This is a genomic window from Pseudomonas sp. 2995-1 (genome assembly GCF_002742505.1).
Lineage (GTDB): Bacteria > Pseudomonadota > Gammaproteobacteria > Pseudomonadales > Pseudomonadaceae > Aquipseudomonas > Aquipseudomonas sivasensis.
In genome coordinates, this window is sequence record NZ_LJSA01000490.1 from 56,492 (window position 1) to 114,162 (window position 57,671).

The 57,671-nt window shown below is 59.7% G+C and carries 47 protein-coding genes and 1 other RNA gene (2 of these 48 running past the window's edge); 28 read left to right on the plus strand and 20 right to left on the minus strand.

What is annotated here, in order from left to right; genetic code table 11:
- On the plus strand, nucleotides 1-990 hold the 3' portion of the coding sequence (prpF, locus tag AOA61_RS24910; protein ID WP_099602939.1) for a 2-methylaconitate cis-trans isomerase PrpF. The gene continues 201 nt to the left of window position 1, outside the view; only the last 990 of its 1,191 coding nucleotides appear in the window; the start codon falls outside the window, past its left edge; the stop codon is at nucleotides 988-990.
- A 220-nt stretch (nucleotides 991-1,210) separates the two neighbouring features.
- Nucleotides 1,211-2,695, plus strand: a complete 1,485-nt coding sequence (gene prpD / locus AOA61_RS24915; RefSeq protein ID WP_032887577.1) for a 2-methylcitrate dehydratase — start codon at nucleotides 1,211-1,213, stop codon at nucleotides 2,693-2,695.
- 75 nt (nucleotides 2,696-2,770) lie between these two features.
- Here the strand turns inward: prpD and AOA61_RS24920 are convergent, their stop codons facing one another.
- The 5 genes from AOA61_RS24920 to AOA61_RS24940 are packed head-to-tail and all read right to left on the minus strand — an operon-like array spanning nucleotide 2,771 to nucleotide 8,241.
- Nucleotides 2,771-3,499 carry an alanyl-tRNA editing protein gene (locus tag AOA61_RS24920; protein ID WP_032887578.1) on the minus strand — a complete coding sequence of 243 codons (729 nt, stop codon included), beginning with the start codon at nucleotides 3,497-3,499 and terminating at the stop codon, nucleotides 2,771-2,773.
- A 2-nt stretch (nucleotides 3,500-3,501) separates the two neighbouring features.
- Entirely contained in the window at nucleotides 3,502-4,494 is a 993-nt protein-coding gene (locus AOA61_RS24925) for a serine O-acetyltransferase (protein ID WP_032887580.1), read from the minus strand.
- A gap of 37 nt (nucleotides 4,495-4,531) precedes the next feature.
- Nucleotides 4,532-5,446 carry a PLP-dependent cysteine synthase family protein gene (locus tag AOA61_RS24930; RefSeq protein WP_032887582.1) on the minus strand — a complete coding sequence of 305 codons (915 nt, stop codon included), beginning with the start codon at nucleotides 5,444-5,446 and terminating at the stop codon, nucleotides 4,532-4,534.
- 15 nt (nucleotides 5,447-5,461) lie between these two features.
- The gene (moeB, locus tag AOA61_RS24935; RefSeq protein ID WP_099602940.1) at nucleotides 5,462-7,324 is read right to left on the minus strand and encodes a molybdopterin-synthase adenylyltransferase MoeB; all 1,863 of its coding nucleotides are present in this window, start codon (nucleotides 7,322-7,324) and stop codon (nucleotides 5,462-5,464) included.
- Nucleotides 7,325-7,347: 23 nt separating this feature from the next.
- Complete coding sequence (locus tag AOA61_RS24940) at nucleotides 7,348-8,241, minus strand: DMT family transporter (RefSeq protein ID WP_160385034.1); 894 nt, start codon at nucleotides 8,239-8,241, stop codon at nucleotides 7,348-7,350.
- A 160-nt stretch (nucleotides 8,242-8,401) separates the two neighbouring features.
- Between AOA61_RS24940 and AOA61_RS24945 the strand changes: the two genes are divergently transcribed.
- Nucleotides 8,402-9,826, plus strand: coding sequence for a PLP-dependent aminotransferase family protein (locus AOA61_RS24945; protein WP_032887586.1), 1,425 nt, complete (start codon nucleotides 8,402-8,404; stop codon nucleotides 9,824-9,826).
- Nucleotides 9,827-9,941: 115 nt separating this feature from the next.
- Here the strand turns inward: AOA61_RS24945 and AOA61_RS24950 are convergent, their stop codons facing one another.
- Nucleotides 9,942-10,760 carry a pyruvate, water dikinase regulatory protein gene (locus tag AOA61_RS24950; RefSeq protein ID WP_027603681.1) on the minus strand — a complete coding sequence of 273 codons (819 nt, stop codon included), beginning with the start codon at nucleotides 10,758-10,760 and terminating at the stop codon, nucleotides 9,942-9,944.
- Nucleotides 10,761-10,938: 178 nt separating this feature from the next.
- Here AOA61_RS24950 and ppsA point away from each other — a divergent pair, with 178 nt between their 5' ends.
- From ppsA to AOA61_RS24990, 8 genes are all read left to right on the plus strand, one after another.
- Nucleotides 10,939-13,314 carry a phosphoenolpyruvate synthase gene (ppsA, locus tag AOA61_RS24955; RefSeq protein WP_032887588.1) on the plus strand — a complete coding sequence of 792 codons (2,376 nt, stop codon included), beginning with the start codon at nucleotides 10,939-10,941 and terminating at the stop codon, nucleotides 13,312-13,314.
- A 106-nt stretch (nucleotides 13,315-13,420) separates the two neighbouring features.
- Entirely contained in the window at nucleotides 13,421-14,410 is a 990-nt protein-coding gene (locus tag AOA61_RS24960; RefSeq protein ID WP_032887590.1) for an alpha/beta fold hydrolase, read from the plus strand.
- 187 nt (nucleotides 14,411-14,597) lie between these two features.
- Nucleotides 14,598-15,089 (plus strand): ribonuclease E activity regulator RraA, encoded by a 492-nt coding sequence (gene rraA / locus AOA61_RS24965; RefSeq protein WP_032887592.1) that lies wholly within the window; start codon nucleotides 14,598-14,600, stop codon nucleotides 15,087-15,089.
- Nucleotides 15,090-15,113: 24 nt separating this feature from the next.
- Complete coding sequence (locus AOA61_RS24970) at nucleotides 15,114-16,109, plus strand: zinc transporter ZntB (RefSeq protein WP_099602941.1); 996 nt, start codon at nucleotides 15,114-15,116, stop codon at nucleotides 16,107-16,109.
- Between the two features lie 85 nt (nucleotides 16,110-16,194).
- Entirely contained in the window at nucleotides 16,195-16,440 is a 246-nt protein-coding gene (locus AOA61_RS24975; RefSeq protein WP_025854229.1) for a hypothetical protein, read from the plus strand.
- A gap of 2 nt (nucleotides 16,441-16,442) precedes the next feature.
- The gene (locus AOA61_RS24980) at nucleotides 16,443-17,267 is read left to right on the plus strand and encodes a mechanosensitive ion channel domain-containing protein (protein ID WP_003175519.1); all 825 of its coding nucleotides are present in this window, start codon (nucleotides 16,443-16,445) and stop codon (nucleotides 17,265-17,267) included.
- An 87-nt stretch (nucleotides 17,268-17,354) separates the two neighbouring features.
- Entirely contained in the window at nucleotides 17,355-17,945 is a 591-nt protein-coding gene (gene sigX / locus AOA61_RS24985) for an RNA polymerase sigma factor SigX (protein ID WP_032887596.1), read from the plus strand.
- Between the two features lie 107 nt (nucleotides 17,946-18,052).
- A complete protein-coding gene (locus AOA61_RS24990; protein WP_032887598.1) occupies nucleotides 18,053-19,033 on the plus strand; it encodes an OmpA family protein in 981 nt (326 codons plus the stop codon).
- Between the two features lie 57 nt (nucleotides 19,034-19,090).
- Here the strand turns inward: AOA61_RS24990 and cobA are convergent, their stop codons facing one another.
- The 5 genes from cobA to AOA61_RS25015 all read right to left on the minus strand — a co-directional run bounded on the left by cobA (nucleotide 19,091) and on the right by AOA61_RS25015 (nucleotide 24,769).
- A complete protein-coding gene (gene cobA, locus AOA61_RS24995) occupies nucleotides 19,091-19,834 on the minus strand; it encodes a uroporphyrinogen-III C-methyltransferase (RefSeq protein WP_032887600.1) in 744 nt (247 codons plus the stop codon).
- A 26-nt stretch (nucleotides 19,835-19,860) separates the two neighbouring features.
- Nucleotides 19,861-21,531: a bifunctional protein-serine/threonine kinase/phosphatase gene (locus AOA61_RS25000; RefSeq protein WP_099603118.1), complete on the minus strand. Its 1,671-nt coding sequence runs from the start codon at nucleotides 21,529-21,531 to the stop codon at nucleotides 19,861-19,863.
- Nucleotides 21,531-22,742, minus strand: coding sequence for a NarK/NasA family nitrate transporter (locus AOA61_RS25005; RefSeq protein ID WP_095185347.1), 1,212 nt, complete (start codon nucleotides 22,740-22,742; stop codon nucleotides 21,531-21,533). The genes AOA61_RS25000 and AOA61_RS25005 overlap by 1 nt, the downstream gene beginning before the upstream one ends.
- Before the next feature lie 211 nt (nucleotides 22,743-22,953).
- A complete protein-coding gene (locus tag AOA61_RS25010; RefSeq protein ID WP_032887604.1) occupies nucleotides 22,954-23,529 on the minus strand; it encodes an ANTAR domain-containing response regulator in 576 nt (191 codons plus the stop codon).
- A 13-nt stretch (nucleotides 23,530-23,542) separates the two neighbouring features.
- Complete coding sequence (locus AOA61_RS25015; RefSeq protein WP_099602942.1) at nucleotides 23,543-24,769, minus strand: CmpA/NrtA family ABC transporter substrate-binding protein; 1,227 nt, start codon at nucleotides 24,767-24,769, stop codon at nucleotides 23,543-23,545.
- Nucleotides 24,770-25,075: 306 nt separating this feature from the next.
- On the opposite strand from AOA61_RS25015, the gene sctC reads away from it, so the two are divergent.
- From sctC to AOA61_RS25040, 5 genes are all read left to right on the plus strand, one after another.
- Nucleotides 25,076-26,467 carry a type III secretion system outer membrane ring subunit SctC gene (sctC, locus tag AOA61_RS25020; protein WP_099602943.1) on the plus strand — a complete coding sequence of 464 codons (1,392 nt, stop codon included), beginning with the start codon at nucleotides 25,076-25,078 and terminating at the stop codon, nucleotides 26,465-26,467.
- Nucleotides 26,468-26,482: 15 nt separating this feature from the next.
- Nucleotides 26,483-26,707, plus strand: a complete 225-nt coding sequence (locus tag AOA61_RS25025) for a FliM/FliN family flagellar motor switch protein (RefSeq protein WP_032887609.1) — start codon at nucleotides 26,483-26,485, stop codon at nucleotides 26,705-26,707.
- 142 nt (nucleotides 26,708-26,849) lie between these two features.
- Nucleotides 26,850-27,248: a winged helix-turn-helix domain-containing protein gene (locus tag AOA61_RS25030; protein WP_032888085.1), complete on the plus strand. Its 399-nt coding sequence runs from the start codon at nucleotides 26,850-26,852 to the stop codon at nucleotides 27,246-27,248.
- Nucleotides 27,241-27,702, plus strand: a complete 462-nt coding sequence (locus tag AOA61_RS25035; RefSeq protein ID WP_032888087.1) for a transglycosylase SLT domain-containing protein — start codon at nucleotides 27,241-27,243, stop codon at nucleotides 27,700-27,702. Before AOA61_RS25030 ends, AOA61_RS25035 begins: the two co-directional genes overlap by 8 nt.
- Nucleotides 27,703-27,788: 86 nt before the next feature.
- Complete coding sequence (locus AOA61_RS25040) at nucleotides 27,789-28,808, plus strand: quinone-dependent dihydroorotate dehydrogenase (protein WP_095185350.1); 1,020 nt, start codon at nucleotides 27,789-27,791, stop codon at nucleotides 28,806-28,808.
- 123 nt (nucleotides 28,809-28,931) lie between these two features.
- On the opposite strand, the gene AOA61_RS25045 is transcribed toward AOA61_RS25040, so the two are convergent.
- A complete protein-coding gene (locus AOA61_RS25045; protein ID WP_002553055.1) occupies nucleotides 28,932-29,147 on the minus strand; it encodes a ribosome modulation factor in 216 nt (71 codons plus the stop codon).
- A gap of 532 nt (nucleotides 29,148-29,679) precedes the next feature.
- On the opposite strand from AOA61_RS25045, the gene rlmKL reads away from it, so the two are divergent.
- Nucleotides 29,680-31,947 (plus strand): bifunctional 23S rRNA (guanine(2069)-N(7))-methyltransferase RlmK/23S rRNA (guanine(2445)-N(2))-methyltransferase RlmL, encoded by a 2,268-nt coding sequence (gene rlmKL / locus AOA61_RS25055; protein ID WP_032887613.1) that lies wholly within the window; start codon nucleotides 29,680-29,682, stop codon nucleotides 31,945-31,947.
- A gap of 137 nt (nucleotides 31,948-32,084) precedes the next feature.
- Nucleotides 32,085-34,481, plus strand: a complete 2,397-nt coding sequence (locus AOA61_RS25060) for a diguanylate cyclase (protein WP_099602944.1) — start codon at nucleotides 32,085-32,087, stop codon at nucleotides 34,479-34,481.
- Nucleotides 34,482-34,533: 52 nt separating this feature from the next.
- Here AOA61_RS25060 and dacB read toward each other — a convergent pair whose 3' ends face one another.
- Entirely contained in the window at nucleotides 34,534-35,994 is a 1,461-nt protein-coding gene (dacB, locus tag AOA61_RS25065; RefSeq protein ID WP_099602945.1) for a D-alanyl-D-alanine carboxypeptidase/D-alanyl-D-alanine-endopeptidase, read from the minus strand.
- Between the two features lie 238 nt (nucleotides 35,995-36,232).
- Here dacB and AOA61_RS25070 point away from each other — a divergent pair, with 238 nt between their 5' ends.
- Complete coding sequence (locus tag AOA61_RS25070; RefSeq protein WP_016979277.1) at nucleotides 36,233-36,577, plus strand: YggL family protein; 345 nt, start codon at nucleotides 36,233-36,235, stop codon at nucleotides 36,575-36,577.
- A 37-nt stretch (nucleotides 36,578-36,614) separates the two neighbouring features.
- Here AOA61_RS25070 and AOA61_RS25075 read toward each other — a convergent pair whose 3' ends face one another.
- The gene (locus tag AOA61_RS25075) at nucleotides 36,615-37,805 is read right to left on the minus strand and encodes a benzoate/H(+) symporter BenE family transporter (RefSeq protein WP_099602946.1); all 1,191 of its coding nucleotides are present in this window, start codon (nucleotides 37,803-37,805) and stop codon (nucleotides 36,615-36,617) included.
- A gap of 226 nt (nucleotides 37,806-38,031) precedes the next feature.
- Between AOA61_RS25075 and AOA61_RS25080 the strand changes: the two genes are divergently transcribed.
- Nucleotides 38,032-38,796, plus strand: a complete 765-nt coding sequence (locus tag AOA61_RS25080) for a GntR family transcriptional regulator (RefSeq protein ID WP_017134778.1) — start codon at nucleotides 38,032-38,034, stop codon at nucleotides 38,794-38,796.
- Between the two features lie 138 nt (nucleotides 38,797-38,934).
- Here the strand turns inward: AOA61_RS25080 and guaD are convergent, their stop codons facing one another.
- The 4 genes from guaD to xdhA form a co-directional block, all read right to left on the minus strand.
- On the minus strand, nucleotides 38,935-40,239 hold the full coding sequence (gene guaD / locus AOA61_RS25085; RefSeq protein WP_095185354.1) for a guanine deaminase: 1,305 nt from the start codon (nucleotides 40,237-40,239) through the stop codon (nucleotides 38,935-38,937).
- 7 nt (nucleotides 40,240-40,246) lie between these two features.
- A complete protein-coding gene (gene xdhC, locus AOA61_RS25090) occupies nucleotides 40,247-41,089 on the minus strand; it encodes a xanthine dehydrogenase accessory protein XdhC (protein WP_099602947.1) in 843 nt (280 codons plus the stop codon).
- Nucleotides 41,090-41,212: 123 nt separating this feature from the next.
- Nucleotides 41,213-43,612 (minus strand): xanthine dehydrogenase molybdopterin binding subunit, encoded by a 2,400-nt coding sequence (xdhB, locus tag AOA61_RS25095; protein WP_032887626.1) that lies wholly within the window; start codon nucleotides 43,610-43,612, stop codon nucleotides 41,213-41,215.
- Nucleotides 43,605-45,053, minus strand: a complete 1,449-nt coding sequence (gene xdhA / locus AOA61_RS25100) for a xanthine dehydrogenase small subunit (RefSeq protein WP_099602948.1) — start codon at nucleotides 45,051-45,053, stop codon at nucleotides 43,605-43,607. The genes xdhB and xdhA overlap by 8 nt, the downstream gene beginning before the upstream one ends.
- A gap of 280 nt (nucleotides 45,054-45,333) precedes the next feature.
- Between xdhA and AOA61_RS25105 the strand changes: the two genes are divergently transcribed.
- The 8 genes from AOA61_RS25105 to AOA61_RS25140 all read left to right on the plus strand — a co-directional run bounded on the left by AOA61_RS25105 (nucleotide 45,334) and on the right by AOA61_RS25140 (nucleotide 56,601).
- Nucleotides 45,334-45,993: a GntR family transcriptional regulator gene (locus tag AOA61_RS25105; RefSeq protein WP_032887629.1), complete on the plus strand. Its 660-nt coding sequence runs from the start codon at nucleotides 45,334-45,336 to the stop codon at nucleotides 45,991-45,993.
- Between the two features lie 2 nt (nucleotides 45,994-45,995).
- Nucleotides 45,996-49,484, plus strand: coding sequence for a chromosome segregation protein SMC (gene smc, locus AOA61_RS25110; protein WP_099602949.1), 3,489 nt, complete (start codon nucleotides 45,996-45,998; stop codon nucleotides 49,482-49,484).
- Between the two features lie 258 nt (nucleotides 49,485-49,742).
- Nucleotides 49,743-50,606: a cell division protein ZipA gene (gene zipA, locus AOA61_RS25115; RefSeq protein ID WP_032887633.1), complete on the plus strand. Its 864-nt coding sequence runs from the start codon at nucleotides 49,743-49,745 to the stop codon at nucleotides 50,604-50,606.
- 87 nt (nucleotides 50,607-50,693) lie between these two features.
- A complete protein-coding gene (gene ligA, locus AOA61_RS25120; protein WP_095185357.1) occupies nucleotides 50,694-53,063 on the plus strand; it encodes an NAD-dependent DNA ligase LigA in 2,370 nt (789 codons plus the stop codon).
- 151 nt (nucleotides 53,064-53,214) lie between these two features.
- Nucleotides 53,215-54,381 carry a putative zinc-binding metallopeptidase gene (locus AOA61_RS25125; RefSeq protein WP_099602950.1) on the plus strand — a complete coding sequence of 389 codons (1,167 nt, stop codon included), beginning with the start codon at nucleotides 53,215-53,217 and terminating at the stop codon, nucleotides 54,379-54,381.
- Nucleotides 54,382-54,617: 236 nt separating this feature from the next.
- Nucleotides 54,618-54,714, plus strand: an RNA gene (gene ffs, locus AOA61_RS25130) — signal recognition particle sRNA small type.
- Between the two features lie 242 nt (nucleotides 54,715-54,956).
- Nucleotides 54,957-56,003: an N-acetylmuramidase family protein gene (locus tag AOA61_RS25135; protein ID WP_099602951.1), complete on the plus strand. Its 1,047-nt coding sequence runs from the start codon at nucleotides 54,957-54,959 to the stop codon at nucleotides 56,001-56,003.
- Nucleotide 56,004: 1 nt separating this feature from the next.
- Complete coding sequence (locus AOA61_RS25140; protein ID WP_099602952.1) at nucleotides 56,005-56,601, plus strand: hypothetical protein; 597 nt, start codon at nucleotides 56,005-56,007, stop codon at nucleotides 56,599-56,601.
- Nucleotides 56,602-56,667: 66 nt separating this feature from the next.
- Here AOA61_RS25140 and AOA61_RS25145 read toward each other — a convergent pair whose 3' ends face one another.
- Entirely contained in the window at nucleotides 56,668-57,570 is a 903-nt protein-coding gene (locus tag AOA61_RS25145) for a DUF2167 domain-containing protein (protein WP_032887643.1), read from the minus strand.
- A gap of 61 nt (nucleotides 57,571-57,631) precedes the next feature.
- Nucleotides 57,632-57,671, minus strand: the end of a protein-coding gene (locus AOA61_RS25150) for a LysR family transcriptional regulator (protein WP_032887645.1). The gene runs 824 nt beyond the window's last position; 40 of the gene's 864 nt are visible here — the last part of the coding sequence; the start codon falls outside the window, past its right edge; its stop codon occupies nucleotides 57,632-57,634.

The window sequence follows — 57,671 nt, forward strand, 5'->3', positions numbered from 1 at the left end:
ACCAGTAAAAGCGTGATCCTGGCCAAAAGCACCCGCGCCGAGCACGACGTGGACTACCTGTTTGGCCAAGTCTCCATCGACAAACCCTTTGTCGACTGGAGCGGCAACTGCGGCAACCTGTCGGCGGCGGTGGGTTCGTTCGCCATCACCGCCGGGTTGGTCGACCCGGCTCGCATTCCGCACAACGGCGTGGCCGTGGTGCGTGTGTGGCAGGCCAATATCGGCAAGACCATCATCGCCCACGTGCCGATTACCGACGGCGCTGTGCAGGAAACCGGCGACTTCGAACTGGACGGCGTGACCTTTCCGGCCGCCGAAGTGCAGCTGGAATTCATGGACCCGGCGGCAGAAGAAGAGGGCGGCGGCGGCTCGATGTTTCCCACCGGCAACCTGGTCGATGACCTGGAAGTGCCCGGTGTCGGCACCTTCAAGGCCACGCTGATCAACGCCGGCATCCCGACGATTTTCATCAACGCCGAAGACCTCGGCTACACCGGCACCGAGCTGCAAGGCGCGATCAACGGCGACCCCAAGGCTTTGGCCATGTTCGAGGCCGTGCGGGCCTATGGCGCGTTGCGCATGGGCCTGATCAAACACCTGGACGAAGCCGCCCAGCGCCAGCACACCCCGAAGGTCGCATTTGTGGCCAAGCCTGCGGATTACGTGGCGTCCAGCGGCAAGGCGATCAAGGCTGGCGATGTGGATTTGCTGGTGCGCGCCCTGTCCATGGGCAAGCTGCACCACGCCATGATGGGCACGGCTGCCGTGGCGATTGGCACGGCAGCGGCGATTTCCGGGACGTTGGTCAACCTCGCCGCAGGCGGCATTGAACGTAATGCGGTGCGCTTCGGGCATCCGTCCGGCACGTTGCGCGTGGGGGCTGAAGCCACCCAGGTGAACGGTGAGTGGGTGGTGAAGAAAGCCATCATGAGCCGCAGTGCACGGGTGTTGATGGAAGGTTTCGTCCGCGTACCCGGCGACTCTTTCTAAAGTCCAACACCAATCCCTTGTGGGAGGGGCGGTGCGACGATTCGACTTGCCCTTGATAGCGGTGCGTCAGTCGACACATTCATCACTGACCCACCGCCATCAAGGGCAAGTCGAATCGTCGCACCGCCCCCCCACAGTCATAAGCAGGCATTCAGACCTGCGAAACGATCAACCCTGACCCTGAGGATGCAACAACCCTAACTCACTTTGGAGATCTGCCATGAGCACCAACGTCGACCAGAACAACCGCCCCGACTACGACCAGGTTCTGCAGGACATCGCCGACTACGTCCTCACCTACCGGATCGACTCCCCAGCCGCCCTCGACACCGCCCGCAACTGCCTGATGGACACTCTCGGTTGCGGCCTCCTGGCGCTGCGTTTTCCCGAGTGCACCAAGCACCTGGGGCCGATCGTCGAGGGCACGGTGGTGCCGTTCGGTGCGCGGGTGCCGGGCACGTCGTTGCGCCTGGATCCGGTCAAGGCCGCCTGGGACATCGGCTGCATCGTGCGTTGGCTCGACTACAACGACACCTGGCTCGCCGCTGAATGGGGCCACCCTTCGGATAACCTCGGTGGCATTCTGGCCGTGGCCGATCACCTGTCGCAAAAACGTGTGGCCAATGGAGATGCGCCGCTGACCGTGCGTGCGGTGTTGGAAGCGATGATCATGGCCCACGAAATTCAGGGCGTTATCGCGCTGGAAAACTCGTTCAACCGTGTCGGCCTCGACCATGTGCTGCTGGTCAAAGTCGCCTCGACGGCGGTCACTGCCAAGCTGATGGGCGCCACCCGTGAGCAACTGCTGGCGGCCTTGTCCCACGCGTTTGTGGATGGGCAAGCGCTGCGCACTTACCGCCATGCGCCGAATGCCGGCTCGCGAAAATCCTGGGCGGCGGGTGATGCATCAAGCCGTGGCGTGCGCCTGGCGGATATCGCGCTGCGTGGCGAGATGGGCATTCCTGGTGTCTTGAGCGCGCCGCAGTGGGGCTTTTACGACGTGTTGTTCAGCCACACCAACAAGGACCTGGCGCTCAAGCCCGAGGACAAGCGCGCGTTCAGCCTTTCCCAGGCATACGGCACCTATGTGATGGAAAACGTGCTGTTCAAGATCAGCTTCCCCGCCGAGTTCCATGCGCAAACAGCCTGCGAAGCGGCGGTGACCTTGCATCCTCAGGTCAAACATCGACTGCATGAGATCGAGCGCATCGTGATCACTACCCATGAGTCGGCGATCCGCATCATTTCCAAGGTGGGTCAGTTGGCCAATGCCGCTGATCGCGACCACTGCCTGCAATACATGACCGCCGTGCCTCTGGCGTTCGGCAATCTGGTGGCCGAGCAGTACGAAGATGAATTCCATGCAGCCCACCCGATCATTGATGAGCTGCGCGACAAGATGGTCATTGTCGAAGACCCACGCTACAGCCGCGAATACCTGGAGGCCGACAAACGTTCCATCGCCAATGCAGTGCAGGTGTTCTTCAAGGATGGCTCCAGCACCCAGCAGGTGGCGGTGGAATATCCCATCGGCCATCGTCGCCGTCGCGTGGATGGCATCCCGTTGCTGGAAGACAAGTTCAAGGCCAACCTGGCGACGCGGTTTACCGCGCAACGCAGCGCCGAGATCTTTGCGTTGTGCAAGGACCAGGCGAAGCTTGAGGCCACAGCTGTAAACCGCTTCATGGACCTGTTCGTGATCTAGCAGGCGACGCAAAACTAAAAATGTGGGAGGGCGGCGCGACGATTCGACTTGCCCCCTCCCACATTTGAATTGCGTTCATTCGAACCGCAGGATCACCCGGCGATTGTGCTTACTCTTCTTCTCGATCTTTTCGCAGAACACCCGGCCGATTTCCTCAGTGTTGATCACGTGGGTGCCGCCGCACGGCTGGATGTCGATCCCGGCAATTTCAATCACCCGTACCGAACCTTGGATCACAGGGGGGGCGACCGCCTGGGTGCGGGTGATCTGCAGCAGGGTGGAGTATTCCGTGGCAGCCATCGACAGGGTTTTCACCGGGTGAGCCTGTTCGATCAGCGCGTTGAGGTCGCGGGTGATGCTGTCTTTGTCGAGGGTCATTTCCGGCAGGTCGAAATCCAGGCGACCTTTGTCGGCACTGATGCTGCAGCCCGTTACCGGTGCATCGATGAGCGAGCACAACAAATGCAGGCAGGTGTGCATTTTCATGTGCTGGTAGCGCCGTGCCCAATCCAGCCCGGCATCCACCTGTACTCCGGCAACCAGTTGCTCGGGGCAGTGTTCAACCTGGTGCCAGATGATCGAGCGCAGTACTTGGTCGCGTACGGTGCCGATCACTTCGACCCGCGTACCATCGGGTAAGGTCAAGTGGCCGGTATCGCCCGGCTGTCCGCCGCCGGTGGGGTAGAACAGTGTGTGCTCCAGGGCAATGCCGTGCTCGCTAACGGCAATCACCCGGGCGCTGAATGCGTTCTGGTAGGGCGCGCTGTCATACAGCGCCAGGGTTTCCATGGAGTGCACGGACATGTTCAACCTCCGACGATCAGTGGGCTGGCTTGCAACAGGTGGCGCACCATTGCACTCAAGCCAGGGGGGGAAAGCAGGGTTATTTCAAATTCCGGGCCGCAGATTTTCAGGTTCAGCGGCAGGCGCGGCAGTTGATTGCCGGCTTCGACCCGGTGCAGACGAAATTGGAGGTGATGACGCTCCTTCACTGTCGGCTCCAGCATCAGCCCAGGCAAAGGGTGGAAGTCGGCGTCCAGCACCGTCACCTTGTGGCTGGCGTTGACCTCGCCGACCACGTGCAAGCGCTCCTCCAGGGCGAAGGCGCCAAGGTAGCTGCTGTGGTCCGATTCATCGTTTTTCTGCAGTTGGATCTGGTTGACCACCTTGACCTTGGTCCCGGCGGGCACGTCCTGGGTGATCACGCAGGACGGGCTGATAAACACGTTATCGCCAATTAACACATACCCCAGCACCCGGGCACCGGAGCCGACTTCGACGTTGTTGCCCAGGCGTGGATGGCGCTTGCCGTCAGGGTTGTTGGCAATGCCTCGAGCGCCGAGGGTCACGCCGCAGAGGATGTAGCAGTCGTTGCCGATCTCGCAGGTTTCACCGATGACCGTGCCGTAGCCGTGGTCCAGTACAAAGCGCCGGCCGATGCGCGCCGCCGGGTGTATCTCGGCGCCGGACAGCACTTTGCCCTGGTTGCTGAGCTTGAGGGCGATGCGCGAGAACACGCCGTTGGTCTGGTCGGGGAAATTCCACACAAGGTGCGCAAGCCGGTAATACAGCACCGCCTTGAACGAGGCATAGGATTCCAGAATCAGCTCGCCGCGACCGCGTGAAGCCGGGTCGCGGTAGGCATAGGCGATCAGGTCTTCGGCCACTGATTGGGCGGCGCTCTGGATCAGCGGCGCCAGGTGCGGTTCCAACTGTTTCATTTGCGCAGGCGTCAGGGTCTTGATGAGTTGGGTGAGCAACTCATCATGCAGGTGTTGCATGTCGATAAAGCCGCCCATGGAGGAACCCCCGCATTCTGGCTGGTTGGAAAACCGGTTATTCGAAACTGGGCAGGTAGCTGTCGGCATTGTCGTAGACCATGGTCAACACCACCGTTTCGGGCGGCAGTTCGGGGGCAAGCCTGGCGACGGCCACCATGTTGGCGGCGGAGGAGAGGCCCAGGCTGATGGCGTCGGTGCGCATGATGCGTTTCATCATGTCGATGCAGTCTTGGCGCGAAACCTTGAGCATGCCGTCAATCACATCGAGGTTGAGGATGCTCGGGATCAGCCCAATCGACAGGCCCTGGATATGGTGCGGCGCGTGTTGGTTTTTCAGCAGGTCACATTCTTCCGGTTCCACGCCCATTACGCGTAGTGCCGGCCAGGCGGCTTTGAGGGTTTCGCCGATACCGGTGATATGGCCACCGGTGCCGATGCCGCTGACGAAGTAGTCCACGCGGCGATCACCAAAGGCGCGGAGGATTTCCGGAGCGGTGGTGTCGCGGTGAGTCTGCGGGTTGGCGCCGTTACGTTGCTGGTTGAGCATCACGTAGTTGGGGTTTTCCAGCTGCAACTCCATGCATTTTTCACCGTGGGAATTGTTGCCCAGGCGGCTGTCCGACAGCACCACCTTGGCGCCGTACAGGCGCAGCAGCTTCTGTTTTTCAGGGCTGTAGTTGTCGGGAATCACCAGCACCACCTTGTAGCCCAGCACGTTACCGGCCATCACCAGGCCGATGCCGGTGTTGCCGCCACTGGGCTCGATGATGGTTTGCCCGGAATCGCGCATCAGCACGCCCCGGCGCTCGGCGTCGAGGATCATGCCAAGGGCGATGCGCGCCTTGTGGCTGCCGCCGGGGTTGAGGGATTCGAGCTTGGCGTAGACCTCGATGCCGAGGTCTTCGGAAAACTGCGCCAGACGCACGATGGGCGTGTGGCCGATGGCATCGAGGATCGAGTTATGCAACATCAGTCAGTCCTCAACTCAGTACAAGGGCATGTCGGGTTCGACGTCGCGAACCCAGTGCTTCATGCCGCCTTGCAGGACTTTGGTGTTGGCAAAACCTGCCGCGAGCAGCGTACTGGCCGCTTGCTCGGCGCGGGTGCCGGCGTAGCAGATCAGGTAATGAGTGTTGTCGCGGCTGAGGCGGTCGAGTTGACCGTCCAGCTCGGCGAGGGGGATGTGCACCACCCCCGGTAACTTGCACACCTCCAGTTCGCTGGCGTCGCGCACGTCCAGCAGCACGTCGGCGCTGTGCGGGTGTTCGAGCAATTGCTTGAGAACTCGCGGCTTGATGTAGCGCTCTTTGGCGAGTGACGGTGCGCTGGGCATGGTGTCGGCGCACACGGCTGGCGCGACCGTTTCACTGTGGCGCAGTTCGGAGCAGCACGGGCAGTCAGCGCGGCGTTTGAAGCGGATCTCACTGAATTTCATCGCCAGCGCATCGAAGCGCATCAAGCGCCCGGACAGCGGTTCGCCAATGCCGATCAACAGCTTGATGGCCTCGGTGGCCTGGATCATCCCCACCACGCCGGGCAGTACGCCAATCACGCCACCGGCGCTGCAATTGGGTGCCAGTTCTGCGGGCGGTGCGCTGGGGAACAGGCAGCGGTAGCACGGCCCGCCCTTGTAGTTGAGGACGCTGATCTGCCCGTCGAAACGGTAAATGGCGCCATACACCAAGGGTTTTCCAAGCTGTACGCAGGCGTCATTGACCAGGTAGCGGGTGTCGAAATTGTCGGTGCCGTCGATCACCAGGTCATAGGCGCTCACCAACTCCAGGGCGTTGTCGACATTCAGGGCGGTGTCGTGGGCGTTGATCTGGATATGACTGTTGAGGTCTTGCAGGCGTTGCTTGGCGGATTCGACCTTGGGCATGCCGAGGGTGCTGTTGCCGTGGACGATTTGGCGTTGCAGGTTGCTGCTTTCTACTACATCGAAATCCACCAGGCCCAGAGTGCCGACACCGGCCGCCGCCAGGTACAGGCTGATGGGGGAGCCCAGGCCACCGGTGCCGATGATCAAGACCTTGGCTTTTTTCAGGTTCAACTGGCCTTCGCGGCCGACGCCCGGCAGGGTGATGTGGCGCACGTAGCGCTGTACTTCCTCGTTGCTCAGACTGTCGAGGTCTATGCCGCCGGACGTGGCGAGCAGCACTTCGATTTTGGCTTGTTCCGGCAAGGGTTCGTCGGCACCGATCAGCTCTTCTTCGGCGGTAAACAGGAAGTGTTCCTTGAGCTGGTTGTTCTTCTCGTGAAACAGGTGCGCACGCAACTGCGGGTGGCTGCTGCAGAGGTTTTCAATGACTTCGCGCAATGTCGATCCGGTGCTCTCAAGGGTCGATTCCGGCAGCTTGGCCACGCGAACCAGGATATCGGGGAAAGAGACAGCGTTCATGGACAACTCCGTGTGCAGGTCGTTGAAGGGTTGAAGGGCGAAATGTTTGCCATCCCAGGCAAATAGCTTGGAACCGAGGGCCTGGCCCTGGCGAACATCCACCACCAGATAGCTCACGGGGTAGATCGGCTCGCCCAGGAACAGCGCCTTGTCCTGGTCCTCGTCGCTGAAATACGCGCCGACGTCCGGGTGGGAGTGGTAGATCACCACCACGGGGTTGTCGCTGCGAAATGCCTTGTTCAGCAGCAGGGTGTCGGCCACCGAGAAGGTGTAGCCGCTGGCCGCGCTGCGCGGGTACATCTCGGGGTTCTTGTGGTGCAATTCATTTTGGATATTGCTGCCCAGGTACACGCTGCCGTCGGCAAAGACGTAGCCACAGCATTCCTCGGGATAGCTGCGGCTGGCGTGGGCGTAGATCTGTTCCAGGGCGGTGGGGCGGAGGACTTCCATGTTTCTCTCGCGTTGGTTGTGGGTCAATTTTTCTTGGCCATGAGTTTTTCAATCGGCAACTTGGTGATCGCAAAGCCAGCCAGCAGGATGGCCGAATACAGCATCAGGTCGCGTGAAATCGCCACGCCTTCGTACCAGGCGCCGATGATCACCGCGAACACCGGGAAGATGATGAACACGAACGACAGGATGATCGGGCTCAAGCGCTTGAGCAGCATGAAGTACACGATGAACCCGCCCACCGAGGCCACCAGTCCGAGGTAGAACAGGGCACTCCAGGAGCGCAGGGTGATGTCTTCAAAGGTGGGTGTTTCAAACCACAGCCCGGCGACGAACAGCATCAGCCCGGCGATGCCGATGGGCAGGGTGTTGTAGGTGATCACGCTGATGGCGCTGCCTTTCTGCTTGGTAATCACGTAGCACAAGGCATGCATGATCGCGGCGGTCAGAATCGCCAGTACGCCGAAGAACTCGGCGTGGTCCAGATGCAATCCCTGGCTCCTGATGATCATGTAGAGGCTGCCGAAGCCGATGCCGATGCCGACCACTTGGGAAAAGTAGATGCGCTCGCGCAGAAATAACGCGGAGAAAATCAGGATGAATACCGGCATGCAACTGAAGAGCAGGGCGGTCAGGCCGGACGAGACATGCATCTCGCCATAGTTGAGCAGGTAGTAGGGAACGCTGAAGTAGGACAGGGTCACGAACACGAAGAACCAGCGGCTTTCGCGGGGAAACAGGATCGGCTCGCGCCGCACCATGGCAAAACACAGGAACAGCGGGAACGCGATCAGGAAACGCAGGCCGGCAGAGGTCAGTGGCGGCACGCTTTCCACGGCAATTTTGATGCCCAGCCAGGTCGTGCCCCAACTCAGGCACACGATCAGGAACATCACACTGGTGATCAGCCCGGCCAACCACTGTTTTTGAGTGTTGGTTTTGGCGTTGTTTTCTATAACGGCGGACATTGGCATCGTTTATTGCTTCCCTGAGCCGGAATTGAACTCTATATTGAACTTGTAATGAGTTATGAAATTCGGCGATTGAACCCGTAAAAGCACACTATTAGGGCGAAAGATGGCTGTCAAAACAAATATTGACATGGTGTCAATTATGCGTGAGGGCTTGTCCAACGGTCAGGGCGTGAAGTACAAGCGCCTGTCCGATGTCATGGAACGGGGCATCCTCGAAGGCTTGATTGAGCCGGGACGAAAACTGCCGCCCCATCGGGTGCTTTCCGACAATCTGGGTGTGACCATCGGCACCATCAGCCGGGCCTACGGTGAGTTGGAGCGCCTTGGCTTGGTGGTTGCGCGAGTCGGTGACGGAACATTCGTGCGCAAGCGTGGGATGGAGCGCCAGCGCGATGAAGGCTTTCGCAACGTCAGCGAGGAGCCGCGCCAGTACTTCGATATGAGCCGCAACATGCATATCCCCGGGCAGGAGACGGCGTTCCTGGCCCAGAGCTTCCAAACCTTATCGACCAACGCCAAGTTCCTTCAGGACATCAGCGCCTATACCCCGGACGCTGGCCTTCCGCGCTACCGCGAAGCGGGTGCGCAATGGCTGGTGCAGAGGGATTTTCATCCGATTCCCGAGCAGGTCATCTGCGTCAATGGCGGCCAGCACGGCCTGCTCTGCGCGATGATGGCGCTGCTGCGTGCCGGCGATACGGTGGTGACCGAGCAACTGACGTATCCAGGCTTGATCACCGCGGCGCGCATGCTTGGCATCCGCCTGATCGGCCTGGAGATGGATGACGAGGGCGTGTTGCCGAATGCGCTGGACGAAGTCTGTCGAAACCACCGGATTTCGGCGCTGTACTGCACGCCGACGATCCAGAACCCCACCACCGCCGTGTTATCGGTGGCGCGCCGCGAAGCGCTGGTCAAGGTGTGCCGCGAGCACAATCTGCTGATCCTTGAAGACGAAGCTCATGGTGTATTAGTCGAAGACCGGCCGCCGCCCCTCAGCCATTTCGCCCCCGAGCGCACGATTTTGATCAGCAGCCTGAGCAAAGCCGTTTCCGCCGGGCTGCGCGTGGGCTATGTGCATGCGCCGCCGGCGTTGGTCAGCCGTATTTCGGCGGCCTTACGTTCTACGTGCTGGATGGCTACGCCGGTGACCTTGGAACTGGCCACGCAATGGATCGAAAATGGCACGGCCGAGTACCTGCTGCGCCAACAGATCAACGAGATCAGCCGGCGTAAAGCCTTGGTGAGTGACCTGCTGGAAGGCCTGGCATACCGCACCCACCTCAATAGCCCGCACTTCTGGATTGAAGTGCCGGAGCCGTGGCGTGCGTCGGAAATCGAGGCGGAGCTCAAGCAGAACAATTACCTGATCGCCACCGCCGAAGCATTTGCCGTAGGGCAGACGGCGGTCCCGCAGTTTATTCGGGCGAGTATCTGCAATACCTCGGGAGATGATCAGTTGTTGCGAGCGGGGTTTGATGCGTTGGCGACGGCGTTGGGGCAGGGTGGGGGCAGGTTCCATCTGTAGAGTTGAATGTACGCCGACCCAAATGTGGAAGGGGGCTTGCCCCCGATGGCGGTGGATCAGTCAATTAATCTGTCAACTGACACGTCGCCATCGGGAGCAAGCCCCCTCCCACAGGTTATTTGAACCTGCGCTCCACACCTTTCTCCACCAGAATCTTCGCCGAAATCTCTTCCACCGAAAAATGCGTGGAATTGATGTGCGCAATATTCTCGCGACGGAACAGATTTTCCACTTCGCGCACTTCAAACTCACACTGGGCATAGCTTGAATAGCGGCTGTTGGGCTTGCGCTCGTTGCGGATGGCGGTGAGTCGGTCCGGGTCGATGGTCAGGCCGAACAGCTTGTGGGAATGAGCGCGCAGGGCGGCCGGAAGTGTCAGGTGCTCCATGTCGTCTTCGGTCAGCGGGTAGTTGGCCGCGCGGATGCCGAATTGCATGGCCATGTACAGACAGGTGGGCGTTTTGCCGCAGCGCGACACGCCCACCAGGATCAGGTCGGCTTTGTCGTAGTAATGCGTGCGGGCGCCATCGTCGTTGTCGAGGGCGAAGTTCACCGCCTCGATACGCTCCATATAGTTGGAGTTATGCCCAATGGAATGGGACTTTCCTACGGAGTAGGAGGAGTGTTCGCTCAGCTCCTGCTCCAATGGCGCCAGGAAGGTCGAGAAAATGTCGATCATGAAACCATTCGACGTTGCGAGAATCTCACGGATGTCTTGATTGACGATGGTGTCGAAAATGATCGGCCGAAAGCCGTCTTTTTCAGCCGCAAGATTGATTTGTTGTACCATGGCCCGCGCTTTATCCACGCTGTCGATATAGGGCCGCGTGAATTTGGCGAAGGTATTGTTTTCGAACTGCGCGAGCAGGCTCTGACCCAATGTTTCGGCTGTAATGCCGGTGCCGTCGGAGATAAAGAAAGCAGATCGTTTCATTTGAGCCCTGGGCCTTAAGCTGATGGCGAATCTTGGATATGATAGGCGCGATTTTGCCGTCCCGCAGTGGGCCGCATTCTCACTTATTTTCCAGGTCCAGGCCACAAGCGCGGGCGTTAGCTCCTACTGAGCCGCCGGCGTCCTGAGCTTTTCCAACACAGAAAGTGGAGAGATCACCTTGGTAGAGTACGTAGTTTCCCTCGATAAGCTCGGCGTCCATGATGTAGAGCACGTGGGGGGCAAGAACGCATCCCTCGGCGAGATGATCAGTAATCTTGCAGGCGCTGGTGTCTCGGTGCCCGGTGGTTTCGCCACCACGGCCCAGGCTTACCGCGATTTCCTCGAACTGAGCGGCCTGAACGCTCAGATCCACGCCGCGCTGGACGCCCTGGACGTCGATGACGTCAATGCCCTGGCCAAGACCGGCAGCCAGATCCGCCAATGGATCATGGACGCCGAGTTCCCCGAGAAGCTCAACGAAGAAATCCGCACCGCCTTCGCCACATTGTCGGCCGGCAACCCGGACATGGCTGTCGCCGTGCGCTCCTCGGCCACCGCCGAAGACTTGCCCGACGCCTCCTTCGCCGGTCAGCAAGAAACCTTCCTTAATATTCGTGGCGTGGAAAACGTGATCCGCGCCGCCAAGGAAGTGTTTGCCTCTCTCTTTAACGATCGCGCCATTTCCTACCGCGTACACCAAGGTTTCGACCACAAGCTGGTGGCTTTGTCTGCCGGTGTGCAGCGCATGGTGCGTTCGGAAACCGGCACCGCCGGCGTGATGTTCACCCTGGATACCGAGTCGGGCTTCCGTGACGTGGTGTTTATCACCGGCGCCTACGGCCTGGGCGAAACCGTCGTACAGGGCGCGGTCAACCCGGATGAATTCTACGTACACAAGCACACCCTTGAAGCTGGCCGTCCCGCCATCCTGCGCCGCAACCTGGGCAGCAAAGCCATCAAAATGATCTACGGCGACGAGGCCAAGGCCGGTCGTTCGGTGAAAACCGTTGATGTGGACAAGGCCGAGCGTGCACGTTTCTGCCTGTCCGACGCGGAAGTCAGCGAGTTGGCCAAGCAAGCGATGATCATCGAAAAGCACTACAAGTGCCCGATGGACATCGAATGGGCCAAAGACGGCGACGATGGCAAGCTGTACATCGTGCAGGCCCGTCCGGAAACCGTGAAGAGCCGCACTTCGGCCAACGTCATGGAGCGCTACCTGCTCAAGGAAACCGGCACCGTGCTGGTGGAAGGCCGTGCCATCGGCCAGCGCATCGGCGCCGGCAAGGTGCGGATCATCAAGGACGTGTCCGAGATGGACAAGGTCCAGCCAGGCGACGTACTGGTCTCCGACATGACCGACCCGGACTGGGAACCAGTGATGAAGCGTGCCAGCGCTATCGTCACCAACCGTGGCGGGCGTACCTGCCACGCGGCGATCATCGCTCGTGAGCTGGGCATTCCGGCAGTTGTAGGTTGCGGCAACGCCACCCAACTGTTGAAGGATGGTCAAGGCGTGACCGTGTCCTGTGCTGAAGGCGACACCGGTTTCATCTTCGAAGGCGAACTGGGCTTTGACATCAAGCAAAACTCCATCGACGCCATGCCGGACCTGCCGTTCAAGATCATGATGAACGTCGGCAACCCGGACCGTGCCTTCGATTTCGCGCAGTTGCCGAACGCCGGTGTGGGCTTGGCCCGCCTGGAGTTCATCATCAACCGCATGATCGGCGTGCACCCCAAGGCGCTGTTGAACTACGACGGCCTGCCGCTGGATATCAAGGAAAGCGTCGACAAGCGCATCGCCGGTTACAACGACCCGGTGGGCTTCTACGTCGAGAAGCTGGTGGAAGGCATCAGCACCCTGGCGGCGGCGTTCTACCCGAAAAAGGTCATCGTGCGCCTGTCGGACTTCAAGTCCAACGAATACGCGAACCTGATCGGCGGCAAACTCTACGAGCCGGAAGAAGAAAACCCAATGCTGGGTTTCCGTGGCGCCTCGCGTTACATCAGCGAAGCGTTCCGTGATTGCTTCGAACTGGAATGCCGCGCGCTGAAACGTGTACGTAATGAGATGGGGCTGACCAACGTCGAGATCATGGTGCCGTTCGTCCGAACTCTGGGCGAAGCGAGCCAGGTCGTGGACCTGCTGGCTGAAAACGGTTTGTCCCGTGGTGAAAACGGTCTGCGCGTCATCATGATGTGCGAACTGCCGTCCAACGCCATCCTGGCCGAAGAGTTCCTGGAGTTCTTCGACGGTTTCTCCATCGGTTCCAACGACCTGACCCAACTGACCCTGGGCCTGGACCGCGATTCCGGGATCATCGCTCACCTGTTCGACGAGCGTAACCCTGCGGTTAAGAAGCTGCTGTCCAATGCTATCCAGGCCTGTAACAAGGCCGGCAAGTACATCGGCATCTGCGGCCAAGGCCCTTCCGACCACCCTGACCTGGCCCGTTGGCTGATGGAACAGGGCATCGAAAGTGTCTCGCTGAACCCCGACTCCGTGCTGGAAACCTGGTTCTTCCTGGCGGAAGGCCAAGCGTCCGCCTAAAGTCGCTACGTCAAAAGTGCCGGTCACTCGTTGTGGGTGACCGGCATTCTTATCTGTGCAGGGCGGATCTCCTTCCGGACGCCGCCCTTTTTTGTGCAAGAGCATTATGCAAAGCAGCAGCAATCTGTTTCCCGTCGCCCTGATCAGCGCTGAACGTCGTGGCGACCTGAGTGAAGATGTATATCGCCTCAAACCCGGTAATAGCCCCGACGGCACCGTTGAGCTGGCAGTTACCCGTTTGGGCCTTGCCGATGTCCCGGAAAACCGGGGCATCCCGGTTATTTTGTTGCACGGCAGTTTTTCTAATCGGCGTTTCTGGTATTCGCCTAAAGGCATCGGCTTGGGTGCTTTCCTGGCGCGCCAGGGCTTCGATGTGTGGATACCGGAAATGCGCGGCCATGGTTTGTCCAAGCGCAATCATGACTACGCCAAAAATCGGGTCGCCGACTACGCGCGCTATGATTTGCCGGCTATCGGCGCGTTTGTGAGAGAGCAAAGTGCGCAGATCCCCCACTGGATCGGGCACTCCCTGGGCGGCACAGCCTTGGCGGCAGCGCTGGGTGGTGAGCACCTTGGCGCGCCGGCAGTGGCTTCCGTGGCCTTGTTTGGTTGCCAGGTCAGTCGCACCCACTGGCCATTGAAGCTTCCTCCGGTGGAGTGGACCGGTCGATTGCTTCTGAAACGCTTCGGGGAATTGTCCGGCTCGCGCCTCAAGCGCGGTCCGGAGGATGAGCCCGCAGGCGTGCTGATCGAAGCCATGCGTTGGAATGGCCTGTTTGGACGCTTTGGCGAGGGTAAGCAGGACTGGTGGAAAGGCCTGGCAACCGTCGATGTGCCGCTGTTGGCCGTCAGTGCTGCCGGTGATCAACAGGACCCTGATTGGGCATGTCGCAAGTTGTTCGAGCAAATCGGTTCTGAGCATCGGCAATACCTTTGCCTGGGCCGCCAGCAAGGTTTTACCGAGGATTTCGGGCACGTGGAAATGCTGGTGAGCAAGGCCGCCCAGGCCGAAGTATGGCCGCTGGTGGCGCAATGGTTAAAAGATCCGCTCACACCGTTGCTTGGCGCCCCGGTCGATACAGTGGCGACGGTTTGACGCAGCGCTCTGCCAAGGGCGTTTCGCTTGTGCGAGGTTGCGGCTAAGATATGACGCGCTGAACGCTTCTGGTCATATTCAGTCGCGCAGTGGCTCTTGCGTTGCGGCGAGGCGAAAGGGATGTTCCCCGTCCGCTTCGGCCGGTACTTCTTTGAAAGACACTTCTCTGGCAGAAAGGAATTTTTCGATGAACCATTACGTGACCCCCGACCTGTGCGACGCCTACCCGGATCTGGTGCAGGTGGTCGAGCCGATGTTCAGTAATTTTGGCGGCCGAGATTCCTTTGGCGGCGAGATTGTCACCATCAAGTGCTTCGAAGATAACTCGCTGGTCAAGGAGCAAGCCGACCAGCCGGGCGCCGGCAAGGTGCTCGTGGTCGACGGGGGCGGTTCCCTGCGGCGCGCGTTGTTGGGCGACATGATCGCCGAGAAAGCCGCAAAAAACGGCTGGGAAGGGTTGGTGATCTACGGTTGCATCCGTGATGTCGATGTCATCGCGCAGACCGATCTTGGTGTCCAGGCCCTGGCCAGCCACCCGATGAAGACCGACAAGCGCGGCATCGGTGACTTGAATGTGGTGGTCACATTTGCCGGCGTGACCTTTCGTCCGGGTGAGTACATCTATGCGGATAATAATGGCGTGATTGTGTCGCCAAGCCCGCTGAAAATGCCTGAATAAACCGCAATAACCGACGGGGTGAGGATGTTCGAGGAAGAAAACGCGCAATGGGGGCTGGTGCATGCCCTGGTGCTGGACGGTAAAGGCGGTGCGCGTTCGATTGCCCGGACTGAGCTCGACGACTTGCAACTGCAGCCCCAGGAAAGCCTGTGGCTGCATTGGGATCGCAGCCATCCGCAGACCCAGACCTGGCTGCGTAAATCCAGTGGCCTGAGCGAATTTGCCTGCGACCTGCTGCTGGAGGAGAACACCCGCCCGCGCTTGTTGCCGCTGCCAGAGGGCGAGCTTCTCCTGTTCCTGCGCGGGGTTAACCTCAATCCGGGTGCAGAGCCCGAAGACATGGTGTCGGTGCGTATCTTCGCCGCCGCCAGCCGCGTGATTTCCTTGCGCCTGCGCCCGCTGCGCGCTACCGAGGAACTGCTTGTGCAACTGGCGGAGGGAAAAGGGCCAAGAACTGCGTCTGAACTCATCCTTTATATGGCGCAGTACCTGACCAATAAAGTGCAGGATCTGGTCACGGACCTCTCTGAAGTCGTGGATTCCGAGGAAGAAAAACTCGATACCGACGAACGGTATACTCCGGAGCACGGCAGCGTGTTGCAGATCCGTCGACGAGCGGCAGGGCTCAAGCGATTCCTCGCGCCGCAGCGGGACATTTTTGCTCAACTGACGCGGATCAAATTGCCATGGTTTTGCGATGACGATGCCGACTATTGGAACGAATTGAACAACAGCCTGACCCGCTATCTGGAAGAGCTCGAATTGACCCGCGAGCGCGTGGGGCTTGTGCTGGAGGCCGAAGACCGGCGCTTGAGCGTGCGCATGAACCGCACGATGTATCGCTTTGGGATCATCACTGGAATCTTCCTGCCCATGAGCTTCTTGACCGGCTTACTGGGTATAAATGTGGGAGGCATACCTTTCTCTGAGAGCCCCTATGGCTTCATCATTGCGTGCCTGTTGATGGTGTCGGTGGCCCTCGGACAATGGTGGCTATTTCGGCGGTTACGCTGGGTTTGAGCTGAATATCACCTGAATGTAGGAAGGGTCCTATGTGACCCCAGGAATTTTCCCCTCGTCTTTAAAACACTTGCGAGAGGTCTTTATGCACGATCCGTTCGAACAGTCTTTACGTGACATGCTCAATGCCTCGCCGTCCAACCGTGACGACGATGCCTGCCTGGGCCGCGTGTTGAAAACCGCTAACCGCCAGGTGGGCGCGGGTGACCTGTTCGGTCTGCTCGGCCGCTGGGTGCCGGCGTTGATGATGGCCTTGAACAACGGTTCGGCCCACGTTTCACCGGTTTCCCGTCGTAAACCTCTTGCTCGCACTGCTGATAAGGCTGATTGAATATGGAACTTGATCTCTGGACCCAGAGCCTGGTCACTGCAATGACCGCATTGTGGACCAAGGTGGCGAACTTCATTCCCAACCTGTTTGGTGCTCTGGTCCTGGTATTGCTGGGCTTTGTCGTAGCCAAGCTGCTCGATACCCTGCTGTCCAAATTGCTCGCTAAACTCGGGCTTGATCGCCTGATGGCAGGCACTGGCCTGACCAAGCTACTGGGGCGTGCCGGGCTGCAAGTGCCGATCTCCACGTTGATCGGTAAGATCGTCTATTGGTTCGTTTTGCTGATTTTTCTGGTTTCTGCGGCTCAATCCCTTGGACTTGAGCGAGTTTCAGCTACGCTCGACATGCTGGCGCTGTATTTACCGAAAGTTTTCGGCGGCGCGCTGGTACTGCTGGTAGGTGTTCTGCTGGCGCAACTGGCCAATGGGCTGGTGCGCGGCGCTGCCGAAGGCGTGGGGCTGGATTATGCTGCTGGCCTGGGGCGAATTGCCCAGGGGTTGGTGATCATCATCAGTATTTCGGTCGCGATCAGCCAGTTGGAGGTCAAGACTGACCTGCTCAACCATGTAATTGTGATCGTTTTGATTACCGTTGGTCTGGCCGTTGCGCTGGCCATGGGCTTGGGAAGCCGGGAAATTGCGGGTCAGATTCTTGCGGGAATCTATGTGCGCGAGCTGTATCAAGTTGGGCAACAGGTGCGTGTAGGCGAGGTCGAAGGGCAAATCGAGGAGATCGGCACGGTCAAGACGACGGTGCTGACCGATGACGGTGACCTGGTGTCGTTGTCCAATCGGATTCTCCTGGAGCAGCAGGTCAGTAGCCGCTAATCCGGTAAACCCTGCTAATGTACGCCGCCGCAAGCTCGGCTGACCGGGCTGTAGCGGACATTGACCTGACTGTCGGCACGACTTGTTTTGAATAAAGCCCAAACGCTGTCCACGCGCTATGACCCCCGTGAGCTCTCTGATGAGGAGTTGGTCGCGCGCTCGCACACGGAGCTGTTTCACGTCACTCGCGCGTACGAAGAATTGATGCGCAGATATCAACGCACTCTGTTCAACGTTTGTTCAAGGTATTTAGGGAACGATAGAGATGCGGACGATGTCTGTCAGGAAGTGATGCTCAAGGTGTTGTACGGCCTGAAGAACTTTGAGGGTAAATCGAAGTTCAAGACCTGGCTCTACAGCATCACGTACAACGAGTGCATCACGCAGTATCGGAAGGAACGGCGAAAGCGTCGCTTGATGGACGCTTTGAGTCTGGACCCCCTTGAGGAGGCGACTGAAGAGAAGTCGCCGGCACCCGAGGAAAAGGGCGGACTCGATCGCTGGCTGGTGTATGTGAACCCGATTGACCGGGAAATTCTGGTGCTGCGATTTGTCGCAGAGCTCGAGTTCCAGGAAATCGCTGACATCATGCACATGGGTTTGAGTGCTACAAAAATGCGTTACAAACGTGCTCTAGATAAATTACGTGAGAAATTTGCGGGCGAGACTGAAACTTAGTGCGTGGCAAATATCTCTTACGTGTAGGCAAGTTCTGTTAGACTTGTCGCCGAGTTGTCCCCCGGTTTGTGGGACTGCTTTACAATCACCAGATGGGGATTTAACGGATGAAACTGAAAAACACCTTGGGCTTGGCCATTGGTTCTCTTATTGCCGCAACTTCTTTCGGCGTTCTGGCACAAGGCCAAGGCGCAGTTGAAGGCGAGCTGTTCTACAAGAAGCAGTACAACGATAGCGTCAAGCACATCGAAGACGGCTTCAATCCTGGCGCTCGCATCGGTTACTTCCTGACCGACGACCTGTCCTTGAACTTGTCCTACGACAAAACCAACCACACCCGTTCGAACGACGGTACTGGTAGCCAGAAGATCAAAGGCGATACCGGCAGCCTGGTTGCCCAGTATCACTTCGGTCAAGCTGGTGTTGACAGCCTGCGTCCATACGTTGAAGGCGGTTTCGGCCACCAGAGCCGTGGCAACGTACAAGCTGACGGCCACAGCGGCCGCGATCAGACCACTTTCGCTACCGTCGGTACTGGCGTGAAGTACTACTTCACCAACAACCTGTACGCTCGTGCCGGTGTTGAAGCTGACTACGGTCTGGACAACGGCAAGTGGGACTACTCCGCACTGGTCGGCCTGGGCGTAAACTTCGGCGGTAACGCTGGCGCAGCTGCTCCAGCTCCTACTCCAGCACCAGCTCCAGAGCCAACTCCAGAGCCAGAAGCTCCAGTTGCTCAGGTTGTTCGTGTTGAGCTGGACGTTAAGTTCGACTTCGACAAATCCGTTGTTAAGCCTAACAGCTACGGCGACGTGAAAAACCTGGCCGACTTCATGGCTCAGTACCCAGCTACCAACGTAGAAGTTGCTGGTCACACTGACTCCGTAGGTCCAGACGCTTACAACCAGAAGCTGTCCCAGCGTCGTGCTGACGCTGTTAAGCAAGTCCTGGTTAAAGACGGCGTTGCTCCTAGCCGTGTAACTGCTGTTGGTTACGGCGAATCCCGCCCAGTTGCTGACAACGCAACTGAAGCAGGTCGTGCTGTTAACCGTCGCGTAGAAGCGTCGGTTGAAGCTCAAGCTCAGTAATTACTGAGTAGAAAAAAGCCCGGCTCAGGCCGGGCTTTTTTTCGCCTGGAATTTGCCTCAGGCACTGGCCGCTGCCGTGATGTAGGCCACTTGGTCGGTGGCGGCAACACTGCCAATCACCAGGATTGCAGGGCTCTTCAAGGCAAAGGAATGAGCATCCTCGTGCATGCGTGACAGCTCACTACGGCATTCGCGCTGCTGGGGCAGTGATGCATTTTCGATCATCGCCACTGGCATATCAGCTGCCATCCCGCCTCCGAGCAATTGCTGGCGAATCTCCTCCAGCTTGGCCACCCCCATGTACACCACCAATGTCGTTCCACCTTCTGCCAGCGCGCGCCAATTAACGCTGCTGTCGTCTTGAGTGTGGGCCGTGACCAACGTCACGCCGCGGCTGACACCGCGCAATGTCAGAGGAATCGCGCAGTTCGTCGCACCCGCCAGCCCTGCGGTGATCCCGTTGACCAACTCCACCTCGACGCCACGCTCGCGCAGCCACATGGCCTCTTCACCACCGCGTCCGAAAATGCACGGATCGCCACCTTTTAGCCGCACCACGCACTTGCCTTGGCGGGCGTAACGCAGCATCAGGCGATGGATAAAATCCTGCGGGGTTGAGCGGCAGCCACCGCGTTTACCCACGGTAATCACACGAGCCTCGGCGCAGTGCTCCAGTACGGCCGGGTTGACCAAATCATCGATCAACACTACATCGGCTTCGTTCATTGCCCGTACGGCTTTGAGGGTCAACAGTTCTGGGTCGCCGGGGCCTGCGCCCACCAGCCAGACTTTTGCGTTCATGTGTTTTTCCTCGTCTAGAGCTGACGTCAGCTATGAAAGAGTGAATACAGAAGAATCAGATTGATCAGCATCGAGACCAGGCCCAAGGTGCGCCAAACCTTCAAAGGTTCGCGCTCAAGGAGTGGCCTCGGACGGATGCTCAGCTCTTGGCGATCAGCCTGCTCCAGCACCAGCAGCCATTCCTCGGCAGTCTCGTAGCGATGCGCCGGCTGCGCTGCCACAGCGCGTTCCAGGCTCAGAGGGAGCCAGTCCGGGAGGTCCGGACGATAGCGGCTGGCGGTGATGGATTGGGCAAATCTAGGTCGTTGGAAAGCTTCGATTTCACCGTATGGGTAGTGCCCGGTCAGCAGGAAATACAGCGTCACGCCAACGCTATATAAATCCTGTTGTGCTGTAGGACGGTCGCCATTGAACGCCTCAGGCGCGATAAAGCTCGGAGTGCCGGGCAGCACATGGGCGCGATCCTCTGACAGGCCGGAGCAATACGCCAGACCGAAATCCAAGACTCGCAATTCTCCGTCGTCCCCCAGCAGCAGGTTTTCCGGCTTGATATCGCGGTGCAGGATCTGCCGTCGATGCAGCATGCCCACCGCGCGCAGCAAACGCTCGGCGACGGACTGCCATTGCGCCAGGGGCAGTGGGCCCTGGCGCTGAAAGAGCTCGGCGAGGGTCATACCGGGATATTCACGCATCACGTAGTACAAATGCTGACGCCCGCTGGCCGTATGGACTTCCGGAAACGCCCGCCCGGCAACCCGTCGCAGAAACCATTCTTCCGACAACAATGCCTGACCGCCGTCGCTGTCATTATCGCGGCTCAGGGGCAGCGTTTTCAGCAGCCAGGGTTGCTGCTGGGCATCACGTACCCGGTACAACAATGACTGCCTGCTGTGTGCCAGGACGGCGTCGACCTGCCAACCTTCAAAGTGTTGCCCGGCTTTGAGCGGCGGTGGCAAGGGCCATTGCTGCAGCTGCACCAAGGCGTCACCGAGTGTGGCCTCGCCGACCGTGTCGACACGCACCAGCAGGGCGCTGGCATTGTCCTGGCTACCCGCCAGGTGCGCGGCGTTGATCAGGGTGCTTACCGCCAAGTCGAGGTCGGTTTGTTCACGCAGGATCGCGCTGATGCTGTGATCGGCCAGGGTTGCCCACACGCCATCGCTGAGCAGCAGGAAACACTCACCCTCGCGCAATTGACCGTCGAGAAAATCCAGGACCAGATGTTGATCCAGGCCAAGGGCACGCTTGAGCACATGCTGCATGCCCGGCTGTTCCCACACATGGTCTTCGCTGATGCGCTGCAACTCGCCGTCCAGCCAGCGATATGCCCGGCAATCGCCGACATGGGCCAGGGTGAAGCGCTGGCCGCGAAAGACCAAAGCGCTGAGGGTGGTCAGCAACGGTTGACCTCCCCCATTGGCCTGCAGCCAGCGGTTCTGTGCGATTAGCAACCGCTCCAGTGCCTGTGCCACGCCCCAGGTTTGCGGCGTGGCGTAGTAATCCAGGGCCAGGGCCTGCAGAGTTGAGCGGGCGGCCAGGCCACCGTCTGCACACTGGCTCACGCCGTCGGCCATGGCGCACAGATAGCCTTTGCTCGCCGCCAGTTCCGCAGCGGGGGTAACCACCCGCAGCGCATCCTGGTTTTCCGCCCGTGGGCCGATGGCACTGGCGTGGGCGATGCTCAGTTGCAGGCTCATCAGACGCGCGCGGCGGTCACAGCGGCCGAACCCCAAGTAGTTCTCCAGCGGCGCTTGACGCCATGCAGACCGAACCAGGCCAATACGCCCAGGCTCGCGAACAACCACAAGGCCAATTGATAGCTTCCGGTGCTCTGCTTGATCGCACCCATGCCCGCCGCCAGGGCGAAACCGCCGATGCCGCCGGCCATGCCAATCAGGCCGGTCATCACGCCGATCTCACGGCGAAAACGCTGTGGTACCAGTTGGAACACAGCGCCATTGCCTGCGCCCAAACCGAGCATGGTGCAGACGAAAAGCGCCAGCGCCGCGTAGGAACTGGGCAGGTTGAAACCGACTGCCGCGATGCAAATTGCTGCGACGCTGTACATGCCGAGCAGTGTGCGGATCCCGCCGAAACGGTCGGCCAAGGCGCCGCCCAGTGGGCGCATCAGGCTGCCACCGAACACGCAGGCGGCGGTGTAGTAGCCGGCGGTCATGGGGCTCAGGCCGTATTGATCGTTGAAATAGCCGGGCAGGGCGCTGGCCAGGCCGATAAAGCCACCGAAGGTCACGCTGTAGAAAAACATGAACCACCAACTGTCGCGGTCGCCCAGAGCCTTGAAGTAATCAGCCATGGACTTGGCTTTAGGGCGTTCAGGCGCATTTTTCGCGAGCCAGGCGAACACGATCAGGGTCAGGATCAGCGGAATCAGTGCGAAGCCGAACACGTTGCTCCAGCCAAAGGCCGCCGCCAGTACCGGGGCCAACAATGCAGCGAACACTGTGCCCGAATTACCGGCGCCGGCGATGCCCATGGCCTTGCCCTGGTGTTCGGCTGGATACCACTGGGACGCCAACGGCAACGCCACTGCAAAGGATGCGCCGGCCATACCGAGGAACAGCCCTAGCAACAAGGCTTGTTCGTAGCTGTGAACCCCCAGTTTCCAGGCGCCGAACAACGCGACGATCACAATCACCTGGCCAATCAGCCCGGCTGTCTTTGGGGATAGCTTGTCCGCCAGCATGCCCATCAGGAAGCGCAACACAGCGCCCGCAAGGATCGGTGTAGCCACCATCAAGCCGCGTTGTTGAGTGGTCAGGTGCAAGTCGGCGGAAATCTGTACCGCCAGCGGGCCCAACAAATACCAGACCATGAAGCTCAGATCGAAATACAGGAACGCGGCAAACAGGGTCGGGGTGTGCCCGGATTTCCAGAAGCTTGATTTCATCACGCACCTCAACGGTTGGGAGTCTTGTAAGAAGGCCTAGTGATGGAGCAGCCGGCTGAGGCAGCCCCACCGGCCCCGTGCTGCTGGGGCCAAAACGAAAAAACGCCGCCATCGGGTTCGCGAGGGCAAACCGGATGTGCGACGTCTTTGTCGTGGAGGGGCAACCGCCGTTGGTTACCTGTGATGATTGTTTAGCAAGTCCCGCGCCACATCAGCCGAGCAGTTCACTCATGGCGATGATTTGCTCTGCCACTTGGATCAGTTTCTGTTGGCGGCTCATGGCTTGGCGGCGCATCAGTGTGTAGGCCTCTTCCTCATTACAGGCCTTCATTTTCATCAGCATGCCCTTGGCCAGTTCGATGCGCTTGCGCTCGGCCAACTGCTGGTCCCGCGCCTGAAGCTGGGCGCGCAAGGCCTGGTCGCTTTCAAAGCGGGCCATGGCCACGTCGAGGATCGGTTGCAGGCGCTGGGCCTGGATGCCCTCGACGATATAGGCACTGACACCGGACTTGATGGCCTGGCGCATCACGTTCGGGTCGTGCTCGTCGGTAAACATCACGATAGGCCGGGGCTGGTCGCGGCTGACGAGCACCACTTGCTCCATCACATCGCGGCCCGGTGACTCGGTATCGATCAGAATCACATCCGGGCGCACTGTTTCGACGCGTGCTGGCAAGTCGATGGTCAGGCCGGACTCATCGATCACCTCGAAGCCAGCTTCGATCAGCGCCGTACGCAGGCGCCCGACCTTGCGCGGGGTGTCATTGATCAACAGGATTCGCAGCATAGAAGTGCTCCTGTCAGCGCAAGGCTTGGCGGTTGGCGTGGTCGGCGATGGCATGCAATCGGAAACTGCGGGCGTAGCCGACGGGGTCCGAGCCGTCCCACACCTTGCCGTCGATCAGTTGGCTGCTGCGCATGTCCTGGCGTTGCGCATTGATGCCCAGCGCGTCTGCCGCCTGGCGATACAGCGCCAGTTGCTGGACCTGGCGCGCAACGCCCAGGTAATCAGGGTCTTCGCGCAGCAGGCCCCAGCGTCGAAACTGGGTCATGAACCACATGCCATCGCAGAGATATGGCAGGTTCACTTCGCCATCGGCGAAAAAGCGCAGGGCATGGGGATCCTGCCAGTGGTTGCCCAGGCCATCGTCATAAATGCCCAGCAGGCGGGGTTCGATGCAGTCGAGAGGCGCGTCAAGGTACTCGCGGCCGCTGAGCAACTGCGCGGTGGAACGCCGGTTTTCGATACTTTCTTCAATAAAGCGGCTGGCTTCGAGGATAGCCATGACCAATACGCGGGCGGTGTTGGGGTATTGGTCGACGAAGGCCTGTGTGCAGCCGAGCACCTTTTCTGGATGGTTCGGCCAGATCGCTTGGGTGGTTGCCAGTGTAAAGCCCTGGTTTTGCGCGACTGCGCTGGCACTCCAGGGTTCTCCGACGCAAAAGCCATCAATCCGACCAGCTTGCAGGTGCGCAACCATTTGCGGGGGCGGTACCACGACGCTGTCCACATCCTGTAACGGATGAATGCCCTGACTTGCGAGCCAGTAGTACAACCACATGGCGTGGGTACCTGTGGGAAAGGTCTGGGCGAAGGTCAGTTTTGTTCGGCTTTGGTGCACGTGACGATCCAATGCCTCAGGAGTGACCACCCCTTGCCGTTGCAGGCCGTGGGACAGGTTGATGCTTTGACCGTTCTGGTTCAGTCCCATCAGCACCGCCATGTCGGTGGGTGCGACGCCGCCGATGCCCAGGTGAACGGCATAGATCAACCCGTACAGGCTGTGGGCGGCGTCCAGTTCACCGCTGACCAGTTTGTCCCGCAGGTTGGCCCACGAGGATTGGCGCTTGAGGTTTAGCGTCAGGCCATAAGGTTGAGCGAAGCCCTGGGTTGCCGCCACCACCAAGGAGGCGCAGTCGCTCAAAGCCATGAAGCCAAGGTCGAGGCTGCTCTTTTCCGGAGCATCACTGCCGTTGACCCAGGCCAGCGGGTCTCTTGTCGGGCTGCTGCCAACCGAATCGTTCATCAACACCTACCTTTTCTTTCAAAAAAAAGCGCCGTTCCCTCAGATGGCGATGCAAGGCCATTGCGGGTAACGACGCCTTTGTCCGTAAGCTCGCTCCGCCGTTGGAGTGCGCTCTGATACCGAGTGCAAAGCAAGGCACATGCCACGGGCCTGGAAGCGCTGTCGGCCGTCACCTTTCCATCAAGATTGAAAATGGACGGCCTCTCAGTATGGCCGCCTCTCACTGCCAGGCCGCCCAGGAAACCTACGGTGTACGCTGACTTCCCCTTAACGACTCCCTGCCTCTGGCTACTGCTTGCCGCGCTGATGCTGGGAGGTGCCGATGCCCATGGCGAAACCTATCAGGCGCAGGACGAGAGCCTGCATACCGTCTTTACTGCCTTGTCCGTGCCTATGGGCCTGCCCATTGTCGTGAGCAGTGAAGTGGCGCGCACACGCATCAGTGAAGTCATTGACCTCGATACACCTCAACACGCCCTGGAGACGCTTGCATTGCAATACGGCTTGATCTGGTACGGCGACGGGCAGGCGCTCTACATCTATGACGTCAGCGAAGCAAAAAGCTCGACCGTGACGTTGTTGCATATATCCGTCGACAGGTTTCGTGCCCTCATGCGCCGCTCTGGGGTTGATGAAACGCGCTACCCCCTTAGGATCAGCGGAGCTCGGACATTCTCCTTGTCGGGTCCGCCTAATTATGTCGATCAGGTGTTGCAACTGGCCCAGTTGATGGACCTTGAACGTGCTGATTTGCGCGTGGGTACCCAGGCGTTTGCTGTCGTCCAGGTACTCAACACCCATGTTGCTGACCGGGTGTACTCCATGGGCCCGGAAAAGGTCACGGTGCCGGGGATCGCGTCGCTGATCGACACCCTGCTGGCGTCTGAGGAGGACGGACCACTGGCCGACCAGAGTCTGGCGGTGATCCCCTATTTGGATACCAACAGCCTGCTGATCAAGGGCGAACCTGAGCAATTGGGATTCATCGAGCGATTGATCGCCGAGTTGGACACACCCAAGCGGTCTGTCGAAGTCTCGCTCTGGATGGTGGACGTGGAGCGTGACGACCTGAAAAAACTGGAGCCTGCCTGGGATAAGGAGGCGAAGGGTCAGGCCACGCGAATCCTGGAACCGATTGACGATAACCGCTTGATGGCGCAAATCGCCACGCTGGAGCATCGGCGGCGAGCGAAAGTGATGACGTTACCGGTGATTCTCACCCAAGAGAACGTGCCAGCGGTATTTCAGGATAACCACACCTTCTATCTGCCCGCTCCCGGACAGGATCATGCTGATTGGAAGCCTGTGCATTACGGCTCCCAAGTCAGCGTGTTGCCGCGTTTTGCCGAAGCGAATCAGATCGAGATGCTTCTCCACGTTGAGGATGGTCGCCAGATGAGCCAGGTAGGTCGGCGCGGCAAACCGAGCGCGGTCGGACGGGTGAGTGTCAGTAGCGTGGTGCAAGTGCCGCAGGGCAAGCGCCTGTGGTTGGGGCCGTTTAGCCGTGAGGCCAATGAGCAGGGACGAAACGCCGTATCAAATGGCTCGGCCAAGGTTCGTCTGTTTGTGATTCAGTCCCGGGCCGTGGGTAGCGAGAAGGCGTTACCGGCAGGCGTTGGTGCGCCGCCGTTGACTGCGGCGCAATACGAACGAGTGCAACGTGCGTTTGTGCACCCGGGTCGCGATATCTCTCCGTGAAAAAGGTGCTAACCCGTGCATATGGAAATTCTTCTACAGGAACAACTGGTCAGTTTCAGGCGCCTTTCAGCCTTTGCGCCTGGGAAGGTGCTGCCATTGGCGCCTGGAATCAACCACTGCGTGGAGGTTCGGGTTAACGGCCGGCTATTGGCGTTGGGGGAGTTGGTGCAGTTGGAGGATCGCCTGGGGATTGAATTGCACGAGGTCTATCGAAAAGGGGCATCTGACAGTTGTAAATGAACGGTCTTACAGGGTGATGCTGAAAAGCGGCGGCTGTATGGGTTTTTTCCTAGCGTGGGCTGCAAGGCGGTTTTTTATAGTCATGACGTGGGCACAAGAGCCAGTACTGGAAATAAGGAATGAGTCGGATGCCGAGGTGGATATGGCCGTCGTGAATGATGGGTTGACTGCGACTTCCCTGTATTTCTCCCAGTGGATACTGCATGGCGATGGTCGTCTAAGCGGTAAAGTCAGCGATGTTCAGTTGCCGCCCAAGGAGCTGCATGTTTTGCGGTTGCTGCTTGCCTCTGGCGGTGTCCTGATGACCAAGGATCATTTGCTTGAACTGGCCTGGCCACAAGGGGAGGTCGCGGAGGAGTCACTGACCCGTTGCATTTACTCGCTGCGCAAGCATCTTGGAGCCGACAAGGGTTTTATCAAGACCATCTACGGTCGTGGGTATCGCTTCACCTGTCCGGTGAACGTTGAGCGGCATGGGGCCGGGCATACGGATGCCGCGCAGCACCTGTGTTCGGCCTGTGGCCAGCTCAGGCGTGGCTAAGCTGTGGCGCAGGCTGCTGTTGCTCGGCCTATTGATCAGCGCAAACCAGGCGTTTGCCTACTGCTGGGAGGAAACCGCCAGTCGCTACGGTATCGAGCCTGAATTGCTGCAGGCTATCGCTGCCGTGGAGTCGGGGTTTCGTGCAGATGCGATCAACCACGCAAACCAAAATGGTACGCGTGACATCGGCCTGATGCAGATCAACAGTATTCATTTGCCCCGCTTGCTCAAGCTGGGCATTACCGAGGAGCGGCTGTTGAGTGAGCCTTGCCTCTCAGTGGAAGTGGGCGCTTCCATACTGGCCGATTTCATTCAGCGCTTTGGCTACAACTGGACGGCGGTAGGTTCCTACAATGTTGGCGCCGGCTCAGGCCCTCAGCGCGACGCATTGCGCATGCGCTATGCAGAGAAAATCTGGGCACGCTATGAGTTGCTCGTACAGCAGCGCTATTGATGTTTGGGTAGCACGCCTCGCGTGCACCCCGTCACCCCGGCTATAATCGCCGCCACCTTTCGCCGCCATCCGAGTCTAGCCCGCCCATGTATACCCTGGCCCGCCAGCTGTTGTTCAAACTCTCCCCGGAAACCTCCCACGATCTGTCCCTGGACCTGATCGGCGCCGGTGGCCGCCTGGGGCTCAACGGCCTGGTGTGCAAGGCACCCGCAAAAATGCCGGTATCAGTGATGGGGCTCGACTTCCCCAACCCGGTCGGACTGGCCGCTGGCCTGGACAAGAACGGCGCGGCCATCGATGGCTTCGCGCAACTGGGTTTCGGTTTTGTCGAGATCGGCACCGTGACGCCACGGCCGCAGCCCGGTAACCCCAAGCCGCGGATCTTCCGCCTGCCTGAAGCCGAGGCGATCATCAACCGCATGGGTTTCAACAACCTCGGCGTCGATCACCTGCTGTCGCGGGTTGAGGCTGCGAAGTACAAGGGCATCCTCGGCATCAATATCGGCAAGAATTTTGATACACCGGTTGAGCGAGCGGTGGACGATTACCTGATCTGCCTGGACAAGGTCTACGCCCACGCCAGCTATGTCACCGTCAACGTCAGCTCGCCGAACACACCGGGCTTGCGCAGCCTGCAGTTCGGTGACTCCCTTAAGCAGTTGCTCGAAGCCCTGCGCCAGCGCCAGGAAGATTTGGCAGTGCGCCATGGCAAGCGCGTGCCGCTGGCCATCAAGATCGCCCCGGACATGAGTGACGAGGAAACCGTACTGGTGGCCCAAGCCCTGGTGGATTCGGGTATGGACGCAGTGATCGCTACCAACACCACCCTAAGCCGTGTCGGCGTCGAAGGGTTGGCCCATGGCGACGAAGCCGGTGGCCTGTCAGGTGCGCCGGTGCGGGACAAGAGCACCCATATCGTCAAGGTGTTGGCTGCTGAGTTGGCCGGGCGTTTGCCGATCATTGCAGTGGGCGGTATCACCGAAGGCAAGCACGCAGCCGAGAAGATCGCTGCCGGCGCGAGCCTGGTGCAGTTGTACTCCGGGTTTATCTACAAAGGCCCGGCGCTTATTCGTCAATCGGTGGATGCGATAGCGGCATTGCGTTGAAGGATCGCCCAATAAAAAGGGCTCCTTAAAAGGAGCCCCTGGGCCGAAGCCCGCCGCCTTGAGAGGGCGTGCGTGGTTAAGTCGTAATCTATTCGTGGTGGTGTCGGAATTAAGTGCCCTTGATTAGCCGACGGCGTGAAGTTCGTTGAGTCTGTGGATTCCCGCAGTGCCAGTCATACCGTCCCAGTTGTCGCCTCGTCCTTCTCGCCAGCCGTTGATCCAGGCTTGGCGTACCGACGGTAGAGTAAATGGGCAAAGCTCACGGGATTTGCCATGAACGCCATATTGATATCCGCGTAAAAAAGCTCTTTCCAACGGATCACGCTTAAGTCTTCTCATAGGGTGTTTCCCTCACTTGTTGACTGTCTTGATATCCTTCGGCCTCGTCTGAGGCCGGGCAGAGTTTTTCTGCCGTTGGTGGGCTCGCTGCCGGCGTGGCGAGCCTAGGTGTTGGCGTCGTTACGGCGCCAACCTGTGTTGAGTTCTAACCAATAGGTCACACGGATTCAATGATCGTTTTGTCATAAGCACGTAACGATTACGATGCTATAGCCATAAGCTGGGATGGCTTTTCGCCCCTTTTTTGAGGCAAAGCCAGCTATGATGCACCCTGCAAAGAGGATGGGTTTAATCCTTTAGTGAGAATGCTGGCCCGTTGCGGTCGGTTACTATTCGACGAAGGGTCGGAATATTTCTTTTTGTTGCTAAAAAAAATCACTCTGCCCCGTCAATAAAGGCTCAAGGGCCCGTCAGACGGGGTGGGACGGCACATTCGTGCCACGCGAGCACTCTTCGAGAAAAGTGCTTGATTGAAAACCGAACCGGTGATGCGTCGCCCGTTCATTTATTGCTGAAAAGCCTGGAATGCCCCATGTCGGACCGTTTTGAACTCTTCCTCACTTGCCCCAAGGGCCTCGAAGGCCTGCTGATCGAGGAAGCCGTCGGGCTTGGCCTTGAGGAAGCCCGCGAGCACACCTCGGCCGTGCGCGGCATGGCCGACATGGAAACCGCCTATCGCCTGTGCCTCTGGTCGCGCCTGGCCAACCGCGTGTTGCTGGTGCTCAAGCGCTTCCCGATGAAGGATGCCGAAGATCTCTACCACGGCGTGCTGGACATCGAATGGGCCGACCACATGGTCTCCGACGGCACCCTGGCGGTGGAGTTCAGCGGTCACGGTTCGGGCATCGACAACACCCACTTCGGCGCGCTGAAGGTCAAGGACGCGATCGTCGACAAGCTGCGTACCCCGACCGGCGAACGCCCGTCCATCGACAAGATCAACCCGGACCTGCGCATTCACCTGCGCCTGGACCGTGGCGAAGCAATCCTGTCCCTCGACCTTTCCGGCCACAGCCTTCACCAGCGCGGCTACCGCCTGCAGCAGGGCGCGGCGCCGTTGAAGGAAAACCTGGCGGCGGCGATCCTGATTCGTGCCGGCTGGCCGCGTATTGCTGCCGAAGGCGGCGCGCTGACTGACCCGATGTGCGGTGTGGGGACCTTCCTGGTCGAAGGCGCGATGATTGCCGCCGACATGGCCCCCAACCTCAACCGCGAACTGTGGGGCTTCACCACCTGGCTTGGCCACGTGCCGGCGCTGTGGAAGAAACTTCATACAGAAGCCACTGAACGTGCCGCCATCGGCATGAACAAAACCCCGCTGTGGGTGCGTGGCTACGAGGCTGACCCGCGTCTGATCCAGCCCGCGCGCAACAACATCGAGCGTGCTGGCCTGAGCCATTGGATCAAGGTGTACCAGGGCGAAGTCGGCACCTTCGAGCCGCGCCCGGACCAGAACCAAAAAGGTCTGGTGATCTGCAACCCGCCCTACGGCGAGCGTCTGGGTGACGAAGCCAGCCTGTTGTACCTCTACCAGAACCTCGGCGAGCGTCTGCGCCAGGCCTGCATGGGCTGGGAAGCCGCGGTATTCACCGGCGCACCGGACCTGGGCAAGCGCATGGGCATTCGCAGCCACAAGCAGTATTCGTTCTGGAACGGCGCGTTGCCGTGCAAATTGCTGCTGATCAAGGTCAACCCGGATCAGTTCGTTACCGGCGAGCGTCGTACCCCGGAACAGCGCCAGGCTGAACGTGAGCAGGCCGTTTACGACCAAGCCCCGGTCGAGCCACAAGAGCGCCAGTACAACAAGAACGGCAACCCGATCAAGCCAGCCCCGGCTCCTGTGGTCGAGCAGGCGCGCCTGAGCGAAGGCGGGCAGATGTTCGCCAACCGCCTGCAGAAGAACCTCAAGCTGCTGGGCAAGTGGGCCAAGCGTGAAGGGGTGGATTGCTATCGCGTGTACGACGCCGATATGCCCGAATACTCCATGGCCATCGACCTGTACCACGATTGGGTGCATGTGCAGGAATATGCCGCGCCGAAGTCCATTGACCCGGAAAAAGCCTCTGCACGTATGTTCGATGCGCTGGCGGCGATCCCTCAGGCGCTGAACATCGACAAGAGCCGCGTGGTGGTCAAGCGTCGTGAGCGCCAGAGCGGCACCAAGCAGTACGAGCGCCAGAGCGCCCAAGGCAAGTTCACCGAAGTCAGTGAAGGCGGCGTGAAGCTGCTGGTCAACCTCACCGATTATCTCGACACCGGCCTGTTCCTAGACCATCGCCCGATGCGCATGCGTATCCAGAAGGAAGCGGCCGGCAAGCGTTTCCTTAACCTGTATTGCTACACCGCCACCGCCAGTGTGCATGCAGCCAAGGGTGGCGCGCGCAGCACCACCAGCGTTGACCTGTCCAAGACCTATCTGGACTGGGCGCGTCGTAACTTCTCCCTCAACGGGTTCTCCGACAAGAACCGCTTGGAGCAGGGTGACGTGATGGCCTGGCTGGAGGCCAGCCGCGATGAGTTCGACATGATCTTCATCGACCCGCCGACCTTCTCCAATTCCAAGCGCATGGAAGGCATTTTCGACGTGCAGCGTGACCACGTGCAGTTGCTGGACCTGGCGATGGCACGCCTGGCACCGGGTGGTGTGCTGTATTTCTCGAACAACTTCCGCAAGTTCGCGCTGGAGGAAAACCTCAGCGAGCGCTACACGGTCGAGGAAATCAGCGACAAGACCATCGATCCGGATTTTGCGCGCAACGCCAAGATCCATCGGGCCTGGAAAATCACCGCTCGCGGTTAACCAACAGCCTGAAGCCGCAAGCCTGGTTTAATCCGGTCTTGCGGCTTTTTTACGCTGGTCAAACTCTGGGCCGATAGCTATAACTTAAGGCCTAGCCAAAGTGACACCCCCGCACGCTGGCGTTGTGAGTGTTGCTTATGCCGATGCAAGCCGTTCGCCCGAAAATCCTAGGCTTTATCAGTGAGCAGGCGTCGGCTTGGCTGGTGGCATTGGTGGTGTTTCTGGCGGGCTGTACCCTGACGCTCATCGTCGCCTGGGCGTCCTTCGATCTCTATCAACAACAGGTGCGCCAGCGTTTCCAGTTGCTGGTCAACGAGCGGTATACCCGCCTGCAGGAACGCTTCGAAGATCAGGAACAGCGCTTGAACAGCCTGCGGCGGTTCTTCGTCAATTCCGACGACGTGTCCCGTGAAGAATTCGATGGTTTCGCCCAGCCTTTGCTATTGCGCACCCGGGCCTACGCCTGGGCGCCGCGCGTGTCTCGCGATCAACGCAGCCAGTTCGAACAAGAGGTGTCCCGCCAGCGTGGTGCGCCCTTTGTCATCCGTGAGTTAAATAGCGCCGGAGAACTGGCCCCGGCGCCTGAGCGTGATGAATACGTGCCGGTGCTCTACAGCCAGACTCAAAGTCTGCTGGGCTCTCCATTGGGTTTTGATCTGCTGGCCCAGCCCCTGCGGCGCTCAGCCCTTGAGCGCGCACAAAAAAGCGGCAAGCTGGCGGTTTCCCAGCCCATGCAACTGGTAGGCGTTGAGCCTGCTTATGCCACTGGCGTATTGCTGGTGGCGCCGGTCAGTCACCTGTCCACTTCCGAGCAGTCCCAGCATGAGCCCTTTGGCTACGTGATGGCCGTGATCAGCATGCGCCAGTTAGTAGCTGACGGCTTGCCCAAGCCGGAACGGGACAACCTGGTGATGCAGATCGTCGATACCTCCGACCTACAGAAACGTGTGCTCTACGAATCGAGCAATAGCGTGGCAAACGGCGACCTGATCGGTGCGCGCCGTCTTACCTTGGGGGACCACGTTTATGCCCTGACCCTGCGTCCGAGCCAGGTGTTCGACCAGACTAACCATTCTTCGTTGATCACGATCCTGACGATGGGCGGGTTGCTCAGCCTGTTGCTCAGCGCTTTGCTCTATGTGCTGGTGAGCCAACGCCAGCGCGCCGTGAAGCTGGTGGAACAGCGTACCGTGCAGTTGCGCCTGCGTGAGCAGGAGTTACGCGGTGCCCATGGCCAACTGCGCAGCGTGCTGAATGCGGCGACCCAGGTCGCCATCATTGCCACCGACTTACGCGGCGTCATCAACACCTTCAATGCCGGTGCCGAACAAATGCTCGGGTTCTCAGCCGAGCAGGTGGTGGGTAAGTTGACCCTGGAAAGCTTGCACTTGGCGTCGGAACTGGAAGCCCGTGCAGCTAGCCTGAGCGTGGCCTTGGGCAAGCGAATCCCTGCCAGTCAGGCGATGCTGGTCGAGAGCCCGGATAACCTGCACGAAGCCCGGGAATGGACCTTGGTGCGCGAGGATCGCAGCCAGTTGACTGTGAACATGCTGGCCACTGTGTTGCTGGATGATCACGGTTTGTGGATCGGGCACTTGGCGATTTACCTGGACATTACCGAGCAAAAACGCGCTTACGAAGCATTGGCGGCCCGTGACCGCCTGCTCAAGAAACTCAGCGCCCATGTGCCCGGCGGTATCTTCCAGTTCACCCTGGAGCCCCGCGAAAACTGGCGGTTCATCTATGCCAGCGATGGTATGCGCGACATTTATGAAATCGAAACCGGTGTGTTGCAGCAGGACGCGAAGAAAGTTTTCGAGCGTATCCACCCGCTGGACGTGGAGCGGGTACGAGCCTCGATTCGCCTGTCGGCGTTGCAGTTGAGCCATTGGCGCGAAGAGTACCGGGTGCAGTTGCCACAACGGGGTCTGCGCTGGATTCGCGGCGAAGCCACACCGGAAGAGTTACCGGGTGGCGGTACGCTGTGGCATGGCTACGTGTCGGACATTTCCGATTTGAAGCGGGTTGAAGAGGAGCTACGCGCACTGTCCATCACTGATTCCCTGACCGGAATTCACAATCGCCGCTATTTTCAGGACCGACTCAGGGCCGAGATGGTGAGGCTCAATCGGACCAGCGGGGCATTGTCGGTGATCATGCTCGATATCGATCACTTCAAGCGCATCAACGACAAGCATGGTCACGCGGTCGGCGACGCGGTGTTACAGGAGTTGTGCAAACGCATCGGCCAACGCTTGCGTCGTTCCGATGTCTTCTGTCGGCTGGGTGGCGAGGAATTCATGGTGCTCTGCCCCAACACCGGTGGCGAACAGGCCTACAGCCTGGCGATGGAATTGTGGCAGTCGCTGCGCAACGAGCCTATGGAAGCGGTGGGCATCGTCACTGCCAGCTTTGGTGTGGCCAGTTGGCGGATCGACGAAGGCATTGATGGGTTGTTGCTGCGCGCCGACTCGGCCGTTTATGTCGCCAAGCAGGCGGGCAGGGATCGGGTAGAGGCGACGCCGCTGTGTTGAGTGACCTTTGTGGTGAGCGGGCAAGCCGCTCACCACAGGCCCCAGTTCAGCGTCAGAGTACTGGGGCTGAAGCCGCCAATTTAGGTTGGCGATACAGGTCCAGCAGCACCTGATCCAGCACCGACGAAGCGCCCCATGGCTTCGGATCGTTGAGAATCGCCACCACCGCCCAGGTATTGCCGTTGTTGTCGCGGCTGAACCCGGCAATGGCGCGTACGGTGTTCAAGGTGCCGGTCTTGACGTGGGCTTCGCCGCGCATCGCAGTGGTCTTCAGGCGTTTGCGCATGGTGCCGTCGGTGCCGGCAATCGGCATCGAACTGATGTATTCGGCAGCGTAGGGGCTTTTCCAGGCGGCTTGCAGCATCGCGGCCATCTCGCGGGCGCTGACCCGTTCGGCACGGGACAGCCCGGAGCCGTTCTCCATCACCAGATGTGGTGCAGTGATACCTTTTTTCGCCAGCCACTGACGCACTACACGTTGCGCGGCCTTGGCGTCGTCGCCGTCGGCATCGTTGCGAAACTGCGCGCCCAGGCTCAGGAACAACTGCTGCGCCATGGTGTTGTTACTGTATTTGTTGATGTCGCGGATGATTTCCGCCAGGTCCGGCGAGAATGCGCGGGCCAACAACTTGGCATCCTTGGGCACGGGTGCCTGGATATCACGGCCCTGGATGCTGCCGCCCAACTCCTGCCAGATTGCCCGCACGGCGCCGGCGGTATAGGTGGCATGGTCGAGCAGTGACAGGTACGTCTGGGAGCTGCAGCCGTCGCCCAGTTGGCCACTGACGGTGACCGTCACGCTGCCATCGGCGGCAGTGACCGGGTTGTAGCGCACGTCGCCGGTGCATTGCTTGGCGTTGGAAACCTTGACCTGATTGTCGATGCGAATACTGGCGATCGGCGGCTCCACCGATACGATCACACGGCCTGAGTCGTTGCGGGTCACAAAGCGCAGGGCCTTGAGGTTGACCAGCAGGGCGTCGGGCTTAACCAAGAAGGGCTTGTTCTCGTCGTTGCCGTCGTCATTGAATTCCGGCAGTTGTGGCGGGATAAAGAAGCCACGGTCCAACACCAGGTCGCCAGTGACTTGCTTTACGCCATTGGCGCGCAGGTCGCGCATCAGCAGCCAGAGTTTTTCCATGTTCAGCTTGGGATCACCGCCGCCCTTGAGGTAAAGGTTGCCATGCAACACGCCGCCGCTGAGGGTGCCGTCGGTGTAGAACTCGGTTTTCCACTGGTGGTTGGGGCCGAGCATTTCCAAAGCGGCGTAGGTGGTAACCAGCTTCATGGTGGACGCGGGGTTTACCGAGACGTCAGCGTTGAAGACGGTGGGGGTGCCAGGGCCGTTCAGGGGGATCATCACCAGTGACAGCGCGGTGTTTTGCAGTTTTGCTTTGGCCAGGGCCTGCTGAACATTCGGGGGGAGGGTGTTATTGACTGGGGCAGCTGTGGCGCTGAGGGCCAGTGGCAAGAGGAGACCGGCTAGCAAGACTGAACGTAAAGATTTGATCATAAGAAATGAAACCCTACTGCTGAGGAGGGTGAAAAAGGCGAGGGGTGAATAGGAAAAATCCCTCATTGGTCATGAAAGTGTCGGCATTATGCCCCAAGGTGGGCGCGCTTGTGGCTGAACCATAGCTGGAAATCAGCGTTTTTTTTACAGGCAAAGTGCCGCCTGTCCCAGAGAGTCGGGCAATCGTCGCCTTAAACTGCTAAAGTGCCGCCCGTTATTACTTATGAGGATTGTTCCAATGGCGACTAACCGTTCCCAGCGTCTGCGCAAAAAACTGTGCGTTGATGAATTTCAAGAGCTGGGTTTCGAACTGAACCTGGACTTCAACGAAGGCCTGAGTGAAGAAGCTATCGACGCTTTCCTCGAAGCATTCATCAAAGAAGCCATGGAAGCCAACGGTCTGGGCTATGTCGGCGGCGATGACTTCGGTCTGGTTTGCCTGCAGAAGCGTGGCTCGGTCTCCGAAGAGCAGCGCGCTGCTGTTGAAGCCTGGCTGAAAACCCGTTCCGAGCTGACCAAGGCTGAAGTCAGCCCGTTGCTGGACGTGTGGTATCCGGAAAAGCCGATCAACGCGGCTAAGTGATACTGAAAAAAACGGCGACCTGAGGGTCGCCGTTTTTTTATGCCTTGCGCCAGTTCAGAATCAGCAGCGTCAATACCCCCGCCACAATCCCCCAGAACGCCGACCCGATGGAAAACAACGTCAAGCCTGACGCGGTGACCATAAAGGTGATCAGCGCCGCGTCCCGTTCCTTCGGCTCATTCATGGCGATACTCAAGCCGTTGATGATCGAGCCAAACAACGCCAATGCCGCAATCGACAGCACCAGCTCCTTGGGCAATGCTGCGAACAATGCCGCCAACGTGGCGCCGAACACGCCTGCAACCCCGTAGAAAACCCCGCACCACACGGCCGCGGTGTAGCGTTTGTTGCGGTCTTCGTGGGCATGGGGCCCGGTGCAGATGGCTGCGCTGATCGCCGCCAGGTTGATGCCATGGGAGCCAAAAGGTGCCAGTACCAGCGAGGCCAGGCCGGTGGCTGTGATCAGTGGTGATGCCGGCACGTTGTAGCCGTCGGCGCGCAACACGGCGACGCCGGGCATGTTTTGCGAAGTCATTGCCACCACAAACAGCGGAATGCCGATGCTGATCGTCGCGGCCAGTGAGAAGTGCGGCGTGGTCCAGACCGGCGTCGCGACTTCCAGGTGAAAGCCGCTGAAATCCAACAGCCCCATGACCCCGGACAGCGCGGTGCCGATCACCAGCGCGGCCAGCACCGCATAACGTGGCGACAGACGCTTAATGATCAGATACGTGAAGAACATCCCCAGCACCAGGCCGGTGCGATGCTGCGCGGCAACGAAAATCTCGCTGCCGATCTTGAACAGGATCCCTGCCAATAAGGCCGCCGCCAGTGAGGCAGGAATGCGTTTGACCAGTTTTTCAAAGCTGCCGGTCAGCCCGCAGATCGTCACCAGCACCGCACAGGTGATATAGGCACCGATGGCCTCGCCATAACTCACGCCGCCCAGGCTGGTGATCAACAGCGCCGCGCCAGGCGTGGACCAGGCAATGGTGATCGGTGTGCGATAGCGCAGGGACAGGCCGATGCTGCACACCGCCATGCCGATGGAAATTGCCCAGATCCATGAGGAAATCTGCGCGGTGGTCAAGCCGGCGGCTTGCCCGGCTTGGAACATCAGCACCAGGGAACTGGTGTAGCCGGTCATCATCGCAATGAAACCCGCGACGATGGCCGATGGAGAAGTGTCGGCCAGCGGGCGCAAAGGCGCTTGAGTGGCTTCGGTCATGGAGAGGTGTTCCTTTTACCTGGGTATTTGCCGGTGACGGCGCAGATTCAAGCCTAAACTCAAACGTAACTACTCATTGCAATACAGCCGCCGGCGCAATCAGCCGTACAGTGTGTTGGCGCATTGGGTTGTGTACAATGTGCCGTGTTTTTAGGTGATACTTGCCAGCGACCCTCGCTTGCCGTATTACCGTTAATTCGCCGCCGTTCTCCAAACCCGAGTGCCCATGAACGAACAGTTGCAACCTCTCAAGAAACAACCGCGAGCCGGCAAGGCCGGTCGCAGCGGAACCCAGGACGATATCGTCTATGCGCATATCTTCGAGGCCATCCTCGAACAACGCCTGGCGCCCGGCACCAAATTGAGCGAAGAAGCACTGGGCGAAATCTTCGGCGTAAGCCGCACCATCATTCGTCGCGCACTGTCGCGCCTCGCCCATGAAGGCGTCGTGCTGCTGCGGCCCAATCGCGGCGCGGTGGTGGCGAGTCCAAGCGTGGAAGAGGCGCGCCAAGTGTTCCTGGCACGGCGTCTGGTGGAGCGGGCGATCACCGAGTTGGCGGTGCAGCATGCTACCGCCGAACAACTGGCCGAGCTGCGCCAGATGGTCAACGACGAGCGCGACAGTTTCTCCCGTGGTGATCGCGGTGCGGGTATCCGCCTCTCCGGCGAATTCCACCTCAAGCTGGCCGAAGCGGCAAAGAACGCGCCGCTGATCAGCTTCCAGCGCAGCCTGGTGTCCCAGACCTCACTGATCATCGCCCAGTACGAAAGCGGCAACCGCTCGCACTGTTCGTATGATGAGCACACCCAGTTGATCGACGCGATTGAAGCGCGGGACGCGACACTGGCGGTGAATTTGATGATGCATCACATGGATCACATCGACAGCAAGCTCAACCTCGACGAGGAAAGTGCGTCGGATGATTTGCATGCGGTGTTTTCGCATTTGCTCCAGACCAAAAAGCCGGGGCGTTCTTCGGTCAAACTGTAATTTCCCCGTTTCACCCGGAAACAAATGTGGGAGGGGGCTTGCTCCCGATAGCGCTGGATCAGTTAACACATGACTAACTGAACCACTGCCATCGGGAGCAAGCCCCCTCCCACGTTTGGTTTTGTGTAGCGGTTGAGATCAGCGTTGGTGCACGAGTTGGCCGGCAGCGTAGGTCTGTAACACCGTCCGATCATCCCCCAGCGTCATCAGCACAAACAACGTCTCGGCAATGTTGTTCGCCTGCTTCAAGCGATAGCTGAGCAACGGCGTGGCGTTGTAATCCAGCACCAAAAAGTCCGCATCCGTGCCCGGCTGCAACGTGCCGATCTTGTCCTCCAGGCGCAGTGCACGCGCTCCGCCGAGGGTCGCCAGGTACAGCGATTTGAACGGGCTCAACCGCGCCCCTTGTAGTTGCATGACCTTGTACGCTTCGTTCAACGTTTGCAGCAGCGAGAAACTGGTGCCGCCGCCCACATCAGTGCCCAGGCCCACATTCAACTTGTGCTTCTCGGCCATTGGCAGGTTGAACAACCCACTGCCGAGGAAGAAGTTCGACGTCGGGCAGAACGCCACCGCCGAGCCCGTCTCTGCCAGCCGCGCGCACTCGTCATCACACAGGTGCACGCCGTGGGCAAATACCGAACGCTCGCCCAGCAGGTTGTAGTGGTCGTAAACATCCAGATAGCCTTTGCGCTCCGGGAACAACTCCTTCACCCATTCGACTTCCTGCTTGTTCTCACTGATGTGCGTCTGCATGTACAGGTCCGGGTACTCGCCCAGCAGTTGCCCGGCCAATGCCAGTTGTTCCGGCGTGCTGGTCGGTGCGAATCGCGGCGTGACGGCATAGTGCAGACGGCCCTTACCGTGCCAGCGCTCGATGAGCGTCTTGCTTTCCTGGTAGCCGGTTTCGGCAGTGTCGGTGAGGTAGTCCGGCGCGTTGCGGTCCATCATCACTTTGCCAGCGATCATGCGCAGGTCGAGTTTCTCGGCCGCTTCGAAGAATGAGTTCACGGACTGCGGATGCACGCTGCCGAACACCAGCGCCGTGGTGGTCCCGTTGCGCAGCAGTTCCTTGATGAAAATATCCGAGACTTCGTCGGCGTGGGCCTTGTCGGCGAATTGGCTTTCACACGGGAAGGTGTAGGTGTTGAGCCAGTCCAGCAACTGCTCGCCATAAGCACCGACCATGCCGGTCTGCGGCAGGTGGATATGGGTGTCGATCAGGCCTGGGGTGATCAGCGCGTCCTGGTAATGGGTGACTTCGATGTCGGCCGGCAGGGTCGGCAGCAAGTCGCCAGCATGGCCGACAGCGCTGATCTGGCCGTTGTCGATCACCAGCAGGCCGTCTTCGAAATACTCATAGGACGCTTCGATCCCAACGATGGCGGGGTCGGCGATGCTGTGCAGGATGGCGGCACGGTAGGCTTTGCGAGTCAAAGGCATGGTTATCTCAATTCGTGGCTTGGCTGCGGCGTGACACCGGCAGCAATTTGGCAATGGGTTCGGCGCTCGCGGTGTGCTGGCCGAAATTAGCGTTATAGGTGGCGATGATTTCGCCCGCGATGGAGATGGCGATTTCTACCGGTAATTTGCCCTTCACCTCGGTGAGGCCCATGGGGCAGCGCATGCGTTGCAACTGCGCGGCGTCGAAGCCACGGTCACGCAGGCGGTGTTCAAACTTGACGCGCTTAGTCTTGGAGCCAATCAGGCCGAAGTAGGCGAAGTCATTGCGCTTGAGCAGGGCGGCGGTGAGTTCCAGGTCCAGCGCGTGATTGTGGGTCATGACGATGCAATAACTGCCCGCCGGCAAGTCAGCAATTTCGTCGACCGGTTCTTCGCTGACGATTTTACGCACGCCTTGGGGGATATGTTCCGGGAACTCCTGATCGCGGGAATCGATCCAGCGTACCCGGCACGGCAGGCTCGCCAGCAAGGGCACCAGCGCGCGGCCGACGTGGCCTGCGCCAAATACCGCGATCTGCGCCTGCACCTGGCCCATGGGTTCAAACAGCAACACGGTGACGCCACCGCAGCACTGGCCCAGGCTGGCACCGAGGCTGAAACGCTCCAAATGAGTGTTTTGCTGGCCGCGCGCGAGCATGTCGCGGGCGATCTGCATGGCCTTGTATTCCAGGTGCCCGCCACCGATGGTGTCGAAGGTCTGCGCGGCGCTGATCACCATCTTCGAACCAGCATTGCGCGGCGTGGAGCCGAGTTCTTCGATGATGGTCACCAGTACGCAGGGTTCGCCTCTGTTTTGCAGGTCGGCGAGGGCGCTGATCCAGTTGTTCATGTTTACCTCAACATTACTGTTGTCAGTCAGGCCGCTATCGGGGGCAAGCCCCCTCCCACATTTGAAGGTATTCACAGATCAAAATGTGGGAGTGGGGCTTGCCCCCGATGGCAGCGCCTCGGTCTAGAGCGAAGCCATCTCGGTATCAGCCTCAACTACCTTCGCAGCAGCCAACTTGCGCATCTGCTCACACCCCCACAACACTCGCTCCGGCGTCGCTGGCGCATCGATTTTCGGCTGATGGCGATAGTCACCCAGACTCGCCACCGCATCCTTGATCGCGCACCACGAGGCAATCCCGAGCATGAACGGCGGTTCACCCACGGCCTTGGAATGGAACACTGTGTCTTCCGGATTTTTACGGTTTTCTACCAGCTTCACCCGCAGATCCAACGGCATGTCCGCCACCGCCGGGATCTTGTAGCTGGCTGGGCCGTTGGTCATCAGCTTGCCCTTGTTGTTCCACACCAGCTCTTCCATGGTCAGCCAACCCATGCCCTGGATAAAGCCGCCCTCCACCTGGCCGATGTCGATGGCCGGGTTCAGCGAGGCGCCTACGTCATGCAGGATGTCGGTGCGCAGCATTTTGTATTCGCCGGTCAGGGTGTCGACGATCACTTCGCAGCAGGCTGCGCCGAAGGCGAAGTAATAGAACGGCCGCCCGCGTGACTGGCTGCGGTCGTAGAAGATTTTCGGGGTCTTGTAGAAGCCGGTGCTCGACAGTGACACCTGAGCGAAGTAGGCCTGCTGGATCAGTGCCTCAAAGGTCAGGATCTGGTCACGCACGCGCACATGGCCGTTGTGGAATTCAACGTCCGCCTCGCTCACGTCGTATTTGCGCGCCGCAAATTCCACCAACCGTTGCTTGATGGTTTCGGCGGCATTCTGCGCGGCTTTGCCGTTCAGGTCCGCGCCGCTGGAAGCGGCGGTCGGCGAGGTGTTGGGCACCTTGTCGGTGTTGGTGGCGGTGATTTGCACGCGGTCGATTTCCACCTGGAACACTTCGGCCACTACTTGCGCCACCTTAATGTTCAAACCCTGGCCCATCTCGGTGCCGCCGTGGTTCAGGTGGATACTGCCGTCGGTGTAAATATGGATCAGCGCACCGGCCTGGTTCAGAAAGCTGGCGGTGAACGAGATGCCGAACTTCACCGGTGTCAGCGCCAGGCCTTTCTTCAGGATTGGGCTGTGGGCGTTGTACAGGCGAATCGCTTCGCGCCGCTCGGCGTACTGGCTGCTGGCCTCCAGTTCGGCGGTCATCTCTTCGAGCATGTTGTGCTCGACGGTCTGGTAGTAGTGGGTGACGTTGCGCTCGGTCTTGCCGTAGTAGTTGGCCTTGCGCACCGCCAGCGGGTCCAGCGCCAGATGGCGGGCGATGGCGTCCATCACTTCTTCGATAGCGACCATACCTTGGGGCCCGCCGAAGCCACGGTAAGCCGTGTTGGACGCGGTATTGGTCTTGCAGCGATGGCCGTTGACCGTGGCATCGCCCAGGTAATACGAGTTGTCGGAGTGGAACATGGCACGGTCGACAATCGAGTTGGACAGGTCCGGCGAGCAGCCGCAGTTGCCGGCCAGCTCCAGGTTGATCCCGTGCAGGCGGCCGCTGTCGTCGAAGCCCACGTCGTATTCGATATAGAAGGGGTGGCGCTTGCCGGTCATCAGCATGTCTTCCACGCGCGGCAGGCGCATTTTGGTCGGCTGGCCGGTGAGGCGCGCCACCACTGCGCACAGGCAGGCGGGGCTGGCGGCCTGGGTTTCCTTGCCACCGAAACCACCGCCCATGCGGCGCATGTCGACGACGATTTTGTTCATCGACACATCGAGTACTTCGGCCACCAGTTTCTGCACTTCGGTGGGGTTTTGTGTGGAGCAGTAGACGATCATGCCGCCGTCTTCGGTGGGCATCACCGACGAGATCTGGGTTTCCAGGTAGAAGTGTTCCTGGCCGCCGATGTGCAGAGTGCCCTGGATACGGTTTTTCGCCGTTGCCAGTGCGCCTGCCGAATCGCCGCGTTGATGGGTATGACTGTCGAGCACAAAGTGTTTTTTGCGGTAGGCCTCGACCACGTCCAGCACCGGTTCCAGGTCTTCGTATTCGATCACGGCGGCCATGGCGGCTTTGCGTGCGGTGTCCAGGTCACGGGCGGCAACCGCCAGTACCACTTGGCCAACGAACTGCACGGTATCGATGGCCAGCAGCGGGTCGCCGGGCATCAGCGGGCCGATGTCTTTCAGGCCCGGTACGTCTTCGTGAGTGATAGCGATGCGCACACCTTCGAAGGCGTAGCAGGGCGCGGTGTCGATGCTGATGATTCGAGCGTGGGCGCGGTCAGACATGCGCGCATACAGGTGCAACTGGTTGGGGAATTCCAGGCGGTCATCGATGTACTGCGCCTCACCGCTGACGTGCTTGGCGGCGCTGTCATGCTTGACGCTGCGACCGACTCCGGAGGTCAGGTCCTGGGCGAACAGCTCGGCGAGTTCGGCCTGGGTTTTTTCCACGGCGTGATGGTTAGACATAAGCGGTCACCCGAGTCTCGATGTGCGGCGTTTGCAGTTCGATGAAGTATTTACGCAGCAGGTTCTGCGCGCTGAGCAGGCGATATTCCTTGCTGGCGCGGAAGTCCGACAGCGGCGTGAAATCGTGGGCCAGGGCGGCGCAGGCTTTCTCCACGGTGGCGGCGTTCCAAGTGGCGCCGACCAATGCGGCTTCGCAGCTTTTCGCGCGTTTTGGTGTCGCGGCCATGCCGCCGAACGCGACGCGTGCCTCACGGATTACGCCGTTGTCGATCTGCAGATTGAAGGCTGCGCAGACGGCGGAAATGTCATCGTCCAGGCGCTTGGAAACCTTATACGCACGGAACAGCGTATGGCCCTTGGGTACGATGATTTTCTCGATGAATTCACTGTCCTGGCGGGCGGTCACGCGGTAGTCGATGAAGTAGTCTTCCAGGGCCAGAGTGCGGCGTACGTCGCCCTTGCACAGCACGATCTGCGCGCCCAGGGCGATCAGCAGTGGCGGTGAGTCGCCGATGGGTGAGGCGTTACCGATATTGCCGCCCAATGTGCCCTGGTTGCGGATTTGCAGAGAGGCGAAGCGGTGCAGCAGCTCACCGAAGTCCGGGTATTCGTGATGCAGTGCGGTGTAGCAGTCGGAGAGGGCGGTGGCGGCGCCTATTTCCAGGCGGTCGTCGAACGATTCGACGCGCTTCATTTCTTCAATATTGCCGACGTAAATCATCACTGGCAGCGTGCGGTGAAACTGGGTGACTTCCAGCGCCAGGTCGGTGCCGCCGGCCAGCAGGCGGGCTTGGGGGTAGGCGTCATAGAGGTCGGCCAGGTCGGCCACGGTCAGCGGCACCAGGCAGCGTTTGTCGCCGCTGTTGAGCTCGCCCGTTTGGGTCGGCGCGATGGCTTTGAGGCGTGCAATGGTCTCGGCCTGGCGGCTGTCGAACTGATCCTGGGGCTTGTTGCAGCAGGCCTGTTCGGCGGCCGCAAGAATCGGGCGGTAGCCGGTGCAGCGGCACAGGTTGCCGGCCAGGGCTTCATGGGCTTTCTGGCTGTCGGGAGCGTCGCTGTTCTTTTGCAGGGCGAACAGCGACATCACAAACCCTGGGGTGCAAAAGCCGCATTGCGAACCGTGGCACTCAACCATGGCTTGCTGCACGCTGTGCAGTTGGCCTTGGTGCTTGAGGTCTTCGACGCTGATCAGTTGTTTGCCGTGCAGCGACGACACAAAGGTCAGGCACGAGTTAAGGCTGCGATAACGAATCTGCTCGACGCCTTGATCGTCGCGATGCAGCTCGCCGACCACCACGGTGCACGCACCGCAGTCGCCGCTGGCGCAGCCTTCCTTGGTACCGGATTTGCCCACGTGCTCACGCAGATAGTTGAGCACGGTCAGGTTGGGGTCCAGGGCGTGCTCGCTACGGAGTTCCTGGTTGAGTAAAAACTGGATCACGGAAGGCCTCGCAGACTCATTATTGTTGTTAACCGCTTTTCGCCGAATCTAGTCATGTCTGACTTTTCGGTCAATGATTTTCTGACCATCAGGTCAAGAAAATGCGATCGCAACACTCTCAATTATGGTCCAGTCTTTTGGAACCGGCGTTTTTGCGGGCTTACGCTGCTCAGCCGCTGCTTATTTCATGCCAAATTCGCCACGGTGGGCGTAGCGCCATCAGCCAGCCAATGCGCTACACTGCCGCGCTTGTACCGATAGAAGATTTTGAAGGGAAAACATGACGTTCAAGGCGCCGGACAGTCTCGCCGAGCAAATCGCTCACCACCTCGCCGAACGCATTATTCGCGGCGATCTCAAGCCTGGTGAGCGCATCCAGGAACAGAAAGTCACGCTGGCACTCAATGTCAGCCGTGGTTCCGTGCGCGAAGCCTTGCTGATCCTCGAACGGCGCCACCTCATCGCGATCCTGCCGCGCCGTGGTGCCCACGTGACTGAGCTCACCGCACACAAGGTGCAGAGCCTGTGCACGCTGATGAGCGAGCTGTACATCCTGCTCGGCAATGCCGTCGCCGAAGGCTGGCAGACCCAGGCCGACATGGCGCCGTTCGTGCAGATCCAGCAGCGCCTGGTGACCAATTTCGAGCGTGAGGACATCCGCGCCTTCGTCGAAGAATGCTTTAACGTGATGCGCGCCGCGTACCCCTTTGCCAACAACCCGTACCTGCAGGAAACCGTCGAGAACCTGCAGCCGGCGATGAACCGCGCTTATTACCTCGCCCTGGATCAGCGCAAGGCCTCCATGAGCGAGTACCTGGCGCTGTTCGAGCAACTGCTCGCCGCCGTACTGGCCCGTGACGTGCCGCAGATTCGCCTGGTGCTGTCGGCCTACTGCCAGCGCAGCAGCTCGTTGGTCATCGCAGCGTTGGCGGACGGCTAAGCGTGCGGCTCAAGTGCATCAAACTGGCGGGGTTCAAATCCTTCGTCGACCCGACCACGGTTAACTTCCCCAGTAACATGGCGGCGGTGGTCGGGCCCAATGGTTGCGGCAAGTCGAACATCATCGACGCCGTCCGTTGGGTGATGGGCGAGAGCTCGGCAAAAAACCTGCGCGGCGAGTCGATGACCGACGTCATCTTCAACGGCTCCACCAGCCGCAAGCCGGTGAGCCAGGCCAGCATCGAGTTGGTGTTCGATAACTCCGACGGCACCTTGATCGGCGAGTACGCAGCCTACGCGGAAATTTCCATCCGCCGCAAAGTCACGCGCGACAGCCAGAACAGCTACTTCCTCAACGGCACCAAGTGCCGTCGACGTGACATCACCGATATTTTCCTTGGCACCGGCCTGGGCCCGCGCAGCTACTCGATCATTGAGCAGGGCATGATCTCCAAGCTGATCGAAGCCAAGCCCGAAGACCTGCGTAACTTTATTGAAGAAGCGGCCGGCATCTCCAAGTACAAAGAGCGCCGCCGCGAAACCGAAAACCGCATCCGCCGTACCCACGAAACCCTTGCCCGCCTCACCGACCTGCGCGACGAGCTGGAGCGCCAGTTGGAGCGCCTGCACCGCCAGGCCCAGGCGGCCGAGAAATACCAGGAATACAAGGGCGAAGAACGCCAGCTCAAGGCACAACTCTCGGCCCTGCGCTGGCAGGCGCTGAATGAGCAAGTGGGGCAGCGCGAAGCGATCATCGGTACCCAGGAAATCAGTTTTGAAGCCTTGGTGGCGGAGCAGCGTAACGCCGACGCCAGCATCGAGCGTCTGCGCGACGGGCACCATGATCTGTCCGAACGCTTCAATCTGGTGCAAGGCCGCTTCTATTCGGTAGGCGGCGACATCGCCCGTGTCGAGCAGAGCATCCAGCACGGCCAGCAGCGCCTGCGCCAATTGCAGGACGATCTGAAGGAAGCCGAACGCGCGCGTCTGGAGACCGAATCTCACCTGGGCCATGACCGCACTTTGCTGCTGACCCTGGGGGAAGAGCTGGACATGCTCACCCCAGAGCAGGAAATCACCAGCGCCGCCGCCGAAGAAGCCGCCGCCGCCCTGGAAGAATCTGAAACCACCATGCATGGCTGGCAGGAACAGTGGGACGCTTTCAACCTGCAATCGGCCGAGCCGCGTCGCCAGGCCGAGGTGCAGCAGTCGCGCATCCAGCAACTGGAAACCAGCATGGAGCGCCTGGCCGAGCGCCAGCGCCGCTTGCAGGAAGAGCGCGTATTGCTCGCCGCTGATCCGGAAGACGCCGCGATCATGGACCTCAGCGAGCAACTGGCCGAAAGCGAAATGACGCTGGAAGAGCTGGAAGCCAGCGAAGAACAGCAAGTAGAGCGCCTTGAACAATTGCGTCAGCAGTTGCAACAGGCGACCCAGGCCCAGCAGCAGGCCCAGGGCGATTTGCAGCGGCTCAATGGTCGGCTGGCATCCCTTGAAGCCTTGCAGCAAGCTGCGTTGGACCCAGGTACCGGCACCGCCGAATGGTTGCGCGACCAGCATTTGGCCGAGCGGCCACGCCTGGCGGAAGGCCTGAAGGTCGAAGCCGGCTGGGAATTGGCAGTGGAAACCGTGCTCGGTGCCGATCTTCAAGCAGTGCTGGTGGATGACTTTGGCGGTTTCGACCTGGCCGGGTTTGCCCAAGGCGATCTGCGTTTGCTCAGCCCCGCCGCCGATGGTGCGCGGGTGCCGGGCAGCCTGCTGGATAAGGTCGAGGCCGCCATTGACCTGTCGCCGTGGTTGGGCCAAGTCAAACCGGTGGATTCCCTGGAGCAGGCCCTGGCCCAGCGCGGTCAATTGGCAGCCGGCGAAAGCCTGATCAGCCGCGATGGCTATTGGGTCGGCCGGCACTTTTTGCGGGTTCGCCGCGCCAGTGAAGCGGAAAGTGGCGTTCTGGCCCGTGGCCAGGAAATCGTCAACCTGATCGCTGAGCGCGAAGAGCGTGAAGCGACCCTCGAAAGCCTGGAAACCGAACTGCAAACCCTGCGCGCCACCCAGCGCCAGCAGGAGACCGGCCGCGAACACCTGCGCCGTCTGTTGCAGGACGAAGCGCGTCAGCAAGGCGAGTTGAAGGCGCAACTGTCGGCGAGCAAAGCCAAGGCCGAACAACTGACCCTGCGCCGTACCCGTCTTGATGAAGAAGTCGCCGAGATGGGCGAGCAACGGGCCCTGGAACACGAACAGATCGGCGAAGCGCGCCTGCACCTGCAGGAGGCGCTCGACAGCATGGCCCTCGATACCGAGCAGCGCGAACTGCTACTGGCCCAGCGCGACAGCTTGCGCGAACGCCTTGACCGCGTGCGCCAGGAAGCCCGGCAGCACAAGGATCACGCGCACCAATTGGCGGTACGCCTCGGCTCGCTGCGCGCCCAGCATGATTCCACACGCCAGGCCCTTGAACGCCTGGAGATGCAATCCGAACGCCTCACCGAAAAGCGCGAGCAACTGAGCCTCAATCTGGAGGAGGGCGAAGCGCCGTTGGAAGAGCTGCGCCTCAAGCTCGAAGAATTGCTCGACAAGCGCATGACCGTCGACGAAGAACTCAAGACCGCGCAGATCGCCCTGGAAGACGCCGACCGCGAATTGCGCGACGCGGAAAAACGCCGAACCCAGGCCGAGCAGCAATCCCAATTGATTCGCGGCCAACTCGAACAACAGCGTATGGAATGGCAAGCCTTGACCGTGCGCCGCAAAACCTTGCAAGACCAATTGCTGGAAGACGGCTACGACCTGCACGGCGTGCTCAACACCCTGACCTCCCAGGCCAACGAGAAAGAAGCCGAGGAAGAACTTGAGCGGATTGCTGCACGTATCCAACGCCTGGGCGCGATCAACCTCGCGGCCATCGATGAATATCAGCAGCAGTCCGAGCGTAAACGTTATTTGGATGCCCAGGACGCCGACCTGGTCGAAGCCCTGGATACGTTGGAGAACGTGATCCGCAAGATCGACAAGGAAACCCGTAATCGCTTCAAAGATACCTTTGATCAGATTAATAGCGGTTTACAGGCGTTATTCCCAAAAGTTTTCGGCGGTGGCAGCGCTTACTTGGAACTGACGGGCGAAGATCTACTCGATACAGGGGTAACGATCATGGCGCGGCCTCCAGGCAAGAAGAACAGCACCATTCATTTGTTGTCCGGCGGCGAAAAAGCCCTGACCGCATTGGCCCTGGTATTTGCCATCTTCAAATTGAACCCGGCGCCGTTCTGTATGCTCGACGAAGTTGACGCCCCATTGGATGACGCTAACGTTGGACGCTATGCACGACTGGTCAAAGAGATGTCCCAGACCGTGCAGTTCATCTATATCACCCACAACAAGATCGCCATGGAAATGGCTGATCAGTTGATGGGGGTGACGATGCATGAACCGGGCTGTTCGCGTTTGGTCGCAGTGGATGTCGAAGAAGCGATGGCGATGGTGGAATCCTGAGCTGCGCCATGACAGATAGTTTTCATGCGATGTCAGGTGATTTACCGGTCAAGTGAAAGTGGCAAATGGACATATTTGTTCAAGGCATTTTGACAGACGGTGTAAAGTTATCTTTGGTCGTGCTAGTTTAATGTCAATTTTTCGTGTGCGTGGGCAAAACGTCAGTCAGAACATAGAGTTGGCGCCACGTTTTAAAGCGGTTTGCACGGTGCTAAACCCCTTATTTTTCAGCATTTTTTATTAGAGGCACGGGATTACATGGAAATCGGTCTGCGCGAGTGGCTGATCGTCATCGGCATTATTGTCATTGCCGGTATTCTTTTTGATGGCTGGCGCCGCATGCGCGGTGGCAAGGGCAAGCTCAAATTCCGTCTGGACCGCAACCTGTCCAACTTGCCTGACGACGACGGCAGCGCCGAGCTGCTGGGGCCGCCCCGTGTGCTGGACACGCATAAAGAGCCCCAACTGGACGAGCATGACTTGCCGTCGATGAGCGCTCCGTTGCGTGAAGCCCGTGAACCGTCCTCCAAACGTGGCAAGCGCGCCAATGCCGCCGTGGCCGAACCCCATCAGGGCGACCTGAACCTCGACGTCGACGAAGGCCCGAGTTTCAGCAGCCGTGACGATGACTTCCCGGACGAAAACGTTGGCAAGAACGCGCCGCGCCAATCGGTTAACGATCAGCCTGCTGCTGAAGAAGTGCTGGTGATCAGCGTGATCTGCCGCGACGCCGCCGGCTTCAAAGGCCCGGCTCTTTTGCAAAACATCCTCGAAAGCGGCCTGCGCTTTGGTGAAATGGATATTTTCCATCGCCACGAAAGCATGGCAGGCAACGGCGAAGTGCTGTTCTCCATGGCCAACGCAGTCAAGCCTGGCACCTTCGACCTGGACGACATCGACCTGTTCAGCACTCCAGCGGTGAGCTTCTTCCTTGGCCTGCCAGGCCCGCGTCACCCGAAACAAGCGTTCGATGTGATGGTGGCTGCAGCACGCAAGCTGTCCCAGGAGTTGAACGGCGAACTGAAGGACGACCAACGTAGCGTCCTGACCGCCCAGACCATCGAACACTACCGTCAGCGCATCGTCGAATTCGAGCGTCGCGCCCTGACACAGAAACGCTGAGGTTTGGCTTCAAGCGTTGTCGATAGAATCAAGCGCACCAACATTTGAGCAGCTTCGGCTGCTCTTTTGCTTTATGAGAGAACACCCATGACCGCCGCCCACACCCGCATCCTCGAACTGCGCGCTGAACTGGATCAGCACAACTACCGTTACCACGTCCTCGACGAGCCGAGTATTCCGGACGCCGAGTACGATCGGCTGTTCCACGAGCTCAAGGCTCTGGAAGCTGAGCATCCGGAACTGGTCACGCGGGATTCGCCGACGCAGCGGGTGGGCAGCGCGGCGTTGTCGGCGTTCACTCAGGTCAAGCACGAGATCCCGATGCTCAGCCTGGGCAACGCCTTTGATGAAACCACGATGTTGGAGTTTGATCGCCGGGTGACTGAAGGCCTGGACTTGCCTGTGGGCGACCTTTTTGGCGCTGGTGCTGAAGTGGAGTACAGCTGCGAACCCAAACTGGACGGCCTGGCGGTCAGCCTGCTGTATCAGGACGGTGAGTTGGTGCGCGGTGCCACCCGAGGTGACGGTACCACTGGCGAAGACATCAGCGTCAACGTGCGCACCGTGCGCAATATCCCTTTGAAACTGCACGGCAGCGGCTGGCCGGCGACCTTGGAGGTGCGTGGCGAAGTCTTTATGTCCAAGGCCGGCTTCGAACGGCTCAATGCCTCGCAACTGGAAGTCGGCGGCAAGACCTTCGCCAACCCGCGCAATGCCGCCGCCGGCAGTCTGCGTCAGTTGGATTCGAAAATCACCGCCAGCCGCCCGCTGGAATTCTGCTGCTATGGCATTGGCCAGGTAACTGCTGACATCAGCGATACCCACATCGGGAACCTGCAGCAGTTGCAAAAATGGGGCATGCCCATCAGTCATGAACTGAAGCTGGCCAAGGGTATTCAGGATTGCCTCGATTACTACCGCGATATCGGCGAGCGGCGCAACAGCCTGCCCTATGAGATCGACGGCGTTGTCTTCAAGGTCAACAGCATTGCTGCTCAGCGTGAATTGGGCTTCCGCGCCCGTGAGCCGCGCTGGGCCATCGCCCATAAATTCCCGGCGATGGAAGAGCTCACTGAGCTGCTCGACGTGGAATTTCAGGTCGGCCGCACCGGCGCCGTCACCCCGGTAGCGCGTCTGAAGCCCGTCAAGGTCGCGGGTGTGACTGTGTCCAATGCCACCTTGCACAACATGGATGAAGTGGCGCGTCTGGGCGTAATGATTGGCGACACCGTGATCATCCGGCGCGCCGGGGATGTGATCCCTCAAGTGGTGTCCGTAGTGCTTGAGCGACGTCCGGCCGACGCCCGCGCGGTACCGGTTCCCGAGAGCTGCCCGGTGTGCGGCTCGCACGTGGAGCGCACTCAACTGGTCAAGCGCAGCAAGGGCAAGGAAACCGTCAGCGAAGGCGCCGTGTACCGCTGCGTCGGGCGCCTGGCCTGTGGCGCTCAGCTCAAGCAGGCGATCATTCATTTTGTCTCGCGCCGGGCCATGGACATTGATGGGCTGGGTGACAAGACCATCGAGCAACTGGTGGATGAAAAACTCATCGGTTCGCCAGCCGACCTCTACACGCTCAAGTACGAGCAGATCATCGACCTGGAAGGCTTCGCCGACATCTCCAGCAAGAAGCTGATCGCCGCCATCGAGAACAGCAAGACGCCGACCCTCGCGCGTTTTATCTACGCGCTCGGCATCCCCGACGTGGGCGAGGAGACCGCCAAAGTGCTGGCACGCTCGCTGGGGTCCCTTGAGCGCGTGCAGCAGGCCTTGCCGCCGGTGCTGACGTACTTGCCCGACGTGGGCCTTGAAGTGGCGCACGAGATCCACAGCTTCTTTGAAGACAGCCATAACCAGGAAGTGATTGGCGCACTGCTGTCGCCGGAGAAGTGCGGCCTGCAATTGCAGGATCAGGGCGACCTCAGCGCCGAGTTCGCCGCTAGCACCACCTTGGGCGGCTTGCTCGACAAGCTGCACGTCCCGTCCGTGGGCCCAGGCGCTGCGCAGAAGCTGGCGGACAAGTTCGGCAGCCTGGAAGGCGTGATCAAGGCCGACTGGCTGGACATGCGCCAGGCGCTGCCCGAAAAGCAGGCCAAGGCCGTGCGCGACTTCTTCGACAACCCGGACAACGCCCAGCACGCCTTGGCCATTGAGCAGCAGCTCAAGGACTTCGGCATGCACTGGCAAAGCGAGAAAAAGGTCGTAGAAGGCTTGCCTGAAGCCGGACACACGTGGGTACTCACTGGCTCCCTGGAGCTTATGAGTCGCGACGTGGCCAAGGAAAAGCTCGAAAGCCTCGGCGCCAAGGTGGCCGGTTCCGTCTCGGCGAAAACCCACTGCGTGGTGGCCGGGCCGGGTGCTGGTTCGAAACTGGCAAAGGCCAGCGAGTTAGGCTTGAAGGTGCTGGACGAAGAGGCCTTCGTGGCCTTTCTCGCCACGCACAACATTCCAGTCAGTTGACCCTCACCTGTAGGCGTCCGGCTGGCCGGCGATCGCGCGCCAAGGAGTGCCATCGTCGGCACGCCTGACGCCTATAGGGATGTCATCCCATTTTTGGAACGATCTTCGAAGGGAATTGATCTAGTCTTGGTCACCCCAGGAAGAGATCGCCATGTTCCGCTACTTCGAGCAACTCAGTTCGCGCATTGCCGCACCGTTCATGGCCGAATCCTCGCGCAACAGCAAGGTTTGGCAATGTCGTTGCGGCCAGTCCCTATTCTTTCGCAACAGCCAATGCCTGGCATGCGCGGCGCTGCTGGGCTATCAACCCCGGCAAAGTCGCTTGTCCTCGCTGCAACCCGGCCCCGTCGAAGGCAGCTGGCTGCAGGACGATAACCTCGACGCCGGCGCCTTTCGCCGCTGCGCCAACCTTGACACGCCTGCCGCCTGCAACTGGCTGATTCCGGCCCACAGCACCGCACCGCTGTGCGTGGCCTGTAGTCTCAACCGCACGATCCCCGACCTGTCGATCCCGGAAAACCATGAGCGCTGGCGCAAGGTAGAAACCGCCAAGCGCCGGTTGGTGGCGCAACTGATCAGCCTGGGCCTGAGCGTCGTGCCCAAGAGCGTTGACGAAGACACCGGTCTGGCCTTCGATTTTGTTGGTATCGACCTGGAAGGCAACGCCCCGATGACGGGCCATTCGAACGGCTTGATCACCCTCGACATCAAGGAAGCCGACGACGCCCACCGCGAAAAAATCCGGGTGCAGATGCGCGAGCCTTACCGCACCTTGCTCGGTCACTTTCGCCATGAGGTCGGCCACTATTATTGGGATCGCCTGATCGCCAATACCCACTGGCAGGAGTCCTTTCGCACCCTGTTCGGCGACGAACGCGCCAGTTACGCCGACGCCCTTGACCAGCATTATCAAAACGGCCCGCGTCCTGACTGGCAGCAAACCTGTGTCAGCGCCTACGCCACCATGCACCCTTGGGAAGACTGGGCCGAAACCTGGGCTCATTACTTGCACATGATGGACGCCGTCGACACTGCCCTGGGCTTTGGCATGAGCGCCCGCGAGATGGACCTGGATTACCAGCCGTTCCCCCTTACTACGCTTTTTGACCCCCAACATCCCAGCGGTCCGGCGTTCCTGTCGTTCGTTAACGCCTGGATTGAACTGGCGGGCATGCTCAATGAGCTGTCGCGCGCCATGGGCCAGCCGGATTTCTACCCGTTCGTGCTACCACCGGCGGTGATCGCCAAGCTGCACTTCATCCACCTGGTGATCCAGGAAGAGGGCGGCCGGGCGGATGAGGTGTTGCAGGCACAATGATCAGCCAATGTGGGAGGGGGCTTGCCCCCGATAGCGTTGGGTCAGTCACTGATTTATTGGCTGGCAGTCCGCTATCGGGGCAAGCCCCCTCCCACAGGGGATGACGGGGAAGCTGATGGCCATGGCAAGTGCTTGAACCCCTTCATATTTTTAATCCGTCACCAACGGTTGTAACTTCCGATGAGATCGGTACAATGGCCCCGCTTGCCGAGAGGCAGGCGTCGTTATGGTGACCCCATCGGTCCCCCCGCAACGATTACCCGTGAACCTGGTCAGAGCCGGAAGGCAGCAGCCACAGCGGGAACATTGTGTGCCGGGGTGTGGCTGGTGGGGTTGCCTCCATAACGCTCCTCCTTGCAATACCCCTTCGATTCAAATCCAAATGTCTTATTTTCAGCCAACTGCCGATGTTTATTGCGCAGTCGATGACGGCTGTTTCACAACTTTCCAAACCCCCGCTGGACAACCCTAAATCGCCTTGTTAGTTTGCGCCGGCCACTTGTTTCAGAATATGACAATGGCGCTGAATTGATATTGAAGTGCTATCACTTCTTTAACTAACAAGGATGTCTGTGATGAAAAGCCTGCAAGGTTTACCTCGTCTTATCAGTGCTTCGGTAGGCGCTCCGGGTAAAGCCCGCAACTTGCCCGCCGATGTGCAGTGCATCCAATATTTATTCAATCTGATCATTCCCAAGATGGGTTTCCCGTTGGCCGAAAACGGCAAATGCGATGGTCAGTTGGTGCAGTGCATCAGCCAGTACCAGTTTCGCCATCTCAAATACGCCCATCCCGATGGTGTGGTCGACCCCACCGGTCGTACGTTCAACAGCCTGATCGAAGAGGCGGTGAAGGTGCCGGTGAAGTCCTTCCCGACGATGCGTATACCGAGTTTTCTCAACGCATTTGGCAACAACCAGGGCGACGCGGTGCAGGCCACGGTCAATGTGTACCTGGACCGCATGCGCGCGATGATTGAGGCCGAGCGGCGTAACCGGCAATTGATGCTCCAGGCCACGTGCGACGGGGGTATGACCCTTAGCGAAACGGACTTCCAGAACGCCGCCACGCAACTGGGTAGCGGTATTTCGGTGAATATCATCAAGGCCTTCGCCACCGTGGAATCTGGCGGGCGCTCCGGCTTCGGGCCGGCCAAGCTGCCGGTGATCGCCTTTGAAGGTCACCTGTTTCGCAAATACACCAAGCACATCTATGACCAGGCGCACCCGCTGCTGTCCTACCCCTACAAGAAAAAAGCAGGGCCGCAGTGGCAGGCGAACAACAAGGACCAGACAAAGGCCTGGGAAACCATGGCTACCGCATTCGCCCTGGATCAGGAAGCCGCATTGATGTCGGCATCGTGGGGCATGTTCCAGATCATGGGTTTCAACTTTGCGTCGTGCGGGTACAAGACGGTATTTGAGTTTTCGTCGGCATTAAAGGTGAATGCCGGCAACCAACTAAAGGCGTTCCTCGGCTTTTGCAGTAAGAGCCCTGCGTTGATGAAGGCGATGAAGGCCAAAGACTTTACTGGAATGGCGCGTAACTATAACGGTGAGGACTACGGCAACTACGACGTCCTTATGCAAAAAGCCTACGAAAAACTTGAAGGGAAAAAATAGGATGATCCGTTTACTCGCGATAGGTGTGTTGTCGTTGTGCGCCGTGGCACCTGCCATGGCTGGTTCGGCCGCGCTACATTCGGGCAAGTACGAAGGGCTGATGCTGGCAGTGACGCCGGAGCATCAGGTCGAAGGTTTTTACACGGAATCAATGGGTGAGGGCGTGACGCGCAGCTGTGCGTTCTACCTGCAAGGTAAGCCCGACGCGCTTATTACTTGGCTCGACGACGCCTACCCTGGCAGCGTGGCGCCGTCGTCCGACGGTGTGACCCTGACCGTGGAAGAAGGCCGTCAGCATCCCGGCTGCATCAACGTACTGATGCCGGAAATCGCCACCGGTCTTGATCTGACCCAGACCGCCAGTAAGAAGTGGATCGGCCTGGTCACAGTGTCTGCCGACAAGGCTTACCTGCAGAAAACCCCCGGCGCCAAGGCGGCCAAGCGTCCGTATATCGTCAAGAACGATGTGGTAGGGGTGCTGGCGTTTAAGGATGGCTGGGCTCAGGTTGAGTTCATCAATGCTGAAGACCGCTCGTTTAAGGGTTGGATCACCCAGGATCAATACAGTCGTCTGGCCGCGCCCACTGCAAAAAACTGAGCAGAACCGCGCACACAAAAACGCCGCAACGTGTCCAGCACGCTGCGGCGTTTTTGTGTGCGGCGGTCAGGCCTTGTTGCGGTTGAACAGCTTGCGGATCACCGCGAACAACGCCACGACACCCACCACCAGAAACTTCTTCGCGGCCAGCAGGAAGATCCCGATCTTGGCGAATAACCCGGCCTTGGCGGCAATCCCGCCGGCAACCAACGCGGCTAGGCCGTAAGTGGCGAGCTTGTCGGTTTTCGGGTTGAAGTCGGTGTAGAGGTTGCCGTCGGTGAAGTTGGTAAACGCCAGGACCTTGGGCAGTTCCTGCTTGATGGTCGGCAGGTCGGCCATCGCCGCGACGGCGTTGAGTTCCAGTACACCCTCACGGCCCAGCACGCGGATGCTGTAGTTGAGGGTGTTCTGGTCGGCGTCGTCGGCCTTCAGTTCACGGGCCCAGTACATCTTGTGGGTGGTGTCGTCGTAGCGCGGCGGCTCGGCCCAGCCCACCAGATGCAGGCCGGCGTAGCCTTGTTTCTGGCGTTCCTTGTTGTCTGTTTCGTCTTCTTCCTGCATTTGCTTGAGCAGGTCGGAGTAGTCGATTTTTGCGGCATCTTCGTCGGAAATATGCCCGTCGGCCTTGTAGCTGACGATGACGCCCCAACCGCGCTCCGACAGTGGGCTGACGGCTTTAGGCACGATCATGCCCAGGGTCTTGAAGCCCGGCGGGTTGCCCCAGCCATCGGTGAGCAAGCGCTCAGTGTCGGCGGGGTCGAGGTAATAAAATTCGTCGTTGAGCTTGAGGGTGGCAATGCCACTTGGCAGCGTGACGGTGCCGGTCTTTTGCTTAAGTGACGCCAGAAAGTGCTCGGCCGTTTCGGCGGGGGCACTGGCTTCAACGGGGGCAGGCGAGGCAGCAGCAACGGCAGGTGCGGTAGGCAGGCTCAGAGCGGCCGCCGCCAACAACAGGCGGAAGTAATTCATGGTAGTCCCTTACATTTTGAATTAATTTCGTAAGAGGATAACCGAAACAACATGTTGCGAGTTAGCCGAAAGTCTCCCGCAACAGCCCCGCGAATGCATCC

Coding starts and splice junctions, on each gene's coding strand:
- AOA61_RS25140 (WP_099602952.1), top strand. CDS start 56,005: ATGATCCGTTTACTCGCGATAGGTGTGTTGTCGTTGTGCGCCGTGGCA.
- AOA61_RS25030 (WP_032888085.1), top strand. CDS start 26,850: ATGGCCGTCGTGAATGATGGGTTGACTGCGACTTCCCTGTATTTCTCC.
- AOA61_RS25040 (WP_095185350.1), top strand. CDS start 27,789: ATGTATACCCTGGCCCGCCAGCTGTTGTTCAAACTCTCCCCGGAAACC.
- AOA61_RS25010 (WP_032887604.1), bottom strand. CDS start 23,529: ATGCTGCGAATCCTGTTGATCAATGACACCCCGCGCAAGGTCGGGCGC.
- AOA61_RS24960 (WP_032887590.1), top strand. CDS start 13,421: ATGCAAAGCAGCAGCAATCTGTTTCCCGTCGCCCTGATCAGCGCTGAA.
- prpD (WP_032887577.1), top strand. CDS start 1,211: ATGAGCACCAACGTCGACCAGAACAACCGCCCCGACTACGACCAGGTT.
- AOA61_RS24930 (WP_032887582.1), bottom strand. CDS start 5,446: ATGTTGCATAACTCGATCCTCGATGCCATCGGCCACACGCCCATCGTG.
- rlmKL (WP_032887613.1), top strand. CDS start 29,680: ATGTCGGACCGTTTTGAACTCTTCCTCACTTGCCCCAAGGGCCTCGAA.
- sctC (WP_099602943.1), top strand. CDS start 25,076: ATGCTGGGAGGTGCCGATGCCCATGGCGAAACCTATCAGGCGCAGGAC.
- AOA61_RS25005 (WP_095185347.1), bottom strand. CDS start 22,742: ATGAAATCAAGCTTCTGGAAATCCGGGCACACCCCGACCCTGTTTGCC.
- AOA61_RS25000 (WP_099603118.1), bottom strand. CDS start 21,531: ATGAGCCTGCAACTGAGCATCGCCCACGCCAGTGCCATCGGCCCACGG.
- zipA (WP_032887633.1), top strand. CDS start 49,743: ATGGAAATCGGTCTGCGCGAGTGGCTGATCGTCATCGGCATTATTGTC.
- xdhC (WP_099602947.1), bottom strand. CDS start 41,089: ATGAACAACTGGATCAGCGCCCTCGCCGACCTGCAAAACAGAGGCGAA.
- AOA61_RS25015 (WP_099602942.1), bottom strand. CDS start 24,769: ATGAACGATTCGGTTGGCAGCAGCCCGACAAGAGACCCGCTGGCCTGG.
- moeB (WP_099602940.1), bottom strand. CDS start 7,324: ATGGAAGTCCTCCGCCCCACCGCCCTGGAACAGATCTACGCCCACGCC.
- AOA61_RS24945 (WP_032887586.1), top strand. CDS start 8,402: ATGGCTGTCAAAACAAATATTGACATGGTGTCAATTATGCGTGAGGGC.
- AOA61_RS24970 (WP_099602941.1), top strand. CDS start 15,114: ATGTTCGAGGAAGAAAACGCGCAATGGGGGCTGGTGCATGCCCTGGTG.
- AOA61_RS25080 (WP_017134778.1), top strand. CDS start 38,032: ATGAACGAACAGTTGCAACCTCTCAAGAAACAACCGCGAGCCGGCAAG.
- AOA61_RS25045 (WP_002553055.1), bottom strand. CDS start 29,147: ATGAGAAGACTTAAGCGTGATCCGTTGGAAAGAGCTTTTTTACGCGGA.
- AOA61_RS25145 (WP_032887643.1), bottom strand. CDS start 57,570: ATGAATTACTTCCGCCTGTTGTTGGCGGCGGCCGCTCTGAGCCTGCCT.
- AOA61_RS25060 (WP_099602944.1), top strand. CDS start 32,085: ATGCCGATGCAAGCCGTTCGCCCGAAAATCCTAGGCTTTATCAGTGAG.
- AOA61_RS24975 (WP_025854229.1), top strand. CDS start 16,195: ATGCACGATCCGTTCGAACAGTCTTTACGTGACATGCTCAATGCCTCG.
- AOA61_RS25070 (WP_016979277.1), top strand. CDS start 36,233: ATGGCGACTAACCGTTCCCAGCGTCTGCGCAAAAAACTGTGCGTTGAT.
- ligA (WP_095185357.1), top strand. CDS start 50,694: ATGACCGCCGCCCACACCCGCATCCTCGAACTGCGCGCTGAACTGGAT.
- AOA61_RS24980 (WP_003175519.1), top strand. CDS start 16,443: ATGGAACTTGATCTCTGGACCCAGAGCCTGGTCACTGCAATGACCGCA.
- xdhB (WP_032887626.1), bottom strand. CDS start 43,612: ATGTCTAACCATCACGCCGTGGAAAAAACCCAGGCCGAACTCGCCGAG.
- dacB (WP_099602945.1), bottom strand. CDS start 35,994: ATGATCAAATCTTTACGTTCAGTCTTGCTAGCCGGTCTCCTCTTGCCA.
- rraA (WP_032887592.1), top strand. CDS start 14,598: ATGAACCATTACGTGACCCCCGACCTGTGCGACGCCTACCCGGATCTG.
- AOA61_RS24925 (WP_032887580.1), bottom strand. CDS start 4,494: ATGGGCGGCTTTATCGACATGCAACACCTGCATGATGAGTTGCTCACC.
- AOA61_RS25125 (WP_099602950.1), top strand. CDS start 53,215: ATGTTCCGCTACTTCGAGCAACTCAGTTCGCGCATTGCCGCACCGTTC.
- AOA61_RS24990 (WP_032887598.1), top strand. CDS start 18,053: ATGAAACTGAAAAACACCTTGGGCTTGGCCATTGGTTCTCTTATTGCC.
- AOA61_RS25105 (WP_032887629.1), top strand. CDS start 45,334: ATGACGTTCAAGGCGCCGGACAGTCTCGCCGAGCAAATCGCTCACCAC.
- AOA61_RS25135 (WP_099602951.1), top strand. CDS start 54,957: ATGAAAAGCCTGCAAGGTTTACCTCGTCTTATCAGTGCTTCGGTAGGC.
- guaD (WP_095185354.1), bottom strand. CDS start 40,239: ATGCCTTTGACTCGCAAAGCCTACCGTGCCGCCATCCTGCACAGCATC.
- AOA61_RS24950 (WP_027603681.1), bottom strand. CDS start 10,760: ATGAAACGATCTGCTTTCTTTATCTCCGACGGCACCGGCATTACAGCC.
- AOA61_RS24920 (WP_032887578.1), bottom strand. CDS start 3,499: ATGTCCGTGCACTCCATGGAAACCCTGGCGCTGTATGACAGCGCGCCC.
- cobA (WP_032887600.1), bottom strand. CDS start 19,834: ATGAACGCAAAAGTCTGGCTGGTGGGCGCAGGCCCCGGCGACCCAGAA.
- AOA61_RS25075 (WP_099602946.1), bottom strand. CDS start 37,805: ATGACCGAAGCCACTCAAGCGCCTTTGCGCCCGCTGGCCGACACTTCT.